Genomic DNA, 47,149 nt, shown 5'->3' on the forward strand with positions numbered 1-47,149 from the left:
CCATCACCGAACAGACCCTCGACGTCACCCTGGCCTTGCTCTACGACTCGATGGGCGTCGACCGCCCCGTGGTGGTGTCAGGCTCGAGACCACCGAGGCGCCGCGACGACCGGCAGGCGAAGCCAAGCGGCGTGTCGCATCGCTAGTTCCAGACGGAACTTCCCGCGCGGGCGAGCCGACCCGGCCGTGCCGGACCTCTGGACCGAGCTGATCGATCAGTTATCTGTTGCGCACGCCAGTCGCGAACGGCAACGGGCAACACCTCTTCGAGGGCGTTGCGGGCTCCCCACGGCTCAACCTGGACCTCGTCACGACGTTCAAGAGCGGCGTCGTGCTGCTCGTCTACGCACCAAGGTGGAGCTAGGCTCCGCCGGCGTGTCGCTCTGGGACGACGAGGTCGAGGCGCTCCGGCCGCGGCTACGGGAAGAGGCGGCGACGTTCATCGCGTCTGTCCGGTGGAACGAAGCCGACACCGCGACGCTGCGTATCGAGGATCGGGTGGCCGCGCACCGGAAGGCCCAGTGGGGCGGCGAACCGTCGACCCGCGCCGTCGATCGCACGATCGAAGGACCTGCGGCGCCGATCAGGCTTCGCAGCTTCACCCATGAGCAGCCCGAGGGCGTGCTCCTCCACATTCACGGCGGCGCGTGGATGGCGGGTGCACCCGAGATGATGGATCAGCTCCTCGAGGTCATCGTCGACACGTGCAACGTGGCGGTGGTGAGCGTCGACTACCGCCTCGCCCCGGAGCACCCATACCCGGCGGGCCCCGATGACTGTGAGGCCGCGGCCTGCTGGTTGCTCGAGCACGCGGCCGACGAGCTCGGCTCCGATCGACTACTCATCGGCGGCGAGTCGGCCGGCGCGCACCTCGCCGCGGTCACATTGCTCCGCATGAGGGACAAGCATCGGGCCGCCGATCGCTTCCTCGGAGCGAACCTGGTCTTCGGGGCGTACGACCTGTCTCGCACTCCGAGTCAGCGCGGCGTCGGGCTGGCGTCCGGAACCGACATTCTCGACTCCACTGGCTTCCCGCTTGACCTGTTCCTGCCCGGGATGTCCGACCAGCAGCGCCGCGATCCCGATGTCTCCCCGCTGTACGCGGACCTTCACGGGATGCCGCCCGCGCTCTTCTCCGTTGGCACCAACGATCACCTGCTCGATGACACCCTCTTCATGGCGGCGCGCTGGGAGGTCGCGGGTAATCGGAGCGAGTTGCTCGTATACCCGGATACGCCGCACGGATGTATCGCCCTGCCGTCCGTCGCCTCGCACTTCTTCCCACGGCTCTTCGACTTCGTGCGCGGGTGCCTCGAGACGCCGCTGCCCGTCAGCCCTCTCTAGCGCCGCAACGGCGCCAACGCCCGCCGCGAGGAAGGGCCGGCCGGGGCACGGATCGCACGGCGTGGCGCTGCTCGCTCGCCTGGGGGCCGATGAGTTCGCGCGGTCCTCACGGTCGAATCGGTGACGCACCGCCGTTGACCCGTCATCGACGAGAAGTCCGGCGGCGAACACTCTGTCGGGCCGAGAAAGAAGGTGCCGCGATGAGCGACCCGGTGACCACGATTGACGAGCGATTCAGCGAGCCCGACGTGGCTGGCACCAGCTGGGAGGAGACCCGTCGATTGCTCGAGACAGCCGATCTGTTCTGGATCGCAACCGTCCGGACCGACGGTCGACCACACCTGACTCCACTCGTGGCCGTGTGGCTGGATGGCGCCATCCACTTCTCAACTGGCCCAAGCGAGCAGAAGGCCATCAACCTCCGTGCCAATCCGGACGTGATCTTGACAACGGGCTGCAACACCTGGCAGAGCGGCGTCGACATCGTCATCGAGGGCACCGCCGCCCAGCTCACCGACGGCGACACGCTCGAACGCCTGGCCCAGGCCTGGGCCCGGAAATGGGATGGACGATGGCGATACGAAGCCCGCAATGGCACCTTTCACCATGGGCGAGGCACTGCGCTCGTCTTCTCCGTCACGCCAACCAAGATTCTCGCGTTTCGCAAGGGCACCTTCAGCCAGACCTGCCACCGTTTCTGACGTCTCGGCTCGGACTCGGCCGATGACTTCTGGGACTCGAGCGGCCAGCCGCCAGCACCCGCATCAGCCTCCCGGCTGGACGATCGGCAGCACTTGCCGCCTTACGCTTCGCCGCCGACGCCATCGTGTACACGAACCGCTCGAGGTGTTCTGGTCTCGGGTGAGTGACGGCTCGCGCGTTCACCGGGTCCTCGTGCCTCGGCCGACTGGCGTGGTCTAGCTCCTACCCAACGCCCGGCTGACTCATGGAGTCATTCGCTCGCGGAACGCCGTCGAGGCTGCCGAGGAACGCTGTGATTCGCTCGATGTTGTCTCGGGTAATGCACGTGAATTGGACGCGCACCGTATAAGCGTTCTCGTAGGGCTGCATGGTGCAGTCGAGCACTTCCCCAACCGCCATGGCTGGCGAGACACCGGGCAGCTGCAAGACGACAAACGCCAGCGCGCCCTGGGGAACGCGGGTCCCAACGTGGAGCTTCACGCCACCCACAGAGACGTCGATCGCTGCACAGCTCAACTGCATCCCATCCGGGTCATCGACTAGGTCAAGCTCGACGCCGAGGCGCAGCGGGTAACGGTCATGTCGGCGCAACTCCGCCGGTGCTTTGAGAGCGACCTCGAGCACGTGTGGCTCGGGGTGGGCCACCACCGCCCCGAGCAATCGCTGGTCGCCATACCTGACCACGACTGGGACCCCAGCCGGTACGGGCGACCGAGCGGCGTCTCCCTCCAGTCGTACTCGGAGCCCGTCGCGAGATCCGACGCGAAACGAACCCCCCGAGAAGCCACCACCAAACGAGCGCGGCAGGCTGACCAGCACCATCCGGCCAGGCTGTGGCAGGCGATCGTCCTCGACCGTTGGTGGGGTCACGGCGCTCCCCGACTCGCTGGCCGTGTATCGGCCCGTAGTGGCACGGCTTTGAGTCAGATCCGGTGGAGAGTTCCTGGGCTGAACGAGGCCGATCCGAGGCTGGAGGCGTGGGCAACTGGCTCAGTGCGACTCGCGGTCTGCAAGACCGCGAGTCGAGCGAGCGAGATGGGGTGGCGACGCCCCACGGCGGAGCGCGCGCGCCCTCTGCGGACCCCTGGCGCGAGCCGCTGAGCTCCGCCATGTAGGAGCCGAAGGGGGCCTCGAGCGGTGGTCTCGGAGCGATATCGGCTCTGGCCTGCAAAGACGCGTGCGACAGCGATGGCGGCCGCGCAGATCCTTAGTGGGGCCTCGACACGCTCGTCACCGGCGTGATGGACTCCGCCGGGGGGCGCCGGGGGGAGATGCGATGACGGCAGGGTCCTTGCGGTCGCTGGGGCGACCGCTGGTGCTGGCAGCACTCACGCTGGCGGTGTTCGCGCCAGTAGCAGCGTTCGCCCAGACCGACTACCCGACGACACCGACGACCGAACCGCGTAGCGGGGAACCCGTCACGGTCACGGGGCCGCACGTGGTTTCTCCCAGGACCAACGACGGCGCCCTGGCGTTCACGGGCGGCGACATCGCGGTCCTCGCTGAGCTGGGCCTAGTCGCCACCGCGGGAGGGTTCGTGCTGGTGCGGGTAGGCCGCCGCTCTGGCCTCACGCGCTGAAAACTTTTCAGGTAGATAGGCGATCTGGCGTGGCGACCGGAACCCGATAGCTGAGCCACCCGCTATGCAATTCAGGGTCATCAGTGTCGGCCCGAGAAGGTTATGACCGTCTTCCCCTCGGGCCCGGTCTTGCCGTCCATCCCGGGCACGTCATCAAGTGCGATTCGGGCGATCGGCGGTGCGACAATGCGCCCGCTGGCGATAGCGTCCGCGACCTGCTCGAGCATTCCGCTCGCTGCGCGCAGTTCATAGTTCACCCCGGTGACTCCCCGTGAGGCGAGTCCTTCAATGTCGGCGGCGAACTGGAACCGTGTCTTTAGTGCCGTGCCGCCGCTGCGAACGAGAGACGCCAGCTCGGCAAAGTCGTCGGCGTCGCTCGCCAGATCGATGAGGACGTCGATGCCGTCGGGGTGCGCCCGCCGTAGGGCATCAGGCACGGACCCCGCCTTGTAGTCGATCACTTCCGCAGCCCCGTAGCTGCGTAGCCGATCACCGGCGTCGGCACTTGCCACGGCAACCACGTGGGCGTCGGCGTTCGCGGCAAATTGGGTCGCGAACGAACCGACGCCGCCCGCGGCGCCTACCAGCACTGCGGTCTTGCCACTGAGGGGCTCGAGCGATTCGACGATCTCGAGCGCGGCCGAGCCGGCGGTGGGCAGCGCTGCGGCGACAACAGGATCGAGACCCTTCGGCACACGCGCCAGCGGCTGGTCCTCACTGACCGCGACGAGCTCTGCGTACGTACCCGTCGAGCCCCACGGGGCGATCAGCAGCTGACCGAACAGCTCCTCGCCGAGCGCGAACCTACTCGCGCCCTCGCCGAGAGCCTCGACGATGCCCGCCACATCGACGCCGAGGACGAGGGGGAACTGTGCCGGCCCGATCGGCTGCAACGCACCGTCGGCGATCATCCGATCCAGCGGATTCATCCCGGCCCCCTCGACCTTGATCAACACCTGTCCCGGTCCCGGCTGCGGATCGGGCACCTCCATGAGCGCCGGCATGGCGCCGTACTCGTTCACGGCAATGACACGCACCGTGCCCTCCCCTCTTGTAACACGGCAGTGCGTACCGGAGACCAGCACCGGCGAATCACTGCAGTCTCACCAGGTTGACGCCAGCGAGGGGGCCTCCGGCCTGTTGCATGCGACCCCCGGTCCCGAGCTCACCGAGATCGATCGGGAAGAACCCGGCGTGCTCGAAGAGGTCTGCGACTGACGCCTTCGCGGCACCGTCGTCGCCGGAGAGGAACAGCACACGTCGGCCACCGGCCTCCTGCGGATCGCTTCCAAGGACCCCAGCAAAGAGGGTGTTAGCGGCCTTCACGACCCGTGCACCTTCAACGAGCATCGCCACGATCTCACTCGATGAACGCCCGCCGAGATCCACCAGCTTCATCTCGGGGAGGAGATAAGAGTTGGTCTGGTCGACGACGATCTTGCCGTCCCAATCCCCGCCCGCAACCGCCTCGGGGACGCTCGCCCACGGCACCGCGATCACAACCAGTGCCGATGCGGCCGCTTCACCGACCGTGCCGGCCGAGACACCTGCTCCGAGGTCGTCGACCACGGCCGCCAGGGACTGTGGGCCGCGGCTGTTGGCGATCACGACCTTGCGATTGGCCCGCTGCGCCACGCGAGCAAACGCCTGACCGGCGCTTCCTGCGCCAATGATTCCGACCGTATCGACGCTCGTCTCAGCAGCCATACGGTGATCGTCCCGTTGTGCCGGTGCTTGTCGCATCCGCCAAATGGCCAGTCGTTGGTCCGCAGCGCCGCTAGGGCGTCTGGATCCAGCACTTCTCCTTAGAAACAGCGCCTGGTCTGCTTGTCGAGTCCGTCACAACGGACGGTCCGACAGAGAAGGCCGGCATTCAAGCGGGCGACCTGATTGTCGCCGGGGGCGACCAAGACCTCCGTTCTCTGACCGGGCTAGCGGCGGCCCATGCCGGAGCTAACGAGGTCTTGCCGTTTCGGCTGGTACGCGGCTCGCAAACCAGACAAGCAAGGGTGAGGCTTTCAGATGGAGCGCTCGGCAGGTGACGTGATCCTCAGCGAGCCTGAATGAGCGACGATCGCTGAGAACATCCATCTAACGCACAGGTACCGTCGGAGCCATGAACGCGCCGCATCCCCCTGCATTGGGACCGCTCACGCCACTGATCGGCACCTGGGAAGGGGATCGTGGCTACGACGACGCGTACGTGTACGCAGTCGGTCGCGAGCAGTGCGCCCAATTTCGAGAACACAGCACCTTCAGACCGGCCGGGCCAGCCCACAATGGAGCCCAAGCCCTGTATCGACTGGACTACACAACCACCGCGTGGCGCATCGGGGAAGACGATCCGTTCCACACGGAGATTGGCTACTGGTTCTGGGACGCCGAACACAGCCTCGTCATGCGAGGGCTCGTTACGCCGCGAGGCATCGTCGCCCTGGCCGGGGGCTCGGCAAGTCCTGGAGACAAGGTCCTGACGGTCGCCGCGGAGGCCGGGCGCGAGGGGTTCGGGATCCTGTCGAATCCCTACCTGACCCCCACTGCCCAGACCACCGCCTTTCGGATGACAATCGACCTCTCGACGCCAGACGAGTTCTCCTACGACCAACAGACCTACATGCTCCAACCCCGAATTGAGGGTCCGTACTGTCACCGTGACCGCAACACGCTCAACCGGTACAGGACTGATCACGAAAACTCAAAAGTCAAATTTTGAAACCGCCCGTGCGCGACCCGACCACGCACCGACGATCGAGCACTGGTCCCCAGGGATCGTCCGGCGCCAGACTGGCAAGTGGCTTTGTGATCATCTCGCCACCCACTCCGAGTGATCGCGAACGGGACGACCGCATTACAGGTGGCCGACGATCGTTCGGCAGCCTGATGACCATCGCACTGCAAGGGGTGATCCTCGCTTCGACCCAGACCACACCCCGCTCCTTCAGCACAAGGGGAGGCTGATGCCATGACAACAGACGCTCTGTCTGCAGACGGACGAGCACGAGGACTCGCAGACGGCAACCAGATGCCTATCCCGGGCCTCGGCGTCTGGCAGGTACCCGATGGGCCCGAGTGTGTCAACGCGGTGCGCTGGGCGCTCGAACTCGGGTATCGCCACATCGACACCGCTCAGGCCTACGGCAACGAGGAGAGCGTTGGAAAGGGACTGCGTGAGAGCGGAGTCCCGCGGGACGAGGTGTTCGTCACCACGAAGTTCTATCCAGAGCACCGGGACCCAGCTGCCGAGGCCGAGCGCAGCCTCAAGCGCCTCGGTGTCGACCGAGTCGACCTGTACATCATTCACTGGCCCCAGGGCGGGCCCGTCTGGGCGTGGCCAGGAATGGAGCGGGCTCTCAACCTTGGTTTGACCCGCTCGATCGGCGTATCCAACTTCAGCGTCAGCGAGCTCAACGAGTTGATGGCGGCGGCGCATGTCGCGCCAGCTGTCAATCAGGTGCAGTTCAGTCCGTTCAAGTACCGCCGCGAGCTCCTTGAGTCCTGCCAGCAGCGCGGCATCGTGCTCGAGGCCTACAGCCCGCTCGGTACAGGCCAAAACCTGTCCGATGCGACCGTCAACCGGATTGCAAAGCGCGTCGGGCACACGCCGGCACAGGTGCTGCTGCGCTGGTGCGTGCAGCACAGCCTCCCCGTAATCACCAAGTCGACGCACCGCGAACGCATCGCAGAAAACCTCCAGATCTTCGACTTCACCTTGTCAGAGGAGGACATGACGCAACTCGACGCACTGGACGAGACCGATGGAACCGGCCAAGCCCTCGAGGACAATTGGTGGTGAAGCCAGGGCAGTGCCGTCGCCACTTCGCGGGCCGCTCCGCGCCGGCGAGGTGGGTCGGCACCGACCACGGTCTGAGACTCCTACAGAGATGGGTAGTTTGCGATGGTGACCCAGCCCTCGGCCGGTGACCCCTCGACCCTGAACAAGGAATTTGCGGCCGAGTTACCCGATCCGGCCGCACCCACGCTGGATGCTGCAGCTCTCGCCGAGCTGGCACCCGTCGGGGACGAGCGTGTCGTCGAGGTGGGCGACGTTCTGTTCCGCGCTGGGGACGAGCCCAGCAACTTCTTTGTGGTGCTCGAAGGCGCTGTCGACATCATCCGTCCGGATCTCGAGGGCGACACGCTGCTCACCACCCATGTGGCGGGCCGATTTCTCGGCGAGCTGAGCATGGTGACGGGCCAACGCCTGTATCTGACAGCCCGCGTCAGCCAGCGCGGCCGGGTGCTGGCTGTACCTCTCGACGCGTTCCGACGAGTCATGAGCACCCGGCCGGATCTCGCCGACACGATCTTTTCGGCGTTCGTTGCCCGACGGGAGGTTTTGCGCACGGGCGAAGGCGCGCGTGCGGTGCGGATCATCGGGTCCCGCTACTCGCGCGAGGCCACGGCATTGCGCGCGTTTGCAGCCAGGAGTCGTCTCCCTCACACGTGGATCGACATCGAGGGTGCGGACGACGTCGAGGTCCTGCTCGCGGACATGGGGTTCCGTCGGCAGGACACGCCAGTGGTCATCACGTCGACGGGGGTGCTGCGTCACCCGTCACCCGGCGAGTTCGCCCAGCATCTCGGATTGACGTTCCAGCCCGAGCCGGGCTACCTGTTCGACCTCGTCGTCGTCGGAAGCGGTCCGGCCGGCCTGGCGGCCGCGGTCTACGGAGCCTCCGAGGGGCTCAAGACCGTGTCGCTCGACGCCGATTCCGTAGGCGGGCAGGCTGGCTCCAGCTCGCGCATCGAGAACTATGTCGGGTTCCCGAACGGAATCTCTGGCGAAGACCTCGCGGCCCGGGCCGCGGTGCAGGCACAGCGGCTCGGTGCCCGCTTGAACGCCCCGTGCGAGGTCGCCGGTCTGCGAGTGGAGGAAGGGTTCCTGGTCGTAGCGCTCGTCGACGGCAGCGAGATCCCGACTCGCACCGTGATCATCGCGGCCGGCGCCCGTTACCAGCGCCTCGCGGTCGACGATCTGGAGCGTTTCGAAGGTGCTGGGGTGTACTACGCGGCCACCGATCTCGAGGCTCGAATTTGCAACGGCCGGCCCGTCATCGTGGTTGGGGGCGGAAACTCCGCCGGGCAGGCCGCGATCTACCTCGCCCAACAAGGGAGCCACGTATCAATCGTCATACGCGGCAAGGACCTCACGCACAGCATGTCGCACTACCTCATCGAGCGGGTCGAGGCCGACCCGCGCATCGAGCTCGTCATCGACACACAGGTCCGTGCACTCGTTGGCGACACGCATCTTGGCCACGTCACCCTCGAGTACACGCCCACAGGCGAGCGTCGCGCCGTCGCTTGCTCGGGACTCTTCTGCTTCATCGGTGCCGACCCCGCAACCGCGTGGCTGGCCGGTGCGTTGGAGCTTGACTCGAAGGGCTTCGTTCTCACCGATCGCTCCTTGCCGGATACGAGCACGGATGGCCCGAGGTTCGCGACGCGTGACCCGTTCCCGTTCGAGACGTCCGTGCCGGGCGTCTTCGCCGTTGGTGATGTGCGAAGCGGCTCACTGAAGCGGGTCGCCGCTGCCGTCGGGGAAGGGGCGGGCGCCGTGCGCTCCGTGATCGAGCACGTCGCCACGATCACCAATTGAGACCCGTTGCCTGAGCTCCGGGGCGCCCCGGCCCGAACGGTTCAGAGAAGTCGCTCCCCATCGGGTCGCTCGAAAAATAAGGACGGGCTGTTCAACGCCCAAGCTCAACCGCCACCGGGCCATGAGGGGCCTGCCTCTTCGCCCGACGCCTGACAGGTCCGCCGGAAGCCGGGTCGCCAGCTGTTGCTCGCCGCGAGCCTTTACCTGCCCTTCAACCGTCGGCTTTGCCGCGGGGATGCCTCCGTCCGCATGGCACCCGTGAAGGGGCGAGGTTCGCTCTCAGCCTTCTGCCAGGTCTGGTCGAGGGTCTCGATCATCCATCGTGGCGACGAGCGGCGGGAGCACGCCGGGTCCGGTGCTGGTCCTGTGAGAAGTTGCGACGCGCGGTGTCGGTTGGCCAGTGCCGAAGGTCGTGACGCGGCTGGTCGCCGAGCATGCCGGCGGGTTCTGGGATGCCGAAGAGGTAACCCTGTGCGTACTCGCAGCCCAGGGTCTGGAGCTCCTGAAGCTGGGCTCGGGTTTGGACTCCTTCGGCAATGGCGGCGATGCCCAGCGAGTGGGCGAGACCGACGATGGCACCGACGATGCTGGTGTCTTCGGCCTGGTCGCCGAGTCCGTCGACGAAGGTGTGGTCGACTTTGAGCGCCTCGACCGGGAAGCGTTTGAGATAGGCGAGCGACGAGTAGCCGGTGCCGAAGTCGTCGATGGCGAGGTGCACACCGAGGCGACGGAGGCGTTCGAGAACGAGGATGGCCTGATCGGCGTCGTGCATGAGGGCGCTCTCGGTGAGCTCGAGCCACACGCTGTTGGGGTCGATGCTGGTGCGCTGGAGAATGTCGGCCACTTCGGCGGTGAGTGACGGCTCGATGAGCTGGCGGGGAGCCAGATTGATGCTGACCGAGAGTCGGTGCCTTCCTGGTTGGTGTCCGTGCCAGCGGGCCGCTTGGCGGCAGGCATGTTCGAACACCAGGGCGCCGATCGGGACGATGAGTCCGTTGTCTTCGGCTCGGGGGATGAAATCGTCGGGCTGGATGAGCCCGAGAGTCGGGTGTCGCCAGCGGACCAGCGCTTCGAAGCCGATGACTCGCCGTTCGACCAGGTCAACGATCGGCTGATAGTGGAGCTCGAACTCCTGGCGGTCCACGGCACGGTGGAGGTCGGCATCCATCTGGAGCGCCTCGACGGCTCGCCGGTGCCCGACGTCGTCGAAGAGCTCGATGCGGGCTCGTCCATTGTCCTTGGCTCGGTACATCGCGGTGTCGGCGTCTCGTACGAGCTCGTCGGGTGCTTCGTCGGGCCGCTTGGCAATGGCGACGCCGAGACTGGCCGTGACGAAGATCTCGCGGTGCGCCACCAGCACCGGTGCCCGCACCGCGTCCTGGAGCCGCTCGGCGATCTCGAGCGCGGCATCGGCGTCCGGGATGTCCGGGCACAAGATGACGAACTCGTCGCCGCCGAAGCGGGCCACGGTGTCGCCGGGCCGCATCGCGGCTCGCAGCCGCTGCGCCAGCACGCTGATCAGCTGATCGCCGGCCGGATGACCGAGGCTGTCATTGACCAGTTTGAAGCGATCGAGATCCAAGAAGATCACGCCGACGCTGGCGCCGGGCTGCTGACGACTCAGAGCAAGTCTCAGGCTGTCTAAGAACGCGACCCGATTCGGGAGGCCGGTGAGCCCGTCGTGGGTGGCGGCGTTGCTGAGCTGTTCGGCGATCGCCTTGCGTTCGCTGATGTCGCGCAGATTGGCGACGATTCCCTCAACCCCAGGTCGGTTGGTCATGTCGGTCACGCTGGCGTCGAACCATCGCCAACTCCCGTCCCGATGATGGAGCCGCAGCTCGATTCGGGCCGCGACGCCATCGGCGTGTTGGACGGCCAGAAAGGACTCCGCCGCCGCCTCCACGTCATCGGGGTGGGCAAGGTCCAACGCCAACGATCCGATCGCCTCGCCGGGTGAGTATCCGAGCAGTACTTCAAAGGCTGGGCTCGCGTACCGGACCCGTCCGTCCTCGACCACGAGGATGATGTCCGCGGCGTGCTGCACCAACCCTCGGAACCGCTCCTCTCGGCGCTCCAACGCCTCCTCGGCGCGCTCCTTGTCCGCGGTCGCCCATCCCAACAACAGGATGGTCAGGACGACGCCGAGCCCGGCGAACAGCGCCAGCCCGTGCACCAGGGGCGTCGAGATCAACGAGGGCGCCAACCCGGCGACGATCGCCAGCTCCCCCAACACCAGGTCGATCACACTCCACACCACTGCCGGAGCCACCGCCCGCGAGCCCGACGCCCGCACGTTGTTGGCCGCCCCGAATACGAGCCCGATCGACAAGGTCGGTCCCCACCCGACCGCATACATGACGGCCGAGATCACACTCAGCTCGACGCCCACCCGGACGAAGAGCCGCCACCCGACCTGCGCGTCACCCCAGAGCGCGTACACGAGCCCCGAGACCAGCTGGGCGCCCACCAACAGGCCCAGCAACGCCCACAGCGACACCGGCGCGACGATCCCGAGCCGGCTGCCCAGCCAGAACGCCGGCGCCACCACCACCACACCCAGCAGACTCGGCCCACCCATGCGAGTCCGCAGGCGACCGGCAAAGGTGTCAGCCCTGGGTCGGCTCATCCATCAGGGATCGGCTCACCCTCCGGCCTCCTTGACGACTCAGGGCGCCCGGGAGGCGCGGCCCCACGAGGCTCCCGGGTCTGACATCGGTCCGCCGCGCTGCCGCCGCCTTCTCCGGCGACCGGACCGGGCTGACCAGCTCGTCACGTCTGAGCCTCCGGGCCGCGTCACCCTGGCCGACGGGCCAAATGGACGCTGATACTGGCGAGCGTGGCACCCCTCGGGGTCTCCGATCAGATCGGACGCCTGACCGCCGGCCGGGTCGTCCGGTAATGGCTCGGGCGTCGATCGTGGTCATCACCGGGCCGCCCGGAGCGGGCAAGACCACCGTCTCGGGTCTGGTGGCCGAGACCATCGATCCGAGCGTCCACGTCGAAGGCGACGCGTTCTGGCACTTCATCCGCCGCGGCTACATCGAGCCGTGGCGCGTCGAGTCGCGAGGACAGAACCGGGTGGTGGTCCGAGCGCTCGCCCGCGCCGCCGACACGTACGCCGCGGGCGGCTACACCGTGATCCTCGACTGCATTCTCGGCCCGTGGTTCCTCGAGGAGTTCCTCGCCGACTTGTCGAGTCCGGCCCCTCAGGTCGACTACCTCGTGCTGCGGCCAAGCCTCGACGTCGCGCTGCAGCGAGCCACCAGCCATACCGAGGATCGCCGCTCCCAACACGGCCGACCGCTCGGAAGTGAGCCGGCACGACGGATGTACGAGCAGTTCGCTGACCTCGGCATCTACGAGCGGCACGTCGTCGACTGCACCGCCCAGACACCCCACGAGACCGCACACGTGATCGAGCGGTTGCTCGAGGCCGGCAGCGTTCGCCTCACTGCCGGACGGACATGAGCTCGCCGGCGGGGTCGCGGTCGCGTGCTCAAATGGCGTCATGCCCACAGCCCTGCACGGACTCCGAACCGTCATCTACCCCGCACCCGATCTCGAAGCAGTCAGAGCCTGGTGGGTCCGGTTCCTCGGCTTCGAGCCTTACTTCAACAGGCCCTTCTACGTCGGGTTCAGCGTCGCGGGCTATGAGCTGGGATTGCTACCGACCGCCGCGCCGGAGGATGGCGCGCTGACGTACTTGGGCGTCGACGATGTGCCCGCGGCGGTCGAGGCGGCGGTCGCCGGTGGGGCGTCCGTTCATGTACCGGCCGCGCAAGTCGGAGGCGACATCGTGACCGCCACGGTTCGGACCCCCCAGGGAGCGATCGTCGGCTTCATCTTCAATCCTCACTTCGGCGCCCACTGACCGTGACGGGCGTCACGAGGGCAGGGCCAAGCGCCGAGAACGAACCGCGCCCCCGGTACGGACCAGCCATGACCTCCCGCGTCCCGACGCCCCGGTCGACCTCGAGACGCGGCATGCTCTTGTCCCACCGACACGTGGTCTGACGCGTCCGCCGCTCTCGCCAGCCGGGGAGCAGTCGAGGCAAGCACGGTCGCGTTCGCCCCGCACGGTGCGGCGGCACCATGCAGTGAAAGGACCCATGAACGATGAGCTCCGCGAGTGCGCACCCGCTCGACATGGTGACCGTCGAGGAGATCCGGCGGGCCGCAGCGATCATCCGCGGTGACGCGCGCTTTGACGAAGCGTCGGTGTTCGCGCACATTCGTCTCCACGAGCCGCCAAAGGATCTTCTCGCGGCCGAGACGCCTGACGCGACCGTGGACCGCGCCCTCGAGGCGCTGCTGGTACCCCGCGCTCGCCTCGAGGTGATCGAAGTCGTCGTGTCGGTGACGACGGGGGACGTGCGCTCGTGGGTGGTGCGCCAGGATGTCCGCCCCGCATTGCTGTTCGGTGAGTCGTTCGAGGCGATCGTCGCCCTCCGGGAAGACCCCGAGTGGCAGGCAGCGCTTCGGCGCCGCGGAATCGAGGACTTCGACCAGGTCCAGATCGACCCCTGGCCGGCGGGCTCCTTCGGCAACGAGCACGAAGCGGGGCGTCGTATCAGCCGCTGCATCGCGTACCTGCGCGACTCCGCGACCGACAACGGCTACGCGCGCCCGATCGAGGGTCTGATCGGGTTCTTCGACCAAGGCGGTGGCAAGGTCCTCGAAGTCCTCGACCTCGGGACCGTCCCCTTGCCGCCCGAGCGGGGCTCGTACCTCCCCGAGGACGTCGGCCCGATGCGCGGCGACCTCAAGCCCCTCGAGATCGTCCAGCCCGACGGCCCGAGCTTCGCGGTCGACGGGAACCTCGTGGCGTGGCAGAAGTGGTCGTTTCGAGTCGGGTTCGACCCCTACGAGGGCCTGACGCTGCACGACGTCTCGTATCGCGACGGCGAGCGTGCGCGCCAGGTGATGCACCGAGCGTCGATCGCCGAGATGGTCGTTCCCTACGGCGACCCGAACCCGATGCACGGATGGAAGAACGCGTTCGACGCGGGCGAGTGGGGACTCGGGCGCATGGCCAACTCACTGGCCCTGGGCTGTGACTGCCTGGGGGTCATCCACTACTTCGACGGTGTGCTCGCAACCGAGCAGGGCGAGCCCTACACGATCGAGCACGCGATCTGCATGCACGAAGAGGACTACGGGATCCTCTGGAAGCACCACGACCTCCACGGCGACACCACCGAGGTGCGACGGTCTCGTCGCCTCGTCGTGAGCTTCATCGCCACCGTCGGCAACTACGAGTACGGGTTCTACTGGTACTTCTATCTCGACGGGAGCATCCAGCTCGAGGTCAAGCTCACCGGCGTCCTCTCCACCATGGCCGTCCCGCCCGGCGACGACCCGGAGTTCGCCACCATCGTCGCCCCGGGCCTCGCGGCAGTCAACCATCAGCACCTGTTCTGCGCCCGCCTCGACCTCGACGTCGACGGAGCCCTCAACAGCGTCGAGGAGACCGAGGCCGGGCCCCTTCCACCCGGGCCCGACAACCCGTGGGCCAACGCCTTCCGGCAGAGCCGGACGCGCCTCGAGACTGAGCTCGCGGCGCGACGCGACGTCAACCCGGCCACCAGCCGGGCCTGGAGAGTCCTGAACCCGGGACGCACGAACCGGCTCGGACAACCCGTCGCGTACAAGCTCGTTCCCACGATGGCGACCCCGACGATGCTCGCCGCCCCCGAATCGAGCGTCGGGAAACGTGCCGGGTTCGCCCGCCACAACCTGTGGGTCACGCCCTACGCGCCCGACGAGCGGCGCGCCGCCGGCGAGTACCCCAACCAGCACCAAGGTGGCGATGGCCTCCCCCGATGGACCGCAGCCGACCGACCGATCGTCGACACCGACATCGTGCTCTGGTACACGTTCGGCGTGACGCACTTCGCCCGCCCTGAGGACTGGCCCGTGATGCCCGTCGAATACACCGGGTTCCTCCTGTCCCCGGTTGGGTTCTTCGACCGCAACCCCGCGCTCGACGTCCCACGCGCTCGCGGTACCGGCAGCTGCCACGCCTAATGGGTCGGTGAGGAAGGCCTCGCCCACAGCAGTCATGGTTCACCGGCTGAAGGTCCCACAGGGCCACTCCAGCGACGGAGAACGACGAGTCAGTCGGTGCACCGCCGACATGCCGTGCCGCGCGCGATGCAGTCGCGCCGCCGTGACGTCGACACGCCGCGGCGGCGTCACAGCACGAGCCACCCGGGGCGTCGCCGCACTCGTCCTCGCTGCCGGGCTCCTCACAGCGGGCGGTCCCGCTCGCGCGCAGGTCCCGCCCGGCGTCGACCCCCGCCTGTTCGTCATCGGCGACTCGGTGATGCTCGGTGCGCACGACGCCATTGCCGCGCGCATGACCGGCTGGTCGCTGACTTTCTACGCCGTTGAGGGGCTCTCGACGCTGGCTGCCCCGTCGATCATCGCCGCGAGTCGGCCTGCGATCGGCGAGGTCGCGGTCGCCGCGCTCGGGAACAACGACGCCGGGAACCCGGCGACGTTCGCCCAGCGTGTCGACAGCGTCATGCAGGCGTTCGGGCCGATCCGCCGGGTCATCTGGGTCAACCTGCGCTCGTTCGCCAGCTGGACCCCGGCGCTGGACCAGCAGCTGACGGCGGCGGCGACGCGCTGGCCGAATCTCGTCGTCGCTGACTGGAACACCCGTTCGGCCACCGACCCCACGCTCGTCTACGGCGACGGGCTGCACCTGACACCAGGTGGCCAGGCCGCGATGGCGGACCTCGTCGCGGGCCAGGTCAGCACCTATGTGCAGCAACGCCTGGCTGCGACGACGACCACGACGACCACCACCGCGGCGCGTCCCGCCTCGCCCCCGCGGCGTCGTGCGGCGCATCGCCCCACCCACCGGCGGCGTGAACTGGTCCCATGGATCGGGGGCGCGGTCGGTGTCGTCGTGCTCGGCGGCACGCTCAGCTGGACTCGACGGCGCCGTCGGCGCCGTCGCGGCGGCCCCGCCTGACCAACCGCGGGGCACACGTGCCAAGGTCAAACCGTTCGCCGTGACGACCGCCATCGTCGGAGCGGTCGTGGCGGTGCGGCTCGGCACGCTGCCAGCGACGACGCGAACGAGCCGCCGCTCAGTGCACCGGGGCCGTCGTCACCAGCGAGAGGTCGAACTGCTCGTGGTAGCGCACCGAGCCGAGCGGGCTGCTGCCCTGCGACACGTCGACCGTGCCTCGCCAGCGGAGCAGACGGGAGTCGTCAAGCGCGAACCAGTAGTCGCTCGGGTTGGTGCCCGTGTTGCGCCCGGCGAAGGAGAATACGACCCGGGTATGGACAGCTGGGATGCGAGCGGACCCGACCGCGACCGACGCCGGGCCGATCACGGTGCCGGTCCCCCGCCACTCGACCTGAGGCGCGCCACAGGCAAGGGACCAGGTCTCACCGGGACGAAGTGTGGGAGGGCGAAGGTAGGACCCGGGGGAGCAGGTCACCTTGTCGTGGCTCACGACCCCGAAGAACGTCTCGGTGACGCTCGAGGTGGCCAGCGCCAGGCTCTTCGCGGGGCCGAGGCACTCGTCGTACTCCTCGGTGTGCTCGGCGATGGCAGCCCAGCGCACGGTGACGCCGCACCCGCTCGGCGTGACCGTCATCGTCGAGCGGTCGGGGTAGCTCCGGTCGCCTCCCGGGAGGTTCAGCGCCTCCGACCCCCGGGTCCGGTACGTGTACACGCCGGGCGGCGGCAGCGACACGCCCGCGCTCGCCGCACCGTGGTGAGTCCGGTACCGGTGCAGCGCTTCGCCGAGGCTGATCGGCGTGGCGTGGTTCTGGAGGACGACCAGGTACACGACAACCGCGGCCGCCGCGAGGGCGAGGACGCCGACACCGACGCTGGTCAGCAGCCAATGCCGTCGCAGCCACGTCCGTGGTGCTGTCATGGTCAGGCCGCCGACCGACGGCCGGAAATGCGAACCCCGGTGGCGTCTGCGCGGCGAGACCGACCGGCGTCGGGTCGCTCGACGCGGCGGTTGCGGACCGTCGTCGTTCGCCCTCGGTCGGCCGGCACCGCCCGATCCTGGCACCGATGGTGGCAGGACGACGTTCGACGTGTCGCCGTCGACGGACGCGCGGTCCGGCGGGTCACGGAAGTCGGTCGGGCCGACGCGGCACCGCGGCGTGGGCGCGCGGCGCCGGCGACCACGGTTCGCTCGGGTCCGGGCTCGACGACGCCGCGCCGTCAAGGCCTGGACCCGGGAGGCCGTAACCACGGTCGTGCCGCGGACTGCGCTGACCCTCGGGATCGCCGTGGTCAAGCCGGTCACGGCACGCTCGGACCGCTCGAGGGCTGACCCGGTGCGGCCGACCACTGGCGCCGATGCCCGTCGATGACGACGACGCGGCGCTGGCCCGCCGAGCCGGGCGCGGCGACGATGGCGCGCTCGCGGTCCTGCTCGAGCGACACGCGGACCGGGTCCACGCCCTCTGCCGACGGGTGATCGGCGATCCCGACGACGCCCTCGACGCGACGCAGGAAGCCTTGATCGCCGTGGCTCGCGGGATCGGGCGCTTCGACGGCCGGTCGGCGTTCACGACCTGGCTCTACCGCGTCGCGACCAACGCCGCGCTGGACGAGCTCCGGCGGCGCCGGCGCCGCCCGCGTCCGGCCGGCGACGTCCCGGACTCTCAGGCGGGGGCGGCCGCGATCGACGACGCGGTCGCCGACCGCGTCGACGTGGACCGCGCCCTCGGTGAGCTGCCGGGGGAGTTCCGCGTCGCGGTCGTGCTGCGCGACCTCTGCGACCTCGACTACGCGGCGATCGCAGCCGTCCTGCAGGTGCCGGTGGGCACGGTTCGGTCTCGGATCGCACGGGGACGCGCCGCGCTCCGAGCGGCCGTCGGGAACCCCGTCACGGCCCCGCGACGTCCAAGGTGCGACGATGACTGACCACGACCCGACGACGCCCGACGACGACCGCCGCGACGAGCGGCTGGCGCCCCAGCTGGCCGTCGAGCCGCTCGACGAGCTCACCCGCCGGCGGCTGGTCGACAACGCCGTCCGAGCCCGAGCTCGACGACGGTGGGTCCGATACGCCGCGGCGGCCGCGGTCGCCGCCGGCCTCGCCGGGGGCACGGCCGCGCTCGTCGCCCGGACCGGCGGCAGCGGCCCGACCGCGTCCCGGCGACCGGGGCCGGCGTCGGGCGCCGCGGGCGCGCCGTTTCGTCCCGCCCTGTCGGCGGTCCCGCAGCTCGGCACACCGCCCGACCTCGGCGACTTCGGGAACCTCGACGACGCCGCGAGCGTCGCTCGCCTGCGGGCCGCCGCGGCGGCACACGCGAGCGGCGCCGCGCCGAGCGCCCCGCCCGCGGCCGCCACGACCCCCCCAGCGAGGCGGGAGCTCGAGTCAGCGCTGCCGTCTGCCCGCAGCTGCGCGCGGACGAGCGCGTCCGTCACCGCGGTCGCCACCGGCCGGCTCGGCGGCCGGGCGGCGCTCGTGCTCGTGTCGGGTGCTCGCCTGACCGTCGTGGTGTCCGACCCCTGCCAGGTCCGAGAGCTCGGGTAGGCGGCGCGCCCGGGCCCAACCGGTCCCGCGCCCGGGCCGGTCCCGCGCTCAGCCGCGGCTGGTCGCGGCGCGGGCTGACCGCCGAGACGCCCGGCGGCCGACGAGCACCGCCGCCGCCGCCGCAATGGCGCCGACCGCGATCGCCGACCACGCCACGGCACCCGGACCGAGCGATCCCGGCGCGTCGAGCACCGCGGCCGGCACCCCTGCGTCCGCGGGTCGCGCCGGGTGCCCGACCCCGACGGCGAGGTCGTACCCGAGCCGGCCCGCCGGTTGCGCCAGGCGCAGGAAGCTCAGCCACCCCTGCGACGGGACCCAGCTCGTGGCGCGGTCGGCCCGGAGGTCGCCGAGCAGCCCGGGCGGCGCCGCCTCCGAGCGCACGAGCTGCAGCCCCTGGCCGGTGAGGAGATCGGGCTTGCGGTCGGTGAGCAAGAACACGTCGGCGTTCACGACCTCGTCGGCCGGCTTCCCGGTGGCGAGGATGCGCAGGGGGACCCACGGCTCCCTCACGGGGATCGTCAGCTGCACCGGGATCCCGTCGCCGGTCCGGAGGCCGCGAGCGACTGCGGCCGACGCGTCGTACTTCGCGGCCAGGAAGTACGGCGACCGCCGCGAGTAGAAGTCGAGCACCGCGGGCGTGTCGGGCGTCAGCGCGAAGCCCTGCCGCGCCGTCCACGCCGCGACCGCCGTGCCGCCACCGCGCAGGACGGTCACGTCGAGGGCGTCGATCCGCACCTGCTGGAGGACCTGCACACCCGAGGCGGCCGCCGGCCGTTGCGAGCCGGCCTCGAGGCTCAGGGGCGTGACCTCGCGCTCGAGTCGCTGCAGGGTCCAGTCGCCGCCGCGTCGTACGTCCGTCGGCGCCGCCGGCAGCGGGATGATCGAGCCGAACGACTGCTTCGGGCTCACGAACTGGAAGTTCGTCACGTAGTGCTCCACCCCGGCGTGGTAGGCGGCCAGGGTGGTGGTGCGGACGAGCCGCACCGCCCCGTTCGGGGCCACCAGGCTGCCGCACGCCCACGCGTACGAGCCCCCGACGGCCACCAGGCCGAGGGCCGCCACCACCAGCACGAACAGGCGTCGCATGGTCCATCTCCTCGTCGAGTCGGTCACCCCTTAGACGCAGGGCTCGACGGGTCCGGTTCCCGGCCCGACCCTCGATCGGCCGACCGCCGCCCGCCGGCAACCAGGAACGACGGACCGCCTTCCGGTGTTGTGCCGGGTGAGCGTGAGCATGGGAGGAACCATGCGAGAGAGCATTCGGCTCGGACGGATCCTCGGGATCCCCGTCGGCGTGAACTGGACGCTGCTGGCGATCCTGGGCCTCTTGACCTACGACCTGGCCCTGGGGCTCCCCGGCGGACCCACCGTGGCCGCCGTGGCCGTGGCCGGTCTGGCCGCGGTCGTGTTCTTCGGGTCGGTGCTGCTGCACGAGCTGGCGCACTCGGTGGTCGCCCGCCGGTACGGGCTCCGGGTCGACGGGATCACCCTGTGGCTGCTCGGCGGCGTGTCGCGCCTCGAGGGCGAGGCGCCGTCCGCCGGCGCCGCGGCCCGCATCGCCGTCGCCGGCCCCGCCGTGAGCCTGGCGCTCGCGGTCGGGTTCGGGGTCTTCGCGATCGCCGCCGCCGGCCTCGGCCTCCCCGCCGTCATCGGCGCGGGCGTCGGCTGGCTGGCGGTGATCAACGGCGTCGTGGCCGTCTTCAACCTCGTGCCGGCGGCTCCCCTCGACGGCGGCCGCATCCTCGGCGCGGCGCTCTGGGCCCACTACCGGGACCGCGACCGCGGGCAGCTCGGCGCCGCCCGCGCCGGGCGGGTGTTCGGCTGGGTCCTGATCGGCCTCGGGATCTGGGGGTTTCTCTCCGGTGCCGGCATCTTCGGCCTGTGGCCGGCGGTGCTCGGGTGGTTCGTGCTGAGCCTCGCCGACGCCGAGGCCCGCTACTACCGTCTGCGCCAGTCGACCCGAGGTCGGACCGTGGGCGAGGCCATGACCCCGGTCACGTCGGGCGAGCCCGGTTGGCTCACCGTCGACGGGTTCCTCGACCACGTCGGCGGTGCGCACGCGCGCGGGTTCGTCGTCGACCAGTGGGGCGGAGGTCCCGCCGCGTTCGTGACCGGCGACACCCTCCGCAGCGTCCCGGCGGCGGCACGCGGCAGCACCCGAGTGCTCGACGTGGCGCGGCCGCTCCACGGCGTGCCGGTCGTGCACCGAGGCGACGACCTGCTCGACGCGTGGGCGCGGACCTCGGGGCCCCGGCCGATGCTCGTCGTGCAGGACGGGGGCGACATCGTCGGCGTCGTGACCCCCGAGGATCTGCAGCGGGCGGGCGCGCCCACCGAGCTGCGCCACGGCGCGGCCCGCTGAGCCGGCGCGCCCGGCCCGGTCGTCGCGGTCAGGTCGGGGCCGGAGCGACGGGGCGAAGCACCATCTCCTGGGCGACGGACACGCCAAGGCGCCCGTCGGGACCGTGCATGGTCCCGCGGAGCAGCCCCCGGCCGGCCGTGTTCACCAGGGAGTGCACGTCGTAGAGCAGCCACTCGTCGGCGCGTAAGGGCCGGTGGAACCACACCGCGTGGTCGAGGCTCACCATCCCCTCGACCGTCCCCTCGAGGTGGCGCGGGCGGCCGCCGGTCCCGGTCATGTCGGTCGCGAAGGCGATCAGGGCGGCGTGGAGGCCGGCGTCGTCGGGCAGCCGGGCACCGACGCGCAACCACGCCCGGCTCGTGGACCGGTAGGTGCCGCCGGGTCCCGGCGGCGTCGGGCCGATCTCGGCCTTGACCCACGGCCCGGGCCCGACCACCGGGTCCAGCTCGTCGGGTTCGGGCGCGTCGAACCCGAGCGGCAGCTCATACTCGTAGCCGTCGGTGTCGGGCCCGAACGAGCAGAGCATCGAGAACACAGCGCGGCCGTCCTGGGCCGCGTCGAGGCGCCGGGTCGTGAACGAGCGACCCTCCCGGAGGGCGGCGGCGCGGTACGACAGCGGCCGGCCCGCGACGACGGACCGCAGGAAGTACCCGTGCAGCGAGTGGAGCCGACGACCGGTCGGCGTGGTCTCGACGGCGGCCGCGACGGCCTGGCCGACGACGAACCCGCCGAAGAGGCGCTCGCCGAACCAGTCGGGCGCGTCGCCGATCCAGCCCTCGCCGTCGACCCGGACCCGCAGGGAGTCGATGGTCTCGGCCACCACCCCGTCGAGGTCGCCGTCGGCCATGGCGCCGGAGGTTAGGGGCGGCGACCGGGCCGCCCGCGAGCGCGGAGGGTCGCGCTCAGGCGGTGGCGGGCGGGATCGTCCCGGCCACCTCCTGGAGCGCCGCGATCCGGTCGTCGAGCGGCGGGTGGGTCTCGAAGAGGCGGTTGAACCAGCCGTGGGCGTCCTTGGCCTCCTTCTCGAGCGGCGACGCGATCCACATGTGCGCGGTGGCGGCCGGCGCGTGCTGCACCACCGTGGAGCTGGCCTTCAGCTTCTCGAGCGCCGAGATGAGCCCCTGCGGGTTGCGGGTGATGTAGACGCCGGACACGTCGGCGAGCGCCTCCCGACGCCGCGAAACGGCGAGCTGCATGAGCGTCGCCCCGATCGGGGCGAGGATGATGAAGATGAGCGAGAACGCAAGTATGAAGATCGTGGCCTCGCTGTCCCCGCCGTTCCGGTCGCGGCCGCCGAGCCCGCCGAACAGGAGGAGCCGCAGCCCGAAGTCGGAGAGGAGGGCGATGAACCCGACGAGGGTGACGGCGATGGTGGAGATCAGGATGTCGTAGTTGTGGACGTGGCTCAGCTCGTGGGCGAGGACGCCCTCGAGCTCGGTCCGGTTCATGATCTGGAGCAAGCCGGTGGTGACCGCCACCGCCGCGTGGGCCGGGTTCCGCCCGGTTGCGAAGGCGTTCGGGGCCGGGTCGTCGACGATGTAGATCCGCGGCTTCGGCAGGCCGACGCCGATGCACAGCTCCTCCACGATGTCGTGGAGCTGCCGGTACTCGTTGGGGTCGGCCTCCTTGCCGCGCGCCGCCGCGATGGTGATGCGGTCGGAGTAGAAGTAGCTCCCCCAGACGAAGGCGATGGCGATCACGAAGGCGATGACGATGAAGGCGGGACCGAACTGGAAGGCGACGTCGAAGGCGACGACGGCGGCGGCCACGAGCACGAGGAACCCCGCCATCAGGTACACGGTGCGCCGCTTGTTGGCGCCGATCTGGGCCGTGAGGTCATGTCGCTGGGCCACGCCGTCTCCCCTTTCTGCTCCGAGCAGCATGGCCCGCGCCGGGCCGATGTGTGACATCAACCCCGCGGTCCCCGATGGCGCCGGGGCGACCTACCCGCCCACGCCGCCCGGCGCGCCCCGGCCCGGGTCGCTGATCGGCGCGCCCGGTCGGCCGCACACCGGCCCGGGCGCCGGCAGCGGCGGCGCCGGCTGGCCCGCCAGCTCGGCGCTCATGTACGCCTGCCAGATCTCGGCCGGGTAGGTGCCGCCGAACACGTCGATCCCCCCGACGTCGGTCATCGGGACCCGACCCGTCGTCGCCCCCATCCACACCGCGGTGGCGAGCTGCGGCGTGAACCCGATGAACCAGGCGTCCCCGTGGTCGTCGGTCGTGCCCGTCTTGCCGGCGGCGTCCCGTCCGGGCAGCTGGGCCCGGGTGCCGGTCCCGCGCTGGATGACCCCGCGGAGGATATCGGTCTCGCAGTCGGCGACGGCCGGGTCGAGGACCCGCTGGCCCGCCGGCTGGGTGTTGTCGATGTAGACCTTGCCGTCCGGTCCCACGACCCGCTCGATGAACGTCGGTGTGTGGCGCACGCCCTCGTCGGCGAGGGTGCTGACGACGGTGGCCATCTCGAGCGGCGTCGCCTCGGCGACGCCGAGCGTGATCGGCAGGTAGGCGGGCACCGGCCCGGTGATCCCGAGCCGGTGGGCCATGCTCACGACCGCCGGAGGCCCGAGGCTGGCGATGACGTGCGCGAACGCGCAGTTGACCGAGTTGACCGCAGCGTCGCGAAGGGACAGGGTGCCGCCGCCCGGTTCGGCGTTCACGGTCGACCACGGCGGGAACCCGGGGCGGAACGCGGAGCACGGCGAGCTGCCGTTCACGGTGTCGTCCGGCGAGTAGCCGGCCTCGAGCGCGGCGGCGAGGGTGACGACCTTGTACGTCGATCCCGGCTGCCGCCCCGGCGGGTGGGTGGCGAGGTTGTACTGGAGCCGCTCGAAACCCGGTCCGCCCGCCATCGCGCGCACCTTGCCGGTGGTCGGGTCCATCGACACGACGGCGGCGGTGAACGGCGGCTGGTTCGGCAACACGCTGCCGATCGAGCTCTGGGCCAGGAACTGCGCCGTCGGGTCCAGCGTCGTGACGACGCGCAGCCCGCCGCGGAGGACCAGCTGCACCCGGTCGCGCAGCGTCGCCCCGAGCCGCGGGTCGGCGAGGAGCCGCTGCTGGACCTCGGCCACCCACAGGTCGCGGGGCCGCAGATCGGGAGCCGGCGGCGGCACGGCGGGCAGCGGCACCAGGTCCGCGGCCGCCGCCAAGACCGGGGTGGCGTAGCCCTCGGCCACCATGCGCTGCAGGACGTCGTGGCGGCGGGCCCGAGCCGGGACCGGGTGGGTGAACGGGTCGAAGCCCGACGGGTTGGCGATGAGCCCGGCCAGCAGCGCCGCCTCCGGGAGGGTCAGCTCCCGCGGCTCCTTCCCGCGCGGGGCGGTGGCCCCGGGATCCTGGGTCAGGAAGAACCGCGCCGCGGCCGACTGCACGCCGTAGGCGCCCTCCCCGAAGTAGACGGTGTTGACGTACTCGGTGAAGATCTGGCGCTTCGACATCCGTCGGTTGAGCCGGAGGGCGAGCACCGACTCCGTCACCTTCTTCTGCAGGTCCCGGCGGGGGTCGAGGATCCGCGTCTTCACCAGCTGCTGGGTGATGGTCGAGCCGCCCTGCCGCACTCGCCCGGAGCCGACGTCGTCGACGAAGGCCCGGACCAGCCCCGCGGGGTCGACCCCGGGGTTGGTCCAGAAGGTGTGGTCCTCGGTGGCGACCACGGCGTTCACGAGCACGGCCGGGAGGTCGTCGAAGCCCACGGGCTGGCGATCCTCGAGCCCGAGCGCGGCGAGCGGGGCGCCGTTCGACGCGTACACCGTCGAGGGCAGCGACAACGGTCGGAGCCGCTCGGTGGTCGACCGGTAGCTGGCCGCGTGCGCGAACGTGGACAGGTTGGCGGCCAGGGCGGCGACGAGCACGCCGACCGCGGTCCCGCCGACGACGGTCGTCACCAGGACCTTGGGGCTCGCCCGTCGGACCGCCCGTCGAGCCCGGCGCAGCCGGGCGGCGCCGTCGGTGCGCAGCCAGGTCCACCCGCGCCGCCGCTGCCGGCGGACGGTGTCCCACGCCGCGGCGCCCGCGACGCGGCCGAGGCTGAGGGTCGCGGTCCCCACCCGGCGGAGGGCGCCGGTGACCGCGACGACCTCGACCTGCCCGCCGTCCTCCGCGGTCACGAACTCGAGCGCGCGCGCCGCCGATTCGCGCGCGCGAGCGGACAGCGGCTCGCGCCCGCGCGCGCCGTCGCCGTTCGGATGGTCACCGTGGCGACGGGCGACCCAGACCGACGGCCGTGTCCGTCCGCGCTCGGCGCCTCGTCGCGGCTCGGACGTCAGCACGAGCGGTCGTGGCCTTCCCGCGACGAAGTCGCGGTGCACGCGGGTCCCGAGTGTCGGGGCGTCACTCCGACCACTGCACCCCCTTCGCGGGGCGTCGGCCGTGAGCACCCAGTCAGCCCCAGCCCCTGATCGGGTGCCCAGCGGGGCGGCCAGCGCCTCGACTGGCCCCGTGATACCCCATCGCGGGCCGGCGCGGGGATCGGGCTCGCAGCGCGCGTCGGAGGCCGGACGCGAGCCTGGGCCCGCCCCGGAGGGCGGGCCCAGGCGAACCCAGTGGCGGAGGGAGGCGGCTAGAACTTCAGCTGGCCGGCCTCCGCCGACACGAACGCCGGCTGGAGGATGTCCAGGCCGATCGGCTTCCCGTTCACGATCCGCGAGATCGTGGTGTCGCGGGGCGGGTTCCGCTTCGAGGCGGGCCCGTAGGTGTAGTCGCCGATCAGGTTCTGGAACGTCAGCTTCGGGATCTGCTGCACGGCCTTCTGGATCCCCGCGTGGCTGAGGTCCCCGTTCTTCACGGCCTGCTCGAGCACCTGGTCGACGCCCCAGGATTCCGCGTAGCCGAACGCGAAGTACTGGTCCGGCTTCTGGGTCGGCGAGAACTGCTGCACGTCGCTGAGCATCCTCGCCATGCCGGGCACGGTCGTGTCGCCCCAGGCCGGACCCTCAGAGAGCAGCCAGAAGTGCTTGGCGTAGAAGTCGCCCTGGTCGGGGCTGGCCTCGAATCCCGAGAGCCACGTCGGCCCGAGCCCGAGCACCTGCGGCGTGAAGTTCCGACCGATCATCTTCGTGACGATCGACAGGGTGTCGTTCGGCACCGACGCCAGGAACACGGCGTCGCACTTGGCGTCGGCCAGCTGGCCCACCTGGGCGCTCACGTCCGAGCCGGTCGCGAACCGCACCGTCACCGCCGTCTTGAACTTCAGCTTCGACCCCGCGAAGCTCAGGCCCTGCAGCCCGGCGGCGCCGTACTGGTCGTCCTGGGCGATGGCGCAGATCTTCTTCCCCTGGCCGCCGTGCTTGATGTAGTAGTCGAAGCCGTTCACGGCCTCGACCTGGTAGGGCGCGCCGACCGGGACCAGCTGCGGCACCTTCACCCACAGCGAGTCGAGGGTCGCCGGGGCGGCCACGAGGCCGTCGGCCTTGAGCCGCTGCAGGACCGCCTGCACGATCTGGGTCCCGAGGACCTGGTCGAAGGCGACGACGTTGTCCTTGATCTGGTCGTAGCCCTGTAACGCGTTCGAGACCATGTACTGGCTGTCCTGCTGGACCAGCTGGACCCGGTACTTGCCGGCGACGCCGCCCTTGGCGTTCACGGAGTCCCAGTACACCTGGTTGCCGTTGGTCAGTGGCTTGCCGATGACGGCGGCGATGCCGCTGAGCGGCGTGATCACCCCGAGCTTGATGGTGTGACCGTCGAAGCCCGGCACCGTCGGCGGCGCCTTCGCTCCGTGACCGGCCGCGGCCACCGGCGACACCGAGGTGCCGATCGCGAGGGTCGCCGCAGCCAGGATCCACAGGATCCGGCCCAGGTTCTTCCGCATCGTTCCCCCCTTTGGGACGGTTCCGGCCCCGCCGCGGTCGGGTCTCCCGTGATCCTCAGTACCGGAAGGGCCAGGAACGGAAGTATGCCTGAACCCGGCGCCAAATCCCGGCCATCCCCCGGGGCTCGAAGACCAGGAAGATGATGATGAGCAGGGCGTAGATGATGGTGCTGAGGGCGCCCTTGCTCAGCCCGCTCTTGGCCGGGTCGGTCACCACGATCCCGCTGATGAGCGGGAGCGAGGTGGCGTACTGGTCGATGAGCTTCGGGAGGGCGCCGATCAGCACCGCCCCCAGGACCGGCCCGTACATGGTCCCGATGCCGCCGACCACGATGATGGCGAGGAAGGTGATCGACAGCGTGATGCCGAGGGAGGTCTCGTCGGGGGTCAGGTAGCCGAGGTAGAGGCCGTACAGCGCGCCGGCGAGCGCCGCGATGGCGCTCGAGATCACGAAGGCGCCGATCTTGTACCGGAACAGGCTCACGCCGACGACCTCGGCGGCGACGTCGCGGTCGCGCACGGCCTGGAGCGCGCGGCCGGGACGGCTGCGCACGATGTTCTTGACCAGGATCGCCACGACCGCCACGATTCCCCAGGCCAGGTACATGAGGCCCTGCTTCGGCCCCATCGACTGGCCGAACACCTTGAAGTTGCCGAGCAGGTTCAGCTTGTGGCCGGCGATGTTGTAGACGTCGGCCTTGGGCGGCATCGCGGTGCCGGCGTTCCCGCCCGTGACCGTCGTCCACTTCTGCCACAGGTACAGCGCCAGGTAGACGAGGCCGAGCGTCACGATCACCAGGTAGTTGCCGCGCAGCCGCAGAGCCGGCAGCCCGATCACGAACCCCACCACCCCGCCGAGGATCATGGCGATGATCAGGTAGACCCACAGGTTGAGGTTGTACCCATGGGGCGGCGAGCCGAGCAGGCGGCCGCCGCCGAGGTAGGCGGCGGTGAACGCGCCGAGCCCGATGAACGCGGCGTGCCCGAGCGAGGGCTGGCCCGTGTACCCGGTGAGCAGGTTCAGGCCGATCGCGCCGATGGCGGTGATCCCGGCCAGCGCGAACACGTTCGCCCACAGGTTGTCGACGAACAACGGCAGGAACAGGTACAGCGCCGCCAGCAGGACGAGGAAGGCGCGCTTCGTCCAGGTCGGGAACAGGCGCAGGTCGTCGGCGTAGCTGCGGACCATGGCGCGGTTGGCTCGAGCCATCAGACCCTCTGGACGTCTCGCGTGCCGAACAGCCCGTAGGGGCGCACGAGCAGCACCAAGAACATGATGATGTACGGGACGACGTCGGCGAACTCGGGGCCGAGCGCTGGGAACTGGGCCGGGACGTACCCGCCGGTCATCACCTGGGCCACGCCGATGATGAGGCCACCGACGACCGCCCCGCCCGGCGAGTCGAGGCCGCCGAGGATGATGGCGGGGAAGGCCCGCAGCGCGATCAGGCTGAGGCTCACGCTCAGGCCGGGCGCGGGGCCGGCGCCGCCGGCCAGCATCATCCCCCCGACCACCGCCACCGCCCCGGCGATGGCCCAGGAGAGGGCGAAGATCTGGCGGACGCTGATGCCCTGCGCCAGCGCGGCCTCCTGGTCGACGGCCGTGGCCCGCATCGCCAGCCCCGCGCGCGTGTAGCGGAAGAGGAGGAAGAAGGCGCCGAGCACGACGGCGCCGAGCACGACGGTGGCGATGTTGACCTGGAGAATGCGCACGTCGCCGAGCCGGACGGTGTGCAGCCGCCAGGGGGTCAGCACGCCCCCGGGCGGGTTGTGCCAGACCGTGGTGGTGACGGGCTCGACGAGCAGGAACAGCCCGATGGTGATGAGGATCACCGCGAAGATGGGCTGGCCGATCATCCGGCGGAGCACGAGGGCCTCGAACGCGGCCCCGATCGCGGCGCAGCACGCCATCGCGAAGACGGCGCTGACCCAGAACGGCAGCCCCCAGGTGTGCTCGGCCTGGTAGACGAGGAAGGCGCCGAAGACCACGAGGCCGCCCTGGGCGAAGTTGATGATCCGGGTGGCGCGGTAGATGACCACGAACCCGAGGGCCACGAGCGCGTACACGGCGCCCAGCGCGAGCCCGTCGCCGAGGAGGCTGAAGAACTTCGTCACTGGCCGCCTCCCGACGCGTACATCCCCTCGATGAGGTCGGCGAACTGCTCGACGACCTGCTGGCGGCGCACCTTCTGGGTCGCGGTGAGGGCACCGACCTCGCCGAGGTCGACCGGCAGCAGCTCGAACCGTCGGAGCTGCTCCGCGTCGGCCAGGCGCTCGTTGGTGTCGGCGATCTGGCGCTCGACGAGCCGCCGAACCTCGGGCTTGCTCACGAGGTCGTGCTCGGTCGTGAACTGGAGACCCTGCTGCTTCGCCCACTCTGCGACGGCAGTGCTCTCGACCCCGACGAGCGCACAGAGGTACGGCCGCCGGTCCCCCACGACCATCGCCTCGCTGATGAAGGGCGACACCTTGGCCAGGTTCTCGATCTTGGCCGGCGAGACGTTGAGGCCGCCGGCGGTCACGATGACGTCCTTCTTGCGGCCGGTGATCCGGAGGTTGCCGTCGGCGTCGAGCTCGCCGAGGTCGCCGGTGTGCAGCCAACCCTCGGCGTCGAGCACGGCGCGCGTCGCGGCCTCGTCGCCGAGGTAGCCGACGAAGTTGCCGGGGCTGCGGATCAGGATCTCGGCGTCGGCGGCGACGCGCACATCGACGCCCGGCAGGGCGGGGCCGACGGTGCCGAGCCGCACGTCGTCGGCCCGGTGCGCGGTGGCAACGGCGGTGTCCTCGGTCTGGCCGTAGGTCTCCCGGAGCGGGACGCCGAGCGACCACCAGTACTCGAGGACCTCCGGCGCGATAGGCGCCGCCCCGGAGAGGGCGATGCGCACCCGCGAGAGTCCGACCTTCTGGCGCAGGGTGCGGAACAGCAGGAGCCACCCGACGGCGGCCCAGAACCGGCTCCCCGCTCGGCCCCGCCGGCGAGCCTCGCCGATCCGGGCCCCCTGACGCTGGCAGGTCGCGTACACCTGGCGCTTCAGCCAGCTGGCGTTCCGCACGCGGAAGAGCACGGACCCCATGAGGCGCTCCCAGACCCGCGGCACCCCCAGGAAGAAGGTGGGCTGCACCTCCCGCAGGTCGTTGGCGAAGGATTCGCCGCCCTCGCCGAAGTTGACGACGTACCCGGCGTGCACGGCCGCGATGACCGAGACGAGCCGCTCGGCGACGTGGCTGAGCGGCAGGTAGGAGAGGATCTCGTCGTCGCGGCGGGCGCCGAAGAACTCGGTGAGGATGCTCGCCGCCGCGCTCAGGTTGGCGTGCGAGAGCATCACGCCGCTCGGCGGGGCGCCCACGCCGGACGTGTACACGACGACGGCGACGTCGCCGCCGCCCCGGAGCTGGGCCACGAGCTCGCCCCACAGCTCGAGGACCCCCCGGGCCGGCTGCTCGCCGAGGTTCTCGAGCTCGTCGAGGCTCATCGTCATGGGGTCCAGGAGCGACTGGATTCCCCGGGTGTCGAGCACCACGATCTTCTCGAGGCGGGGCAGGTCACCCCGCACGGCGAGCGTCTTGTCGAGCTGCTCCTCGTCCTCGACGAACACGACCCGAGCCTCGGAGTCGCGCAGCACCTGGGCCACGCCCGCCTCCACCTCGCTCGGGTACACGCCGACCGTCACCGCGCCGACGCTCTGGATGCCCAGGTCGGCGAACAGCCACTCCGGCCGGTTCTCGCTGAGCACCGCCACCCGGTCCCCCGGCCCGAGGCCCAGCTCGCGGAGGCCGAGCGCGACGGTCGCGACCCGGGCGGCGTACTCACCCCAGGAGATCTCGAGCCAGCGGCCGAGCCGCTTCACGCGCAGGGCCGGGTCCCGCGGCCGGGTCTCGGCCTGCGCGAGGAGTCGGGCCGGGAGGGTGGCGGCGCCGAGCCTCGAGCCCGCGGGGGTCTCGACCCCGGCGGTCACGGCTCGGCCCTCGCCTCGCTCATCGGCGGGCCCGGCGGCTCGTCGGGCTGCCCGAGGTAGGCCTCGATGACCCGTGGGTCGGCCTGCACCTCCGGCGGCGCCCCGGTGGCGATCGGCTGCCCGAAGTCGAGGGCCATCACCCGGTCGGCGATGTCCATGACGAGATGCATGTCGTGCTCCACCAGGATCATCGAGAGCTCGAACTCGGCCCGGACCTGGAGGATGTAGCGGGCCATGTCCTCGGTCTCCTCGAGGTTCATGCCGGCGACGGGCTCGTCGAGCAGGAGCAGCTTCGGCTCCATCGCCAGGGCCCGCCCGAGCTCGACCCGCTTCTGGATGCCGTACGGGAGCATGCCGACGGGCTGGTAGCGGTAGGGGCCGAGCTCGATGAGCTCGATGACCTCCTCGACCCGCTCGCGGTTGGCGACCTCCTCTCGCTTGGCTCGCCCCAGCCACACCGCGCCGGCGAGGAAGCCTGTCTTCATGAGGTGATGGCGGCCGAGCATCAGGTTGTCGATCACGTTCAGGTTCACGAACAGGCCGAGGTTCTGGAACGTGCGGGCGATGCCCATCGCGGCGGTGGTCGCCGGCCGCTTCCCGATGATCTCCTCCCCCTCGAAGCGGATGTGCCCGGACTGCGGCCGGTACACCCCGTTGAGGCAGTTGAAGATCGACGTCTTGCCGGCGCCGTTCGGCCCGATGATCGCGAAGAGCTCGTTCGGTCGAACCTCGAAGGTCACGTCCTGCAGCGCGCTGACGCCGCCGAACCGGAGGGTGACGGCCTCGACGTCGAGGAGGGCGGGTCCGCCGACTGCGCTCATGCGCTCCAGCGCTTGCGCCGCCGGTAGGTCTTGAGGTCGCGGAACGAGCGGCCACCGGTCTCGCCGACGCCGAGGTAGAACTCCTGGATGTCGGCGTCGGCAAGCAGCGCCGGACCCGGCCCGTCCTTGGCGATGAGGCCGTTCTCGAGCACGTAGCCGTGGTTGGCGATCGAGAGCGCCATCGTGGCGTTCTGCTCGACGAGCAGCACGTCGGTGCCGGACTGCTTGATCTCGACGATCAGCTGCCGGATCTGCTGGACGATGAGCGGGGCGAGCCCGAGCGAGGGCTCGTCGAGCACGAGCAGCCGCGGCGCCGCCATCAGGGCCCGGCCCATGGCCAGCATCTGCTGCTCACCGCCCGACAGGTAGCCGGCCGTGGAGCGGAGCCGGTCGCGGAGGAGCGGGAAGAGCTGGAGGACGTGCTCGTAGGTGTCCTTGACCGACGTTCGGTCCCCGCCCCGCGGGCGCCCGCCGCGGCCGAGCGCGGCGCCGATGACGCTCGTCACCGCGGCGACGCCGCCACCGAGTCGCGTGTACGCCCCGGCCCGGAGGTTCTCGTCGACGGTGAGCTCGGCGAAGATGCGGCGGCCCTCCATCACCTGGGCCATGCCGCGCCGGACGATGGCGGCGGCGTCGAGGCCGTCGATGCGCTCGCCCTCGAGCTCGACGCTGCCCTTCGTGATGGAGCCGCGGTGGAACCGCAGCAGCCCCGACACGGCCCGGAGCAGGGTGGTCTTGCCGGCCCCGTTGGCGCCGAGCAGCGCCACGATCGACCCCGGTCGCACCTCGAGGCTCACGCCCCGCAGCACGTGGATGGCGGAGCCGTAGACGACCTCGACGTTGCGGACGGCGAGCGTCGGCGTGCTCGCACCCCCCGATGCCACGGGCCCGACACTAATGATCGGCCCCCGCCTCGGACAGGGCCGACCGCCAGGATCGGCCGGCGGGCCGCCGTCAAGCCCGGCCTCGGAGGCGCCGATACCCGGGGGATGGCGATCGGGGGGTCGAGCAGAGGGATCGGGCGTCGGGTGGCCGACGCCCTCGCGCCGGGCTTTGCGTCGACCTGGGTCGCGAGCGGGTTCACCGCCGCCGCCTTCATCGTCCTCGACAGCTTCGGGGTGCTCGGCAACCTGCCGGTCGAGGTCCTGCTGGGCCTGCTCGCCGCCGCCGCGATCGTCGCCGAGGCGTCGCGGCGGCTCGCCGGCACGGACCCGAGCACGCCCGCGCTCTGGGCCACCGTCGGCGTCCAGATCCTCGCGGTCAGCGTCGTGATCTACGCCATCGGCTGGGGTGGCGCCCTGGGCATCGGCTACGTGTTCGTGATCGCCCGACAGATCGAGGACTACGGCCCCCGGGTGTGGCGACCGGCCGTGGTGTGGACGGCCGCGGGGATGACCGGCGGCCAGCTCGCGATCGCGACCGGCGGGCTCGGCAGCTACATCAGCCAGCCCGAGGTGCACGGCTTGACGCTCCTCATGGGCCTCGGCGTCGCCTTCATCGCCGAGATGCTGGCGGGCAAGGTCGACGAGCAGCGCCGCAGCGCCGCCGAGCTGCGGGCCAGCGAGGCGGACTTCCGCCAGCTGTTCGCCGCCAACCCGCAGCCCATGTGGGTCTTCGACGCCGAGACGCTGGCCTTCCTGGAGGTGAACGACGCCGCCGTCCGGCACTACGGGTACAGCCGCGAGGAGTTCCTGGCCCGCCGCGTCGTCGACATCCGACCGGTCTCGGAGGTCCCCTCGTTCCTCGCCCACCTCGAGGGCACGCACGACCGCGACATCGTGCAGGGCGAGTGGCGGCACGTCCTGAAGGACGGACGCGTGATCGACGTCGAGGTTCGCAGCCACACGTTCGTGTTCGAGTCGCGAGCGGCGGTCCTCGTCGCGGTGCAGGACGTCACCGAGCGCAACTCGCTGCAAGCCGAGCTCCAGCACCAGGCCTTCCACGACTCGCTCACGGGCCTCGCCAACCGGGCCCTGTTCAGCGACCGGGTCGAGCACGCCATCCAGCGGGGAGCTCGGGATTCGAGCACCGCCGGCGTGCTGCTCCTCGACCTCGACGGGTTCAAGACCGTGAACGACAGCCTCGGCCACACCGCCGGCGACGAGCTGCTGGTCGCCGTCGCCCAGCGGCTGCGCGCCGTGCTGCGGCCGAGCGACACCGCCGCCCGGCTCGGCGGCGACGAGTTCGCGGTCCTGCTCGAGGACCTCACCGGGGGCGAGGAGGCGTGCGAGGTCGCCGAGCGGGTCCTCGAGGCGGTCGACCGGCCGTTCGCGCTGGCGGGGACCGAGGTCGTCATCCACGCCAGCGTCGGCATCGCCGTCGTCGGTCACCTGGGCGCCGACCCGGAGGCGCTGCTGCGCAACGCCGACGCCGCCATGTACAGCGCCAAGAACGGGGGGAAGGGCTGCTACCGGCTGTTCGAGCCCGCGATGCACTCCGCTGCGGTGGCCCGCCTCCAGCTCGAGGGCGACCTGCGCCAGGCCGTCGAGGCTCGCCAGTTCGTCCTCCACTACCAGCCGGTCGTGTCGCTCACGGCCGGGCGCGTCGTGGCCCTCGAAGCCCTGATCCGCTGGCAGCACCCGACCCGTGGGCTCATCCCGCCCGCCGACTTCATCCCGATCGCCGAGGAGAACGGGCTCATCGTCGACATCGGGCGGTGGGTCCTCGCCGCCGCGTGCCGGCAGGCCCGCATCTGGCAGGAGGCGCACCCGCACCTGAGCCTGACCATCGCGGTGAACCTCTCGCCCCGCCAGCTCGCCGACCCGGGCCTCGTCGGTGACGTTCGCCGGGCCCTCGCCGAGAGCTGCCTCGCCCCCGAGACGCTCACCCTCGAGATCACCGAGAGCGTGCTCGTCGACAACGTCGGCGGCGCCATCGCGCGCCTCGGCGAGCTCAAGGACACCGGGGTCCGTCTCGCCATCGACGACTTTGGCATCGGCTACTCGTCGCTCGGCGCCCTCGGGAGCCTCCCGGTCGACACGCTGAAGATCGACAAGGCCTTCATCGACGGGGTGACGACCGGCGTCGAGGCCGACGCCCTGGTCCAGGCGATCCTGCGGCTGGCCCGCACCTTCCACCTCGTCACCATCGCCGAGGGTGTCGAGCGCCCGGACCAGCTGCGCCGGCTCGAGGAGCTCGGCTGCGACCAGATCCAGGGGTTCTGCTTCTCGAGGCCGATCCCCGGCGACCGGGTGGAGGCCCTCCTGCGCCGCGTCCCCGTCGCCACGCCGGCCGGCGTCGCTGCGCTCGCCCCGCAGCCGGTCCTCACCGACCAGTAGCGCCCGCGCTCCCCCACGCCCGCCTCCGGGACCACCGGGCGCGGCCCCGTACGCTCGGCCCGTGAAGGTCCGCGCCGCGCCGCTGCTCGACCCGACGGGACCCGGGCCCGGCCGCGACGTCGACGAGCTGCTCGCCGCCGCCGGCCTGCCGCCGCCACCCGGGTCCCACCCCGTCGCGGCGCCGACGGGAGAGCTGACCGCGTGGGCCGCGTCCGGCGGGATGGCCCTCACCGGCTGGCCCGACCAAGCCCCCCTGCCGCCGCCGGCGCCGGTGCTCGGCCGGCTCGGCGCCGTCACGGCGGCGATCGCCGCGGTCACGAGCCGGCTCGGCGATCGCGTCGACGTCGACCTGCCGGTCACCCTGTTCGGCCGGGCCGCGCTGCTCGCGGGCCGGCGAGCCGGCACCACGTCGGTCGGCGGCTCGTGTCAGCTCCTGCCCGCGGCCGACGGCTGGCTGGCCCTGAACCTGCCCCGGTGGGAGGACGCCGAGGCCGTGCCGGCGCTCGTCGGCCGGGCGGTCACCGACCCGTGGGGGCCGCTCGGCGGGTTCGCGCGCTCGCGTCCGGCGGCCGACGCGGCGGCGCGGGCCCAGGAGCTCGGCATCCCCGCGGCCGCGCTCGGCGAAGCTGGCGACGCGCGGGTCCGCGCCCGCCGCCTCGGTGCCCCCGCCGCGGTCCGGAGCCGCCCGCTCGTGGTCGACCTGTCGGCCCTGTGGGCCGGCCCGGTCGTCGCGCACGTGCTCGGCCGCGCCGGCGCGCGCGTGGTCAAGGTGGAGACGCCCGAGCGGCCGGACGGGGCCCGACGCGGGCCGCGGGCGTTCTTCGACTGGCTCCACGCCGGCCACGAGAGCGCGGCCTGGGACTTCACGACCCCGGACGGCTCGGCGCGGCTCCGAGCCCTGCTGCGTCGCGCCGACGTCGTCATCGAGGCGTCGCGACCGCGCGCCTTGCGCCAGCTGGGCCTCGACGCCGAGGAGCTCGTCGCCGAGCGGCCCGGCCGGACGTGGCTCTCGATCACCGCCTACGGGCGAGGCGGCCCGTGGTCGAACCGGGTCGGCTTCGGTGACGACGTCGCCGCGGCGGCGGGGCTCGTCGCCCGCGACCCGGCCGGCGTCCCGGTCTTCTGCGGCGACGCCATCGCCGACCCCGTGACCGGCCTCGTCGCGGCCCTCGCCACCCTGACGGCCGTGGCCGCGGGCGGCGGCTACCTCCTCGACGTCTCGCTCGCCGCCGCCACCGCCTTCGTCGGGCGGCCGGCCGCGCCACTGGTGCCGGAGCTGCTCCCGCTCGGTCCAGGCCGGTGGGCGGTCCGCGACGGTGCCGGCGAACAGGAGGTGCTCGCCCCGCGCCCGCCGACGCCCCTCCGCGAGGCCGAGCCCCTCGGGGCTTCGACCGCGGTCGTGCTCGGCGAGCTCGGCGACGCCGACGCGCGGCGCTAGGCCCGGGCCGCGCCCGGCGCGGCGTCGGTGGCCGGCGCCATCGCCGCCGCGGCGCGCTCGACGGCCCGGATGATGCCCTGGTAGCCGGTACAGCGGCAGAGGTTCCCCGACAGCGCCTCTCGGATCGCGCGTGGCGACGGATCGGGGTTGGTGGCGAGGAAGGCGTGCACCGACACCACGAACCCGGGCGTGCAGAAGCCGCACTGCAGGCCGTGCTCCTCCCGGAAGGCCTCCTGCACCGGGCTCAGCGTCCCCGGCTCGGCGAGCCCCTCCACCGTGGTGACGGCGGCGCCGTCGGCCTGGACCGCGAAGAGCAGGCACGAGCGCACCGCGACGCCGTCGACGATGACGGTGCAGGCGCCGCACACGCCGTGCTCGCAGCCGAGATGGGTGCCGGTCAGGGCGCAGTCCTCGCGCAGGAAGTCGGCCAGCGTCTTGCGGGGCTCGACGACGGCGCGACGTTGCTCGCCGTTCACCGTGACCGCGACCGGCAGCTCGGTCACGACGCCGCCGCTTCCAGGGCGCGGGCCAGCGCGCGCGCGACGACGTGGGCGCCCACCATGCGCCGATACCGCGCCGAGGCGTGCACGTCGTCGGGCGGGTCGAGGTCGCGGACGGCGAGCTGGCCGAGCTCGGCGAGGTCGAGCTCGGCCGCGGCGCGGCCGAGCAGGCTCGCCTCGGCCTCCGGTGCTCGCAGCGGGGTGCTGGCCATCCCGAAGAGCGCCACGGCGGCGCGCTCGACCCGGCCGTCGCGATCCAGGGCCACCCCGGTGGCGGCGCCGGTCAGCGCGAAGTCGCCGTGCCGGCGCGCCACCTCCTCGACCGCGAACCCGCAGCGTCCGGGCCAGACCGGGAACCGGGCCGCGACGAGGAGCTCGTCGGGCTCGAGCGCGGTGGTCCAGTTCCCGACGAAGAACTCGGCCGCCGGCACCACGCGGGTCGCGGCGGTCGTCGCCACCTCGAGCTCGGCGTCGAGCGCCAGCGCCACCGCCGGCAGCTCGCTGGCCGGGTCGGCGTGGGCGAGCGAGCCGCCGACGGTGCCCCGGTTCCGGATCTGGAAGTGGCCGATCAGGGGCGCGGCCAGGGTGAGGAGGGGCACGTCGGCCGCCGCCTCGGCCCGCTCGAGGGTGGCCTGGCGGGTCATCGCGCCGACGACGAGCGTGCCGTCGCGCCGGCGGAGGCCGGTGAGCTCCTCGACCCGGTTCAGGTCGACGAGGTGCTCGAACCGGGCCAGGCGGAGGGCCAGCATCGGGACGAGGCTCTGCCCGCCGGCGAGGGGCTTGGCCTCGTCGCCGTGCGCCGCGAGCACGGCGACGGCGTCGGCGACGGTCTCGGGCGCGTGGTACTCGAACGGCGCAGGCTTCACGGGGCCTCCTGGCGCGGGAGCCTACGGCCTGGCCCGGTCGCGCCGCCCCGCTACGGGACGCTGAAGCGGTAGCCCATGCCGGCCTCGGTGTGGAAGTACCGGGGCTGGGACGGCTCGGGCTCGAGCTTGCGCCGGACGTGGGCCATGAAGACGCGCAGGTAGTGGGTCTCCCGCTCGTAGCCCGGCCCCCACACCTCGCGGAGGAGCTGACGGTGCGAGAGCAGCTTGCCGGGGTTGCGGACGAGGAGCTCGACGAGGCCCCACTCGGTCGGCGTGAGCCGGACCTCGTCGCTGCCGCGGACGACGCGCTTCGTCGCCAGGTCGATCGTGAAGTCCGGCGTCTCGATGACGGCATCTTCCTCCGCCGGCGCGGCACGGCGCAGCGCCGCCCGCAGCCGAGCCAGGAACTCGTCCATGCCGAAGGGCTTCGTGACGTAGTCGTCGGCGCCGGCGTCGAGGGCTGCGACCTTGTCCGGCTCGGTGTCGCGTGCCGACAGCACGACGATCGGGACCCGGCTCCACCCGCGGAGGCCGGCGATGACGTCGACGCCGCGGATGTCCGGCAGCCCGAGGTCGAGCACGACCACGTCGGGGTGGTGGCGCGCGGCGAGATCGAGGGCCTGCTCGCCGTCGGCGGCGAGGTCGACGTCGTAGCCGCGGACCCGCAGGTTGATCCCGAGGGTGCGTCGGATCTCGGGCTCGTCGTCGACGACGAGGACGCGGCTCACGTCTCCGCCCGCGGCACCGACATGACCATGGTGAGGCCGCCGCCGGGGGTGTCCTCGACCGAGAGGTCGCCGCCCATCGCCTCGACGAAGCCGCGCGCGACGGCGAGGCCGAGACCCACGCCGGTGGAGTTCGAGCGGTCGCCGAGCCGCTGGAAGGGCCGGAAGATCGTCTCGCGCTGCTCGGCGGTGACGCCGGGCCCGGCGTCGATGATCCGGAGGTCGACGTTGGTCCCGAAGCAGCCGGCCTCCACCCGCACCCGCTGGTCGGGCGGCGACCACTGCACGGCGTTCTCCAGCACGTTGGCGATGGCGCGCTCGAGCAGGCTGGCGTCGGCGTGGACGCGCGGCAGCGTCTCGGGCAGGTCGAGGGCGACCCGCCTGGCGCCGTCGGGGAGCTCGGCGACGACCTGGGGCACCACCTCCTCGAGCCCCACGTCGCGCAGCACGGGCTCGAGGGTGCCGGCCTGGAGCCGACCCATGTCGAGCAGGTTGTTGATGAGGGACGTCAGGCGGTCGGCGCCCCGGTCGACGGCCTCGAGCAGGTCGCGCTGCGCGTCCGGCGGCCAGTCGACGTCCTGCTGAAGCAGGCTCGTCACCGACGCTTTGATCGACGCCAGCGGGGTGCGCAGGTCGTGCGACACCGCCGCGAGGAGGGCGGTGCGCAGCTGGTTGGCCTCGGCGAGCCCGGTGGCCAGGGCGGCCTCGGCTCGGAGCTGCCGGGATTCGAGGGCCAGCGACAGCTGGGCGGTGAACGCCTCGAGGAGCCCGAGGTCCTCGGGGTCGACGTCCGGCCCGACCAGCACCAGCTGCTCGTCGTCGTCGAGGGGCACGCTGAGGTCGGCGTCCTCGGGACGCTCAGGGACGGGCTCCCCGACCGAGGTCTCCACCCGCCAGTGCTCGCCCTCCCGGCGCAGCACCGCCGCCGCGGTGATGCCGAAGGTGTCGCGCAGCCGGGTCATGAGCACGGCGAGGGGGTCGTCGGCGCCGATGACGGAGCCGCTGAGACGGGCCAAGGTCCGCGCCTCGGCCTTGGCGTGCGCGGCCTCGGCGGCGCGCCGAGCGGTCAGGGCGACGAAGCCGCTCACGGTGAGCCCGACCGCGAGCAGCGCGATCAAGGCGATGACGTTGGCCGAGCTGCCGATCGCGAGCTGGTGGACGGGCGAGATGAAGAAGTAGTCGGCCAGCAAGAAGGCGGCGACGCTCGTGGCGACGCCGGGCCGCAGGCCGCCGACGCCGGCCGCGGCGACGACGAGGAGGACGTAGACGAGCAGCGCCGCGGGCAGCGTGAACGTGCCCCGCGCCGACGTCATGATCAGCGTCGACGCCGGCAGGCTGACCGCGGCGAGCGCCCACGCCGCCAGCTCCCGGCGTCGGGAGGGGCCACGGGGCGGCCGGGGGACGATGACCGGCGGCAGGCCCGGCTCGGGGGCGTCGCCCGAGATCACGTGGACGTCGATCGTGTCCGTCTGGCGGATGACCCGGGCGACGACCGAGCCTCGGACCAGCTCGCTCCAGCGGGAGCGTCGGGAGGCTCCGATCACGAGCTGGGTGGCGTGCTCGGCCTTCGCGAACTCGACGAGGGCTCGCCCGACGTCGTCGCCGGCGACCTCGTGGTAGGTGCCGCCGAGGGCCTCGAGGAGCCCCCGGTGCTCGGCGAGGCGGACGTCGTCCCGCCGCTCGGCGAGCCCGCTGGTGTTCCGGATGTGGACGCCGACGAGGTCGCCGCGGGTTCGCTGGGCCATGCGGGCGGCCCGGCGGATCAAGACGTCGCCGTGCAGAGCGCCGGTGAGCGCGACCACGACCCGCTCGCGCGTCTCCCACGAGGCGTCGATCCCGTGGTCCTCCATGTACTGCTGGAGGGACTCGTCGACCCGGTCCGCGACCCACAGGAGGGCCAGCTCGCGCAGGGCGGCGAGGTTCCCGGGGCGGAAGTAGTTGGCGAGCGCGGCGTCGACCCGCTCGGAGGGATAGATGTTGCCGTGCGCCATCCGCCGTCGGAGCGCCTCCGGCGTCATATCGACGAGCTCGACCTGCTCGGCGGCGCGCACCTTGGCGTCGGGGATCGTCTCGTGCTGCTTGACCCCGGTGATGCGCTCGACGAGGTCGTTCACCGACTCCAGGTGCTGGATGTTCAGCGTCGAGATCACGTCGATTCCGGCGTCGAGGATCTCGTCGACGTCCTTCCATCGCTTCTCGTTGCGCGAGCCGGGGACGTTGGTGTGCGCGAGCTCGTCCACGAGGACCTGCGCCGGCTTGCGGGCGATGATGGCGTCGACGTCCATCTCCTCGAACTCGCGGTCGCGGTAATGGACGGCCTGCCGCGGGACGACCTCGAGGTCCCCGACCTGGGCGGCCGTGTTGGCGCGGCCGTGGGTCTCGACGAACCCCACGACGACGTCGGTGCCGCGGCTGTGGCGGCGGCGACCCTCGTTGAGCATGGCGTAGGTCTTGCCGACGCCGGGCGCGGCGCCCAGGTAGATGCGGAGTCGGCCGCGGGCCATCGCCGCGCCGCTACCGGCCGAGGCGGTCGAGGGCCAGGTTCAGCGACAGGACGTTCACGGTCGTCTCGCCGAGGACGCCGGCGGTGCGGCTCGACTGGTGCGCCTCCACGAGCTGCAGCACCACCGCCGCCGGGAGATGCCGGGCCGCGGCGACCCGCGGCGCCTGCAGCCGCGCGTTCGCCACCGAGATGTCCGGATCGAGGCCCGACGCCGACGCCGTCACGGCGTCGACCGGCACCGGGGCGCCCGCGGGGAGGCGGTTGAACGCTCGGTAGGCGAGGACCCGCTCCGGGACCGTGTCCGGGTCACAGACGAAGGACCCGTCCGGGCTCCGGGCGTACCGCTGCCCCGCCGACGGCTTCGTGACCGGATGGCCCTGCGGGTCGGTGGGGACGCAGGCGGGGTCGGCCGCGGTCGCGAACGGGTTGGCGCTCGACGGGTTGCCGCGGCGGTCCACGGTGTTGAGCCGGGGGACGAAGCCGATCAGGAGCGGGTTCGTCGGACCGAGGTTCGACGCCCCGCTCAGCGTCGGGTCGTACCCAGCCGTCGTCTTCGCGGCGGCGCCCGAGGCCGCCGAGGGACGGGACTGGAAGTACTGCGGCAACGGGTTGCCTTCCGCGTCCGTGAAGCTCTGGCCGATCAGGTGGGAACCGACGACCTGGCCGCCGCGCCGGACCAGCGAGCCGTTGGCCTTGTCCCGGATCCCGACCTGCGCGATCCCGGTGACGACCAGAGGATACGCGACGCCGGTCAGGGCCGTGAACACGACCATCGCCAACAACGCAGGCAGCAGCTGTCGCCGCATCTACTTGACCCCCAAGGCCGTGATCAAGAGGTCGATGAGCTTGATGCCGATGAACGGCGCGACGACGCCGCCCAACCCGTAGATGAAGAGGTTCCGTCGCAGGAGCTGGGTCGCGGCCTTCGGCACGAACTTCACGCCGCACAGCGCCAGCGGGATGAGGGCGACGATGATGAGCGCGTTGAAGATGACCGCCGACAGCACCGCCGAGCGTGGGGTCGCCAGACTCATGACGTTGAGGTCGTTGAGCACCTTGACGGTGGCGAACCCGGCGAACATGGCCGGGATGATCGCGAAGTACTTGGCGACGTCGTTGGCGATCGAGAACGTGGTGAGCGAGCCGCGCGTGATCAGCAGCTGCTTGCCGATCTCGACGATGTCGATGAGCTTCGTGGGGTCCGAATCGAGGTCGACCATGTTGCCGGCCTCCTTGGCGGCCTGCGTGCCGGTGTTCATCGCCACGCCCACGTCGGCCTGCGCCAGCGCGGGCGCGTCGTTCGTGCCGTCGCCGGTCATCGCGACGAGCCGTCCGCCCCGCTGCTCGCGCTTGATGAGCTGCATCTTGTCCTCGGGTGTCGCCTCGGCGAGGAACTCGTCGACGCCCGCTTCCTTCGCGATGACCGCGGCCGTGCGCGGGTTGTCACCGGTGATCATCACGGTGGAGATGCCCATGCGACGCAGGTCCGCGAAGCGCTGGGAGATGCCGGGCTTCACGATGTCCTTGAGGTAGATCACGCCCAGGGCTCGCGCGTGCGCCGGCGCGCTCCCATCGCCGCTCTCGGCCACGACGAGCGGCGTCCCGCCTTGGCCCGCGATCGAGTCGACGGTGGTGGCGACCTGCGACGGGAACGACCCGCCCTGCTCCTCGACCCAGCGTCGCACCGCGTCGGCCGCCCCCTTCCGCACCGACCGGCCCTCGAGGTCGACGCCGCTCATGCGGGTCTGGGCCGTGAAGGGCACGAGGTCCGCGCCGGTGAGCTCGCGTTCGCGCAGCCCGTAGCGCTCCTTCGCCAGCACCACGATCGAGCGTCCCTCGGGCGTCTCATCGGCGAGCGACGAGAGCTGCGCGGCGTCGGCGAGCTCGGCCTCGGCGACCCCCTCGGCGGGGAAGAAGGCGTCGGCAGCGCGGTTGCCGAAGGTGATGGTGCCGGTCTTGTCGAGGAGCAACGTCGCGCAGTCCCCGGCCGCCTCCACGGCCCGGCCGGACATCGCCAGCACGTTGCGGCGGACGAGGCGGTCCATGCCGGCGATGCCGATCGCCGAGAGCAGCCCACCGATCGTCGTGGGGATCAGGCACACGAGCAGCGCCACCAAGATCACGATGCTCTGCTCGGCCTTCGAGTAGATCGCGAAGGGCTGCAAGGTCACGGTCGCCAGCAGGAAGATGATGGTGAGGACGGCGAGCAGGATGTTGAGGGCGATCTCGTTCGGCGTCTTCTGGCGCTGCGATCCCTCGACGAGCGCGATCATGCGGTCGAGGAAGGTCTCGCCGGGCCGGGCCGTGATCCGGACCACGATCTGGTCCGAGAGGACGCGAGTGCCGCCGGTCACGGCCGAGCGGTCCCCACCCGATTCGCGGATGACCGGCGCCGATTCGCCGGTGATCGCCGATTCGTCGACGCTGGCGATGCCCTCGATGACCTCGCCGTCGCTGGGGATCATCTCTCCCGCCGACACGACGCACTCGTCATCGACGGTCAGCTCGGTGCTGGGGACGTCCTCGAGCGTCCCGTCGGCGCGCCGCCGGTGGGCGACGGTCTCCGAGCGTGTCCGCCGCAACGTGTCGGCCTGCGCCTTGCCCCGGCCCTCGGCGACCGCCTCGGCGAAGTTGGCGAAGAGGACGGTGAACCACAGGAACAGCGCCACCAGGCCGGCGAAGACGCTGAGGTGCGCGCTCGACGTGGGCAGGTCCCGGAAGAAGAGGACCGTGACCAGCACGCTGCCGACCCCGACGACGAACATGACCGGGTTCCGCGCCAGCGTGCGGGGGTTCAGCTTGATGAAGCTGTCCACGACGGCACGGCCGACGATCTGCCGGTCGAACAGCGAGCGGGACTCCACGGGCATGGCGGCGGTGACTCCTAGACCTTCAGCGCTTCGACGAGGGGGCCGAGCGCCAGCACGGGCAGGAAGGTGAGCGCGCCGACGATCACGATCACGCCGATCACCAACACCACGAACAGCGGCGTGTGGGTCGGGAAGGTCCCCGCCGACGGCGGGACCGGCCGCTTGCGCACGAGGGAGCCGGCGAGGGCGAGGGTCGGGATGATGAGGAAGAAGCGGCCGACCAGCATGGCGACCGCCAGCGCGGAGTTCAGGAACGAGGTGTTGGCGTTGAGGCCGGCGAAGGCCGAGCCGTTGTTGTTCGCGGCGGAGGTGAACGCGTAGACGAGCTCGGTGAATCCGTGGGCACCTGGATTCAGGATCGAGGTGTTCTTGACCGAGTTCACGAACACCGCGATGGCGACGCCACCAAGCAGCACGAGCGGCATGGCCAGGATGTAAAGGGCGACGAGCTTCACCTCGGACGCCTGGATCTTCTTCCCGAGGTACTCGGGTGTTCGCCCGACCATGAGCCCGGCGATGAACACCGAGAGGATCGCGAACACGAGCAGCCCGTTGAGGCCGACGCCCACCCCACCGGGGCTGACCTCGCCCAGCTTCATGTGGGCCAGCACGAGGAAGCCGCCGGTCGGCGTGTAGCTGTCGTGCATCGAGTTCACGGAGCCGTTCGAGGTGCCGGTCGCCGACGCCCCCCAGAGGGCCGACGCGCTGGGCCCGAACCGCGACTCCTTGCCCTCCATGTTCCCGCCCGGCTGGGCCGAGGTGGCGACCTCCGTGGCTCCCCGTGCCGACAGGCGCGGGTTGCCCGAGGTCTCGGCCTGCATCGTCCCGATCGACACGCCGAGCCAGATCACGAACATGATCGCGAAGACCGCGTAGCCCTGGCGTCGGTCCTTCACCATGCGCCCGAAGGTGAACGCCAGCGCGAAGGGGATGATGAGGATCGCGTACAGCTCGAGGAAGTCGCTCAGTTTCGTCGGGTTCGAGAACGGGTGCGCGGAGTTGACGTTGAAGAAGTCACCCCCGTTCGATCCGAGCTGCTTGATCGACTCCATGCTGGCGTTCGGCCCGCCCGGGATCCGCTGGGTCGCACCGGCGACGGTGTGCGCGGTCGTGAACCCGTGGGTGTTCTGGATGACGCCCTGGGTCACGAGCACGACCGCGAACACGAAGGAGATCGGGAGCAGCACCCGGATCGTGGTGCGGATCAGGTCGACCCAGAAGTTGCCGACTGTCCGCTGCGCCGTTCGCGACAGGCCCCGCAGCAGCGCGGCCATCACGGCCATGCCGGCGGCGGCGGACACGAACTGCTGCACGGTCAGGCCCACCATCTGGGTGAGGTGGCTCAGCGTCGATTCGCCGCCGTAGGCCTGCCAGTTCGTGTTCGTCAAGAAGCTGACCGCGGTGTTCATCGACAGCGCCGGCGCGACCGCGGCCACGTTCGTCGGGTTGAAGGGCAGGCTCGACTGCACCCGCTGGAGCACGTAGAGGATGAAGAACCCGACGACGCTGAACGCGAGCAGCGACAGCGTGTAGACGGTCCAGTGCTGCTCGCGCTCCGGGTCGATCCGACAGACCCGGTAGATGAGCCGTTCGACGGGTCGCGCCAGCCGGTCGCCCACCATGGGGCCGCCCTCGTACACGCGGGCGATGTAGAAGCCGAGCGGCGGCGCCGTCACCAGGAGGAGCACGACGAGCGCGGCGAGCTGCCCCCACCCGGCGGCGGTCACTAGAAGCGCTCCGGGAAGAGCAACGCCGCGAACAGGTAGGCCGCCAGCAGGACGGCGAGCACTAGCCCGGCGATGTTGTCGCCCGTCATCAGCGGGCGGGCTCGGCGTCGCCGGCGCCGTCCTCCTCGGCCACGGGTAGGTCGCGGTCCGCGCCGACGATCCGGTCACAGGCCCGCACGTAGGCGAGGCACAGGCCGAAGAACCCGACGACGAAGAGCGCCACGAACACATCCGCCATCTCTTGCTCCGTTCGTCAGATGGGCGAGGCCTCGGAGATGGTGCCCGATCCTGCCCGGCCCGTGTCTTAGCGCCCCCGATGCTCGCCATCTCGCCGCTTTACGGGTCCTTAGCGCCGCCGCCGGATCTCTTAGCGGCGCCGCAACGCCACGCGCGCCGAGCGCGCCGCCGACACAACCCGGCCCGCGACCCTCGGGCCTTTGGTAGGTTCGGGCCAACGCACGGGAGCCCGGTGACACCGGGCTGAGAGGAGGGCTGAGGAGCCCTCGACCGTCTGAACCTGATCCGGGTCATGCCGGCGAAGGGAGGACCGTGCCGCTCGGTCGGCTGCACGTCGTCACGGACACCAGGCCCGGTCGCGACCCGATCCGCGTCGTGGACGCCGCCCTGGCCGGCGGGGCGCCGGTCGTGCAGGTACGGGGCAAGGGGCTCACCGACGCCGAGCTCTACGAGCTGGCCTGCTGGGTCGCCGACCGCTGCGCCCGGCACGGGGCGCTCTGCGTCGTCAACGACCGGCCCGACGTGGCCCTGGCCGTCGGCGCCGGAGGCGCCCACGTCGGTGCGCACGACCTGCCGGTCGCAGCGGCACGCCGGGTGCTCGGCCCGGACCGGGTCCTGGGTGCGACGGCGCGCGACGCCGACACCGGGCTCGCGCACCAGGCCGCGGGAGCGTCCTACCTCGGCGTCGGCCCCGCCTACGCCAGCTCGACGAAGGCCGGCCTGCCGGCGCCGCTCGGCCCCGCGGGCGTCGGACGGGTCGCGGCCGCCGTCTCCATCCCGGTCATCGCGGTCGCGGGGGTGACACCCGGGAGCGTGGAGGCGCTGCTCGCCGCCGGCGCCTACGGGGTCGCGGTCATCAGCGCGGTCTCGGACGCCCACGACCCGGCGCGCGCCACGACGGCGCTCCTCGCGGCGTTGGACGCGGTGGCGGTCGGGTGACCCCGACGATCACCGTCGTCGGCGGCGGGGCCATCGGCCTGGCGACGGCCTGGCGGATCGCCCAGCGGGGGCCGCGGACCGTCGTCGTCGACCCGGAGCCGGGTCGGGGCGCCACCGACGTCGCGGCCGGGATGCTCGCCCCCGTGACCGAGGTGCACTACGGGGAGGCGCCGCTCCTGGCCCTGAACCTCGAGTCGGCCCGCCGCTGGCCGAGCTTCGTCACCGAACTCGAGGCCGCGGCCGGCGTCCCCGTCGGCTACCGGCAGGAGGGCACGCTCGCCGTCGCCGTCGAGGACGACGACCGGCGCGCCCTCGACGCCCTCGTGCAGTTCCAGCGGCAGCTCGGCCTCCCGGTCGAGCGGCTGGG

General features: G+C 71.4%; 41 protein-coding genes and 1 riboswitch. Of the genes, 17 read left to right on the top strand and 24 right to left on the bottom strand.

Annotated features, from left to right (window positions below):
* The first annotated feature begins 226 nt into the window (after positions 1–226).
* From VG869_03510 to VG869_03520, 3 genes are all read left to right on the top strand, one after another.
* Positions 227–364, top strand: a complete 138-nt coding sequence (locus tag VG869_03510) for a hypothetical protein (protein HEV3450250.1) — start codon at positions 227–229, stop codon at positions 362–364.
* A gap of 11 nt (positions 365–375) precedes the next feature.
* Positions 376–1,344 (top strand): alpha/beta hydrolase, encoded by a 969-nt coding sequence (locus tag VG869_03515; GenBank protein HEV3450251.1) that lies wholly within the window; start codon positions 376–378, stop codon positions 1,342–1,344.
* A gap of 200 nt (positions 1,345–1,544) precedes the next feature.
* Positions 1,545–2,045, top strand: coding sequence for a pyridoxamine 5'-phosphate oxidase family protein (locus tag VG869_03520; GenBank protein HEV3450252.1), 501 nt, complete (start codon positions 1,545–1,547; stop codon positions 2,043–2,045).
* Positions 2,046–2,268: 223 nt separating this feature from the next.
* On the opposite strand, the gene VG869_03525 is transcribed toward VG869_03520, so the two are convergent.
* The 3 genes from VG869_03525 to VG869_03535 form a co-directional block, all read right to left on the bottom strand.
* On the bottom strand, positions 2,269–2,691 hold the full coding sequence (locus tag VG869_03525; GenBank protein ID HEV3450253.1) for a PilZ domain-containing protein: 423 nt from the start codon (positions 2,689–2,691) through the stop codon (positions 2,269–2,271).
* 1,014 nt (positions 2,692–3,705) lie between these two features.
* A complete protein-coding gene (locus VG869_03530; GenBank protein ID HEV3450254.1) occupies positions 3,706–4,662 on the bottom strand; it encodes an NADP-dependent oxidoreductase in 957 nt (318 codons plus the stop codon).
* A 55-nt stretch (positions 4,663–4,717) separates the two neighbouring features.
* The gene (locus tag VG869_03535; GenBank protein ID HEV3450255.1) at positions 4,718–5,368 is read right to left on the bottom strand and encodes an NAD(P)-binding domain-containing protein; all 651 of its coding nucleotides are present in this window, start codon (positions 5,366–5,368) and stop codon (positions 4,718–4,720) included.
* A gap of 373 nt (positions 5,369–5,741) precedes the next feature.
* Here VG869_03535 and VG869_03540 point away from each other — a divergent pair, with 373 nt between their 5' ends.
* From VG869_03540 to VG869_03550, 3 genes are all read left to right on the top strand, one after another.
* A complete protein-coding gene (locus VG869_03540; GenBank protein HEV3450256.1) occupies positions 5,742–6,338 on the top strand; it encodes a heme-binding beta-barrel domain-containing protein in 597 nt (198 codons plus the stop codon).
* A 309-nt stretch (positions 6,339–6,647) separates the two neighbouring features.
* Complete coding sequence (locus VG869_03545) at positions 6,648–7,418, top strand: aldo/keto reductase (GenBank protein HEV3450257.1); 771 nt, start codon at positions 6,648–6,650, stop codon at positions 7,416–7,418.
* A 105-nt stretch (positions 7,419–7,523) separates the two neighbouring features.
* Positions 7,524–9,224 carry an FAD-dependent oxidoreductase gene (locus tag VG869_03550; GenBank protein ID HEV3450258.1) on the top strand — a complete coding sequence of 567 codons (1,701 nt, stop codon included), beginning with the start codon at positions 7,524–7,526 and terminating at the stop codon, positions 9,222–9,224.
* Between the two features lie 313 nt (positions 9,225–9,537).
* Here VG869_03550 and VG869_03555 read toward each other — a convergent pair whose 3' ends face one another.
* Positions 9,538–11,802 (bottom strand): EAL domain-containing protein, encoded by a 2,265-nt coding sequence (locus VG869_03555; protein ID HEV3450259.1) that lies wholly within the window; start codon positions 11,800–11,802, stop codon positions 9,538–9,540.
* Positions 11,803–12,122: 320 nt separating this feature from the next.
* Between VG869_03555 and VG869_03560 the strand changes: the two genes are divergently transcribed.
* From VG869_03560 to VG869_03575, 4 genes are all read left to right on the top strand, one after another.
* Entirely contained in the window at positions 12,123–12,692 is a 570-nt protein-coding gene (locus VG869_03560; protein ID HEV3450260.1) for an ATP-binding protein, read from the top strand.
* Positions 12,693–12,732: 40 nt separating this feature from the next.
* A complete protein-coding gene (locus tag VG869_03565; GenBank protein ID HEV3450261.1) occupies positions 12,733–13,095 on the top strand; it encodes a VOC family protein in 363 nt (120 codons plus the stop codon).
* Positions 13,096–13,340: 245 nt separating this feature from the next.
* Positions 13,341–15,251 carry a primary-amine oxidase gene (locus VG869_03570; protein HEV3450262.1) on the top strand — a complete coding sequence of 637 codons (1,911 nt, stop codon included), beginning with the start codon at positions 13,341–13,343 and terminating at the stop codon, positions 15,249–15,251.
* Between the two features lie 142 nt (positions 15,252–15,393).
* Positions 15,394–16,206, top strand: coding sequence for a hypothetical protein (locus tag VG869_03575; GenBank protein ID HEV3450263.1), 813 nt, complete (start codon positions 15,394–15,396; stop codon positions 16,204–16,206).
* Positions 16,207–16,324: 118 nt separating this feature from the next.
* Here VG869_03575 and VG869_03580 read toward each other — a convergent pair whose 3' ends face one another.
* Positions 16,325–17,125: a hypothetical protein gene (locus VG869_03580; protein ID HEV3450264.1), complete on the bottom strand. Its 801-nt coding sequence runs from the start codon at positions 17,123–17,125 to the stop codon at positions 16,325–16,327.
* A 437-nt stretch (positions 17,126–17,562) separates the two neighbouring features.
* Between VG869_03580 and VG869_03585 the strand changes: the two genes are divergently transcribed.
* Together VG869_03585 and VG869_03590 are read left to right on the top strand one after the other, a co-directional pair.
* Positions 17,563–18,132: an RNA polymerase sigma factor gene (locus VG869_03585; GenBank protein ID HEV3450265.1), complete on the top strand. Its 570-nt coding sequence runs from the start codon at positions 17,563–17,565 to the stop codon at positions 18,130–18,132.
* Positions 18,125–18,748 carry a hypothetical protein gene (locus tag VG869_03590; GenBank protein ID HEV3450266.1) on the top strand — a complete coding sequence of 208 codons (624 nt, stop codon included), beginning with the start codon at positions 18,125–18,127 and terminating at the stop codon, positions 18,746–18,748. The genes VG869_03585 and VG869_03590 overlap by 8 nt, the downstream gene beginning before the upstream one ends.
* A 48-nt stretch (positions 18,749–18,796) precedes the next feature.
* Here VG869_03590 and VG869_03595 read toward each other — a convergent pair whose 3' ends face one another.
* The gene (locus VG869_03595) at positions 18,797–19,834 is read right to left on the bottom strand and encodes a DUF2330 domain-containing protein (GenBank protein ID HEV3450267.1); all 1,038 of its coding nucleotides are present in this window, start codon (positions 19,832–19,834) and stop codon (positions 18,797–18,799) included.
* A gap of 160 nt (positions 19,835–19,994) precedes the next feature.
* Between VG869_03595 and VG869_03600 the strand changes: the two genes are divergently transcribed.
* Entirely contained in the window at positions 19,995–21,110 is a 1,116-nt protein-coding gene (locus VG869_03600; GenBank protein ID HEV3450268.1) for a site-2 protease family protein, read from the top strand.
* 28 nt (positions 21,111–21,138) lie between these two features.
* Here VG869_03600 and VG869_03605 read toward each other — a convergent pair whose 3' ends face one another.
* The 9 genes from VG869_03605 to VG869_03645 all read right to left on the bottom strand — a co-directional run bounded on the left by VG869_03605 (position 21,139) and on the right by VG869_03645 (position 32,583).
* Entirely contained in the window at positions 21,139–21,957 is an 819-nt protein-coding gene (locus VG869_03605) for an acyl-CoA thioesterase domain-containing protein (protein HEV3450269.1), read from the bottom strand.
* Between the two features lie 55 nt (positions 21,958–22,012).
* Positions 22,013–23,020: a M48 family metallopeptidase gene (locus VG869_03610; GenBank protein ID HEV3450270.1), complete on the bottom strand. Its 1,008-nt coding sequence runs from the start codon at positions 23,018–23,020 to the stop codon at positions 22,013–22,015.
* 33 nt (positions 23,021–23,053) lie between these two features.
* Positions 23,054–25,219, bottom strand: a complete 2,166-nt coding sequence (locus VG869_03615) for a transglycosylase domain-containing protein (protein ID HEV3450271.1) — start codon at positions 25,217–25,219, stop codon at positions 23,054–23,056.
* Between the two features lie 452 nt (positions 25,220–25,671).
* Positions 25,672–26,922 carry an ABC transporter substrate-binding protein gene (locus VG869_03620; GenBank protein ID HEV3450272.1) on the bottom strand — a complete coding sequence of 417 codons (1,251 nt, stop codon included), beginning with the start codon at positions 26,920–26,922 and terminating at the stop codon, positions 25,672–25,674.
* Positions 26,923–26,977: 55 nt separating this feature from the next.
* The gene (locus VG869_03625; GenBank protein ID HEV3450273.1) at positions 26,978–28,132 is read right to left on the bottom strand and encodes a branched-chain amino acid ABC transporter permease; all 1,155 of its coding nucleotides are present in this window, start codon (positions 28,130–28,132) and stop codon (positions 26,978–26,980) included.
* A complete protein-coding gene (locus VG869_03630; GenBank protein HEV3450274.1) occupies positions 28,132–29,037 on the bottom strand; it encodes a branched-chain amino acid ABC transporter permease in 906 nt (301 codons plus the stop codon). The genes VG869_03625 and VG869_03630 overlap by 1 nt, the downstream gene beginning before the upstream one ends.
* Entirely contained in the window at positions 29,034–30,878 is a 1,845-nt protein-coding gene (locus VG869_03635) for an AMP-binding protein (protein HEV3450275.1), read from the bottom strand. Before VG869_03635 ends, VG869_03630 begins: the two co-directional genes overlap by 4 nt.
* A complete protein-coding gene (locus VG869_03640; protein HEV3450276.1) occupies positions 30,875–31,699 on the bottom strand; it encodes an ABC transporter ATP-binding protein in 825 nt (274 codons plus the stop codon). Before VG869_03640 ends, VG869_03635 begins: the two co-directional genes overlap by 4 nt.
* Entirely contained in the window at positions 31,696–32,583 is an 888-nt protein-coding gene (locus VG869_03645) for an ABC transporter ATP-binding protein (protein HEV3450277.1), read from the bottom strand. Before VG869_03645 ends, VG869_03640 begins: the two co-directional genes overlap by 4 nt.
* 144 nt (positions 32,584–32,727) lie before the next feature.
* Here VG869_03645 and VG869_03650 point away from each other — a divergent pair, with 144 nt between their 5' ends.
* Together VG869_03650 and VG869_03655 are read left to right on the top strand one after the other, a co-directional pair.
* A complete protein-coding gene (locus VG869_03650) occupies positions 32,728–34,977 on the top strand; it encodes an EAL domain-containing protein (GenBank protein HEV3450278.1) in 2,250 nt (749 codons plus the stop codon).
* Between the two features lie 61 nt (positions 34,978–35,038).
* Positions 35,039–36,415: a CoA transferase gene (locus tag VG869_03655; GenBank protein ID HEV3450279.1), complete on the top strand. Its 1,377-nt coding sequence runs from the start codon at positions 35,039–35,041 to the stop codon at positions 36,413–36,415.
* On the opposite strand, the gene VG869_03660 is transcribed toward VG869_03655, so the two are convergent.
* From VG869_03660 to VG869_03700, 9 genes are read right to left on the bottom strand one after another with little or no spacing between them, the layout of a single operon-like run.
* The gene (locus VG869_03660; GenBank protein HEV3450280.1) at positions 36,412–36,918 is read right to left on the bottom strand and encodes a (2Fe-2S)-binding protein; all 507 of its coding nucleotides are present in this window, start codon (positions 36,916–36,918) and stop codon (positions 36,412–36,414) included. The genes VG869_03655 and VG869_03660 overlap by 4 nt on opposite strands.
* On the bottom strand, positions 36,915–37,781 hold the full coding sequence (locus VG869_03665; protein ID HEV3450281.1) for an FAD binding domain-containing protein: 867 nt from the start codon (positions 37,779–37,781) through the stop codon (positions 36,915–36,917). The genes VG869_03660 and VG869_03665 overlap by 4 nt, the downstream gene beginning before the upstream one ends.
* Positions 37,782–37,831: 50 nt before the next feature.
* The gene (locus VG869_03670; GenBank protein ID HEV3450282.1) at positions 37,832–38,509 is read right to left on the bottom strand and encodes a response regulator; all 678 of its coding nucleotides are present in this window, start codon (positions 38,507–38,509) and stop codon (positions 37,832–37,834) included.
* On the bottom strand, positions 38,506–41,010 hold the full coding sequence (locus VG869_03675) for an ATP-binding protein (GenBank protein HEV3450283.1): 2,505 nt from the start codon (positions 41,008–41,010) through the stop codon (positions 38,506–38,508). The genes VG869_03670 and VG869_03675 overlap by 4 nt, the downstream gene beginning before the upstream one ends.
* Before the next feature lie 10 nt (positions 41,011–41,020).
* On the bottom strand, positions 41,021–41,815 hold the full coding sequence (locus tag VG869_03680) for a potassium-transporting ATPase subunit C (GenBank protein ID HEV3450284.1): 795 nt from the start codon (positions 41,813–41,815) through the stop codon (positions 41,021–41,023).
* Positions 41,816–43,879, bottom strand: a complete 2,064-nt coding sequence (gene kdpB, locus VG869_03685; protein HEV3450285.1) for a potassium-transporting ATPase subunit KdpB — start codon at positions 43,877–43,879, stop codon at positions 41,816–41,818.
* 14 nt (positions 43,880–43,893) lie between these two features.
* Positions 43,894–45,606: a potassium-transporting ATPase subunit KdpA gene (gene kdpA, locus VG869_03690; GenBank protein HEV3450286.1), complete on the bottom strand. Its 1,713-nt coding sequence runs from the start codon at positions 45,604–45,606 to the stop codon at positions 43,894–43,896.
* Positions 45,606–45,695 carry a K(+)-transporting ATPase subunit F gene (gene kdpF, locus VG869_03695; GenBank protein ID HEV3450287.1) on the bottom strand — a complete coding sequence of 30 codons (90 nt, stop codon included), beginning with the start codon at positions 45,693–45,695 and terminating at the stop codon, positions 45,606–45,608. Before kdpF ends, kdpA begins: the two co-directional genes overlap by 1 nt.
* A complete protein-coding gene (locus VG869_03700) occupies positions 45,695–45,844 on the bottom strand; it encodes a hypothetical protein (GenBank protein HEV3450288.1) in 150 nt (49 codons plus the stop codon). Before VG869_03700 ends, kdpF begins: the two co-directional genes overlap by 1 nt.
* A 219-nt stretch (positions 45,845–46,063) precedes the next feature.
* A riboswitch (TPP riboswitch) is annotated at positions 46,064–46,151 on the top strand.
* 4 nt (positions 46,152–46,155) lie between these two features.
* On the opposite strand from VG869_03700, the gene thiE reads away from it, so the two are divergent.
* Positions 46,156–46,782, top strand: coding sequence for a thiamine phosphate synthase (gene thiE, locus VG869_03705; protein ID HEV3450289.1), 627 nt, complete (start codon positions 46,156–46,158; stop codon positions 46,780–46,782).
* Positions 46,779–47,149, top strand: a 371-nt coding sequence (locus VG869_03710; GenBank protein ID HEV3450290.1) for an FAD-dependent oxidoreductase, incomplete at its 3' end; no start/stop codon positions are given. The genes thiE and VG869_03710, both read left to right, overlap by 4 nt.

It is taken from the genome of Acidimicrobiia bacterium (genome assembly GCA_035948415.1).
Lineage (GTDB): Bacteria > Actinomycetota > Acidimicrobiia > IMCC26256 > PALSA-555 > PALSA-555.

What these genes read in the sequence shown, in the direction of transcription:
- VG869_03620 (HEV3450272.1), bottom strand. Translation starts at nt 26,922, where the DNA reads ATGCGGAAGAACCTGGGCCGGATCCTGTGGATCCTGGCTGCGGCGACC.
- kdpB (HEV3450285.1), bottom strand. Translation starts at nt 43,879, where the DNA reads ATGCCCGTGGAGTCCCGCTCGCTGTTCGACCGGCAGATCGTCGGCCGT.
- VG869_03585 (HEV3450265.1), top strand. Translation starts at nt 17,563, where the DNA reads ATGCCCGTCGATGACGACGACGCGGCGCTGGCCCGCCGAGCCGGGCGC.
- VG869_03580 (HEV3450264.1), bottom strand. Translation starts at nt 17,125, where the DNA reads ATGACAGCACCACGGACGTGGCTGCGACGGCATTGGCTGCTGACCAGC.
- VG869_03570 (HEV3450262.1), top strand. Translation starts at nt 13,341, where the DNA reads ATGAGCTCCGCGAGTGCGCACCCGCTCGACATGGTGACCGTCGAGGAG.
- VG869_03595 (HEV3450267.1), bottom strand. Translation starts at nt 19,834, where the DNA reads ATGCGACGCCTGTTCGTGCTGGTGGTGGCGGCCCTCGGCCTGGTGGCC.
- VG869_03605 (HEV3450269.1), bottom strand. Translation starts at nt 21,957, where the DNA reads ATGGCCGACGGCGACCTCGACGGGGTGGTGGCCGAGACCATCGACTCC.
- VG869_03680 (HEV3450284.1), bottom strand. Translation starts at nt 41,815, where the DNA reads ATGCGGCGACAGCTGCTGCCTGCGTTGTTGGCGATGGTCGTGTTCACG.
- VG869_03560 (HEV3450260.1), top strand. Translation starts at nt 12,123, where the DNA reads ATGGCTCGGGCGTCGATCGTGGTCATCACCGGGCCGCCCGGAGCGGGC.
- VG869_03565 (HEV3450261.1), top strand. Translation starts at nt 12,733, where the DNA reads ATGCCCACAGCCCTGCACGGACTCCGAACCGTCATCTACCCCGCACCC.
- VG869_03700 (HEV3450288.1), bottom strand. Translation starts at nt 45,844, where the DNA reads ATGGCGGATGTGTTCGTGGCGCTCTTCGTCGTCGGGTTCTTCGGCCTG.
- kdpF (HEV3450287.1), bottom strand. Translation starts at nt 45,695, where the DNA reads ATGACGGGCGACAACATCGCCGGGCTAGTGCTCGCCGTCCTGCTGGCG.
- VG869_03540 (HEV3450256.1), top strand. Translation starts at nt 5,742, where the DNA reads ATGAACGCGCCGCATCCCCCTGCATTGGGACCGCTCACGCCACTGATC.
- VG869_03555 (HEV3450259.1), bottom strand. Translation starts at nt 11,802, where the DNA reads ATGGGTGGGCCGAGTCTGCTGGGTGTGGTGGTGGTGGCGCCGGCGTTC.
- VG869_03675 (HEV3450283.1), bottom strand. Translation starts at nt 41,010, where the DNA reads ATGGCCCGCGGCCGACTCCGCATCTACCTGGGCGCCGCGCCCGGCGTC.
- VG869_03600 (HEV3450268.1), top strand. Translation starts at nt 19,995, where the DNA reads ATGCGAGAGAGCATTCGGCTCGGACGGATCCTCGGGATCCCCGTCGGC.
- VG869_03625 (HEV3450273.1), bottom strand. Translation starts at nt 28,132, where the DNA reads ATGGCTCGAGCCAACCGCGCCATGGTCCGCAGCTACGCCGACGACCTG.
- VG869_03610 (HEV3450270.1), bottom strand. Translation starts at nt 23,020, where the DNA reads ATGTCACACATCGGCCCGGCGCGGGCCATGCTGCTCGGAGCAGAAAGG.
- VG869_03535 (HEV3450255.1), bottom strand. Translation starts at nt 5,368, where the DNA reads ATGCGACAAGCACCGGCACAACGGGACGATCACCGTATGGCTGCTGAG.
- VG869_03590 (HEV3450266.1), top strand. Translation starts at nt 18,125, where the DNA reads ATGACTGACCACGACCCGACGACGCCCGACGACGACCGCCGCGACGAG.
- VG869_03640 (HEV3450276.1), bottom strand. Translation starts at nt 31,699, where the DNA reads ATGAGCGCAGTCGGCGGACCCGCCCTCCTCGACGTCGAGGCCGTCACC.
- VG869_03545 (HEV3450257.1), top strand. Translation starts at nt 6,648, where the DNA reads ATGCCTATCCCGGGCCTCGGCGTCTGGCAGGTACCCGATGGGCCCGAG.
- VG869_03520 (HEV3450252.1), top strand. Translation starts at nt 1,545, where the DNA reads ATGAGCGACCCGGTGACCACGATTGACGAGCGATTCAGCGAGCCCGAC.